The organism is Pseudoalteromonas sp. DL2-H2.2 (genome assembly GCF_021532535.1).
Lineage (GTDB): Bacteria > Pseudomonadota > Gammaproteobacteria > Enterobacterales > Alteromonadaceae > Pseudoalteromonas > Pseudoalteromonas rubra_A.
Genome location: NZ_JAKGBD010000016.1, coordinates 1 through 57,671 on the forward strand (window position 1 = coordinate 1; position 57,671 = coordinate 57,671).

The 57,671-nt window shown below is 48.5% G+C and carries 51 protein-coding genes (1 of these 51 running past the window's edge); 18 read left to right on the forward strand and 33 right to left on the reverse strand.

All coding sequences use genetic code 11. The annotated features are described in order from the left end of the window. Positions 1-237 precede the first annotated feature (237 nt). Positions 238-1,680 carry a chitinase gene (locus tag L1285_RS20260; protein ID WP_235414028.1) on the reverse strand — a complete coding sequence of 481 codons (1,443 nt, stop codon included), beginning with the start codon at positions 1,678-1,680 and terminating at the stop codon, positions 238-240. Positions 1,681-1,979: 299 nt separating this feature from the next. On the opposite strand from L1285_RS20260, the gene L1285_RS20265 reads away from it, so the two are divergent. Next, positions 1,980-2,537 (forward strand): GNAT family N-acetyltransferase, encoded by a 558-nt coding sequence (locus L1285_RS20265; protein ID WP_235414110.1) that lies wholly within the window; start codon positions 1,980-1,982, stop codon positions 2,535-2,537. Next, the gene (locus L1285_RS20270; protein WP_235414030.1) at positions 2,537-3,871 is read left to right on the forward strand and encodes an NAD(P)/FAD-dependent oxidoreductase; all 1,335 of its coding nucleotides are present in this window, start codon (positions 2,537-2,539) and stop codon (positions 3,869-3,871) included. The genes L1285_RS20265 and L1285_RS20270 overlap by 1 nt, the downstream gene beginning before the upstream one ends. 384 nt (positions 3,872-4,255) lie before the next feature. Here L1285_RS20270 and L1285_RS20275 read toward each other — a convergent pair whose 3' ends face one another. The 8 genes from L1285_RS20275 to L1285_RS20310 all read right to left on the reverse strand — a co-directional run bounded on the left by L1285_RS20275 (position 4,256) and on the right by L1285_RS20310 (position 12,808). Then, positions 4,256-4,948, reverse strand: coding sequence for an SDR family oxidoreductase (locus L1285_RS20275; RefSeq protein ID WP_125717244.1), 693 nt, complete (start codon positions 4,946-4,948; stop codon positions 4,256-4,258). A gap of 64 nt (positions 4,949-5,012) precedes the next feature. Next, a complete protein-coding gene (locus L1285_RS20280) occupies positions 5,013-5,393 on the reverse strand; it encodes an STAS/SEC14 domain-containing protein (RefSeq protein ID WP_235414031.1) in 381 nt (126 codons plus the stop codon). Positions 5,394-5,400: 7 nt separating this feature from the next. Then, on the reverse strand, positions 5,401-6,006 hold the full coding sequence (locus L1285_RS20285) for a LysE family translocator (RefSeq protein WP_235414033.1): 606 nt from the start codon (positions 6,004-6,006) through the stop codon (positions 5,401-5,403). A 53-nt stretch (positions 6,007-6,059) separates the two neighbouring features. Then, complete coding sequence (prpF, locus tag L1285_RS20290) at positions 6,060-7,238, reverse strand: 2-methylaconitate cis-trans isomerase PrpF (protein ID WP_235414034.1); 1,179 nt, start codon at positions 7,236-7,238, stop codon at positions 6,060-6,062. A 92-nt stretch (positions 7,239-7,330) separates the two neighbouring features. Next, positions 7,331-9,919, reverse strand: a complete 2,589-nt coding sequence (gene acnD, locus L1285_RS20295) for a Fe/S-dependent 2-methylisocitrate dehydratase AcnD (RefSeq protein ID WP_046007263.1) — start codon at positions 9,917-9,919, stop codon at positions 7,331-7,333. Between the two features lie 97 nt (positions 9,920-10,016). Next, entirely contained in the window at positions 10,017-11,138 is a 1,122-nt protein-coding gene (gene prpC / locus L1285_RS20300) for a bifunctional 2-methylcitrate synthase/citrate synthase (protein ID WP_046007264.1), read from the reverse strand. A gap of 88 nt (positions 11,139-11,226) precedes the next feature. Next, a complete protein-coding gene (gene prpB / locus L1285_RS20305) occupies positions 11,227-12,105 on the reverse strand; it encodes a methylisocitrate lyase (RefSeq protein ID WP_235414112.1) in 879 nt (292 codons plus the stop codon). A gap of 31 nt (positions 12,106-12,136) precedes the next feature. After that, positions 12,137-12,808, reverse strand: coding sequence for a GntR family transcriptional regulator (locus L1285_RS20310; RefSeq protein ID WP_046007265.1), 672 nt, complete (start codon positions 12,806-12,808; stop codon positions 12,137-12,139). A 240-nt stretch (positions 12,809-13,048) separates the two neighbouring features. Here L1285_RS20310 and L1285_RS20315 point away from each other — a divergent pair, with 240 nt between their 5' ends. Together L1285_RS20315 and nfi are read left to right on the forward strand one after the other, a co-directional pair. Beyond that, positions 13,049-13,768 (forward strand): substrate-binding periplasmic protein, encoded by a 720-nt coding sequence (locus L1285_RS20315; protein WP_235414036.1) that lies wholly within the window; start codon positions 13,049-13,051, stop codon positions 13,766-13,768. A gap of 96 nt (positions 13,769-13,864) precedes the next feature. Further along, a complete protein-coding gene (gene nfi / locus L1285_RS20320; RefSeq protein WP_235414038.1) occupies positions 13,865-14,539 on the forward strand; it encodes a deoxyribonuclease V in 675 nt (224 codons plus the stop codon). Between the two features lie 88 nt (positions 14,540-14,627). Here the strand turns inward: nfi and L1285_RS20325 are convergent, their stop codons facing one another. From L1285_RS20325 to L1285_RS20370, 10 genes are all read right to left on the reverse strand, one after another. After that, positions 14,628-15,524 carry a hypothetical protein gene (locus L1285_RS20325; protein WP_235414040.1) on the reverse strand — a complete coding sequence of 299 codons (897 nt, stop codon included), beginning with the start codon at positions 15,522-15,524 and terminating at the stop codon, positions 14,628-14,630. Positions 15,525-15,544: 20 nt separating this feature from the next. Further along, positions 15,545-16,390 (reverse strand): ADP-ribosylglycohydrolase family protein, encoded by an 846-nt coding sequence (locus tag L1285_RS20330; RefSeq protein ID WP_235414041.1) that lies wholly within the window; start codon positions 16,388-16,390, stop codon positions 15,545-15,547. Between the two features lie 249 nt (positions 16,391-16,639). After that, positions 16,640-17,440, reverse strand: a complete 801-nt coding sequence (locus L1285_RS20335; protein WP_235414043.1) for a PKD domain-containing protein — start codon at positions 17,438-17,440, stop codon at positions 16,640-16,642. A 238-nt stretch (positions 17,441-17,678) separates the two neighbouring features. Beyond that, complete coding sequence (locus L1285_RS20340; RefSeq protein WP_235414044.1) at positions 17,679-19,157, reverse strand: internalin; 1,479 nt, start codon at positions 19,155-19,157, stop codon at positions 17,679-17,681. 10 nt (positions 19,158-19,167) lie between these two features. Beyond that, positions 19,168-20,037, reverse strand: a complete 870-nt coding sequence (locus L1285_RS20345; RefSeq protein ID WP_235414046.1) for a GEVED domain-containing protein — start codon at positions 20,035-20,037, stop codon at positions 19,168-19,170. A 9-nt stretch (positions 20,038-20,046) separates the two neighbouring features. After that, positions 20,047-21,291 carry a hypothetical protein gene (locus L1285_RS20350; protein WP_235414048.1) on the reverse strand — a complete coding sequence of 415 codons (1,245 nt, stop codon included), beginning with the start codon at positions 21,289-21,291 and terminating at the stop codon, positions 20,047-20,049. A 51-nt stretch (positions 21,292-21,342) separates the two neighbouring features. Continuing rightward, positions 21,343-23,295 (reverse strand): Hint domain-containing protein, encoded by a 1,953-nt coding sequence (locus tag L1285_RS20355; RefSeq protein ID WP_235414050.1) that lies wholly within the window; start codon positions 23,293-23,295, stop codon positions 21,343-21,345. Positions 23,296-23,385: 90 nt separating this feature from the next. Next, positions 23,386-26,211, reverse strand: coding sequence for a M4 family metallopeptidase (locus tag L1285_RS20360; RefSeq protein WP_235414051.1), 2,826 nt, complete (start codon positions 26,209-26,211; stop codon positions 23,386-23,388). 578 nt (positions 26,212-26,789) lie between these two features. Continuing rightward, on the reverse strand, positions 26,790-27,293 hold the full coding sequence (locus L1285_RS20365; protein WP_235414053.1) for a DUF4240 domain-containing protein: 504 nt from the start codon (positions 27,291-27,293) through the stop codon (positions 26,790-26,792). A 132-nt stretch (positions 27,294-27,425) separates the two neighbouring features. Then, a complete protein-coding gene (locus L1285_RS20370; protein WP_010380108.1) occupies positions 27,426-27,635 on the reverse strand; it encodes a cold-shock protein in 210 nt (69 codons plus the stop codon). Between the two features lie 468 nt (positions 27,636-28,103). On the opposite strand from L1285_RS20370, the gene L1285_RS20375 reads away from it, so the two are divergent. Then, entirely contained in the window at positions 28,104-28,778 is a 675-nt protein-coding gene (locus L1285_RS20375) for a hypothetical protein (RefSeq protein WP_235414055.1), read from the forward strand. Between the two features lie 21 nt (positions 28,779-28,799). On the opposite strand, the gene L1285_RS20380 is transcribed toward L1285_RS20375, so the two are convergent. After that, positions 28,800-30,026, reverse strand: coding sequence for an ATP-binding protein (locus L1285_RS20380; RefSeq protein WP_235414056.1), 1,227 nt, complete (start codon positions 30,024-30,026; stop codon positions 28,800-28,802). Between the two features lie 124 nt (positions 30,027-30,150). Further along, entirely contained in the window at positions 30,151-32,388 is a 2,238-nt protein-coding gene (locus L1285_RS20385) for a putative bifunctional diguanylate cyclase/phosphodiesterase (protein ID WP_235414058.1), read from the reverse strand. Positions 32,389-32,606: 218 nt separating this feature from the next. Here L1285_RS20385 and L1285_RS20390 point away from each other — a divergent pair, with 218 nt between their 5' ends. Together L1285_RS20390 and L1285_RS20395 are read left to right on the forward strand one after the other, a co-directional pair. Further along, positions 32,607-33,212 carry a hypothetical protein gene (locus L1285_RS20390; protein WP_046003986.1) on the forward strand — a complete coding sequence of 202 codons (606 nt, stop codon included), beginning with the start codon at positions 32,607-32,609 and terminating at the stop codon, positions 33,210-33,212. Beyond that, positions 33,209-33,940, forward strand: coding sequence for an MBL fold metallo-hydrolase (locus L1285_RS20395; protein WP_235414059.1), 732 nt, complete (start codon positions 33,209-33,211; stop codon positions 33,938-33,940). The genes L1285_RS20390 and L1285_RS20395 overlap by 4 nt, the downstream gene beginning before the upstream one ends. 3 nt (positions 33,941-33,943) lie before the next feature. Here the strand turns inward: L1285_RS20395 and L1285_RS20400 are convergent, their stop codons facing one another. Continuing rightward, positions 33,944-34,294, reverse strand: a complete 351-nt coding sequence (locus L1285_RS20400; RefSeq protein ID WP_046003988.1) for a VOC family protein — start codon at positions 34,292-34,294, stop codon at positions 33,944-33,946. 172 nt (positions 34,295-34,466) lie between these two features. Here L1285_RS20400 and L1285_RS20405 point away from each other — a divergent pair, with 172 nt between their 5' ends. The 4 genes from L1285_RS20405 to L1285_RS20420 all read left to right on the forward strand — a co-directional run bounded on the left by L1285_RS20405 (position 34,467) and on the right by L1285_RS20420 (position 38,477). Next, a complete protein-coding gene (locus tag L1285_RS20405) occupies positions 34,467-36,251 on the forward strand; it encodes a glycoside hydrolase family 3 protein (RefSeq protein ID WP_235414060.1) in 1,785 nt (594 codons plus the stop codon). A gap of 64 nt (positions 36,252-36,315) precedes the next feature. Continuing rightward, the gene (locus L1285_RS20410; RefSeq protein WP_235414061.1) at positions 36,316-37,113 is read left to right on the forward strand and encodes a D-glutamate cyclase family protein; all 798 of its coding nucleotides are present in this window, start codon (positions 36,316-36,318) and stop codon (positions 37,111-37,113) included. A gap of 85 nt (positions 37,114-37,198) precedes the next feature. Then, positions 37,199-37,930 (forward strand): 5-oxoprolinase subunit PxpA, encoded by a 732-nt coding sequence (locus L1285_RS20415; protein ID WP_235414062.1) that lies wholly within the window; start codon positions 37,199-37,201, stop codon positions 37,928-37,930. Positions 37,931-37,955: 25 nt separating this feature from the next. Continuing rightward, on the forward strand, positions 37,956-38,477 hold the full coding sequence (locus tag L1285_RS20420) for a GNAT family N-acetyltransferase (protein WP_235414063.1): 522 nt from the start codon (positions 37,956-37,958) through the stop codon (positions 38,475-38,477). A gap of 56 nt (positions 38,478-38,533) precedes the next feature. Here the strand turns inward: L1285_RS20420 and L1285_RS20425 are convergent, their stop codons facing one another. After that, the gene (locus tag L1285_RS20425; RefSeq protein ID WP_235414064.1) at positions 38,534-40,618 is read right to left on the reverse strand and encodes a beta-propeller domain-containing protein; all 2,085 of its coding nucleotides are present in this window, start codon (positions 40,616-40,618) and stop codon (positions 38,534-38,536) included. Between the two features lie 158 nt (positions 40,619-40,776). On the opposite strand from L1285_RS20425, the gene L1285_RS20430 reads away from it, so the two are divergent. Genes L1285_RS20430 through L1285_RS20445 form a run of 4 tightly spaced genes read left to right on the forward strand, consistent with a single transcriptional unit; the run spans position 40,777 to position 44,100 of the window. Then, on the forward strand, positions 40,777-41,751 hold the full coding sequence (locus tag L1285_RS20430) for a MipA/OmpV family protein (protein WP_235414065.1): 975 nt from the start codon (positions 40,777-40,779) through the stop codon (positions 41,749-41,751). Continuing rightward, complete coding sequence (locus L1285_RS20435) at positions 41,741-42,139, forward strand: DUF3019 domain-containing protein (protein WP_235414066.1); 399 nt, start codon at positions 41,741-41,743, stop codon at positions 42,137-42,139. The genes L1285_RS20430 and L1285_RS20435 overlap by 11 nt, the downstream gene beginning before the upstream one ends. Next, the gene (locus tag L1285_RS20440; protein ID WP_046003994.1) at positions 42,139-42,828 is read left to right on the forward strand and encodes a response regulator; all 690 of its coding nucleotides are present in this window, start codon (positions 42,139-42,141) and stop codon (positions 42,826-42,828) included. The genes L1285_RS20435 and L1285_RS20440 overlap by 1 nt, the downstream gene beginning before the upstream one ends. A 6-nt stretch (positions 42,829-42,834) precedes the next feature. Further along, complete coding sequence (locus tag L1285_RS20445; RefSeq protein WP_235414068.1) at positions 42,835-44,100, forward strand: ATP-binding protein; 1,266 nt, start codon at positions 42,835-42,837, stop codon at positions 44,098-44,100. Here L1285_RS20445 and arfB read toward each other — a convergent pair. From arfB to L1285_RS20470, 5 genes are all read right to left on the reverse strand, one after another. Continuing rightward, positions 44,097-44,510, reverse strand: a complete 414-nt coding sequence (arfB, locus tag L1285_RS20450; protein WP_235414070.1) for an alternative ribosome rescue aminoacyl-tRNA hydrolase ArfB — start codon at positions 44,508-44,510, stop codon at positions 44,097-44,099. The genes L1285_RS20445 and arfB overlap by 4 nt on opposite strands. 56 nt (positions 44,511-44,566) lie before the next feature. Beyond that, a complete protein-coding gene (locus L1285_RS20455) occupies positions 44,567-45,778 on the reverse strand; it encodes an FtsX-like permease family protein (protein ID WP_235414072.1) in 1,212 nt (403 codons plus the stop codon). 9 nt (positions 45,779-45,787) lie between these two features. After that, positions 45,788-47,116, reverse strand: coding sequence for an ABC transporter permease (locus L1285_RS20460; RefSeq protein WP_235414074.1), 1,329 nt, complete (start codon positions 47,114-47,116; stop codon positions 45,788-45,790). An 88-nt stretch (positions 47,117-47,204) separates the two neighbouring features. Further along, positions 47,205-48,473 (reverse strand): efflux RND transporter periplasmic adaptor subunit, encoded by a 1,269-nt coding sequence (locus tag L1285_RS20465; RefSeq protein WP_235414075.1) that lies wholly within the window; start codon positions 48,471-48,473, stop codon positions 47,205-47,207. Positions 48,474-48,844: 371 nt separating this feature from the next. After that, positions 48,845-49,147, reverse strand: a complete 303-nt coding sequence (locus tag L1285_RS20470) for a hypothetical protein (protein WP_046004000.1) — start codon at positions 49,145-49,147, stop codon at positions 48,845-48,847. A gap of 138 nt (positions 49,148-49,285) precedes the next feature. Here L1285_RS20470 and nhaR point away from each other — a divergent pair, with 138 nt between their 5' ends. After that, a complete protein-coding gene (gene nhaR / locus L1285_RS20475; RefSeq protein ID WP_046004001.1) occupies positions 49,286-50,206 on the forward strand; it encodes a transcriptional activator NhaR in 921 nt (306 codons plus the stop codon). After that, the gene (locus L1285_RS20480; RefSeq protein WP_235414077.1) at positions 50,199-50,480 is read left to right on the forward strand and encodes a SelT/SelW/SelH family protein; all 282 of its coding nucleotides are present in this window, start codon (positions 50,199-50,201) and stop codon (positions 50,478-50,480) included. The genes nhaR and L1285_RS20480 overlap by 8 nt, the downstream gene beginning before the upstream one ends. An 11-nt stretch (positions 50,481-50,491) precedes the next feature. Here the strand turns inward: L1285_RS20480 and L1285_RS20485 are convergent, their stop codons facing one another. Beyond that, positions 50,492-52,519 (reverse strand): methyl-accepting chemotaxis protein, encoded by a 2,028-nt coding sequence (locus L1285_RS20485; RefSeq protein ID WP_235414078.1) that lies wholly within the window; start codon positions 52,517-52,519, stop codon positions 50,492-50,494. Between the two features lie 162 nt (positions 52,520-52,681). Next, complete coding sequence (locus L1285_RS20490; RefSeq protein WP_235414079.1) at positions 52,682-53,605, reverse strand: hypothetical protein; 924 nt, start codon at positions 53,603-53,605, stop codon at positions 52,682-52,684. A gap of 106 nt (positions 53,606-53,711) precedes the next feature. Here L1285_RS20490 and L1285_RS20495 point away from each other — a divergent pair, with 106 nt between their 5' ends. After that, positions 53,712-54,545, forward strand: a complete 834-nt coding sequence (locus L1285_RS20495; protein ID WP_235414080.1) for a hypothetical protein — start codon at positions 53,712-53,714, stop codon at positions 54,543-54,545. On the opposite strand, the gene L1285_RS20500 is transcribed toward L1285_RS20495, so the two are convergent. The 3 genes from L1285_RS20500 to L1285_RS20510 all read right to left on the reverse strand — a co-directional run. Further along, on the reverse strand, positions 54,497-56,629 hold the full coding sequence (locus L1285_RS20500) for an EAL domain-containing protein (protein ID WP_235414081.1): 2,133 nt from the start codon (positions 56,627-56,629) through the stop codon (positions 54,497-54,499). The genes L1285_RS20495 and L1285_RS20500 overlap by 49 nt on opposite strands. A gap of 101 nt (positions 56,630-56,730) precedes the next feature. After that, complete coding sequence (locus L1285_RS20505; protein WP_235414082.1) at positions 56,731-57,615, reverse strand: CheR family methyltransferase; 885 nt, start codon at positions 57,613-57,615, stop codon at positions 56,731-56,733. Beyond that, positions 57,593-57,671, reverse strand: partial view of a response regulator gene (locus L1285_RS20510; protein ID WP_235414083.1) — the 3' end only. The gene runs 4,088 nt beyond the window's last position; 79 of the gene's 4,167 nt are visible here — the last part of the coding sequence; its start codon lies beyond the right edge, outside the window; its stop codon occupies positions 57,593-57,595. Before L1285_RS20510 ends, L1285_RS20505 begins: the two co-directional genes overlap by 23 nt.

The following is a 57,671-nucleotide window of genomic DNA, read 5'->3' on the forward strand; positions in this document are numbered from 1 at the left end:
TATGAGTAATACCACTTAACTTTAGTCCAATGCCGATTATCGAATATAAGGGGAAATAAAGGATAGTTAAAATCTGATTATAATTTCGCGCTAGTTGTCATTATGTATCTCAATAGGTAATACTGATGTTATCTATTGAGATACATGGAATTTTTTAGCTAAAGTCCCTAGGTTAGTACAAGGTTCTTCGCTGTATAATGTATCAGTCGGCAAATCTGATACTTGCCCGACAAGGCATTATTGTGCCGTCGTCACCAACTCCCAGGGGCCAGTCCCGTTTGGCTCGTCGCCGCGAGTCCACCACTTTGCAACATAGACTTTGCCGTTAAAGCTGGCTTTATCGCCTTGCAGATAAACTTTATTTGCTTCCCACGCGGCCACGTTATCAACAGGTGGTTTGTCATCTGGCGGCGGCAGGTTATCAACCACAGTTACAGCGGGCCACCCTGTGTGAGAGCCATAGAAGTTAGTGACACATTTTTCGTAATCACCTTCGACAAGCGCAGAGTAAGCCGTCTGATAACCCACAAGTTTACATTCAAACGAAAAACCACCGGGACGGTCTGCGTAATATTCCCAGTTTGCTTCCCAGTTGGTGTAAAGCACTTCACCGGCACCATCCAGATTCAGACTACCAAATGGCGTTTGCTGCCAGCAGGTATTTTCTTCATCGCTTTCTACCGGAATATTGTAATAGTGAGATAAGCCCTCCCAGTAACGAATACGATTAACAGGTTGGCCTTTATTTTTGTTGTGCTCACCGCACTCAATCCCGCCGTTAATCACGTTAATGGTGGTACCAAAGCCGTAGCCGATACCGGCGTTCAGCTCTGTCTGAGACGGCACCCAGGTACGGTCAATCACGTGCAGCATGGCCGGCTTTGGTGCCTGCGGTGTCAGGAAGAACCAGATTGCAGAAGCCAGGTTGAGCCAGGAGTCGGCAACCAGGGCTGGATTGTTTAACAGCACGGTTGCATCGCCGTCAAACATGGCTTCGGAGAACATGCCATAGTTAAAGTGATAAGACAGCTGTTTGGCACCTCGGCCGAAATACCCTTGCCCGTCAGCACATGGCCAGCGACGATTTTGCCAGTCATTCTGGCCACAGCCAGTGGTATAACCAGGTTGACCTTCAGACCAGCCCATTTCACGCACATGGACCAGCGCCTGCTGCCACTCTTCTAATCTCAGCGGGTTATCCGAGACATTGTCTTTCGCAATATGACCACCGGTTTCCTGTGCAAAATGAGCAAACGCGGTGACGATAGACTTTTTACAAATGGCGTCTGCATTGCGACCATCTGTATACTCCCCACAAAACGCCGGAAACTTGCCTATTGCTCGCAAAAAACGCGTATAAGTGTATTCCGGCGCAGCCATTTGGGTCAGAAAATCCCACTCGCTCTGCCCAAATACCCGCTCTACGCGCTTCACGTTTTCTGGGTTAGTTGCAGCCCCAGGCACAATTGCGTCCACCACAGTATTGCTGCGGGTTTTTAATGCTTGTGCCCACACGCTATACATTGGGTTTGAGGTCAGGGCAGCTTCGGCTGCCTGAAGAGCGGCTCGGTCGAGTAAATAGGCGCCAGAGTTGTTCGGATCTGGCTGAACATTAAGTGCCAGTGCGGGCACGCTGATACACGCCATTACCGCCAGGCAAACGGAGTTAAGTTTTTTCATAGGACATCCTTTACATGTTGTTGTGATCAGAAGGTGACTGTCGTATCACGCTCTGAATTAAGTTGTTATCGTTCTATTTAACAGTGCGTCGTCACGAATAATTGCAACGTTCGCAATCATCATTCAGACACACCGTTGTCACAATTATTACCAAGATGACATCGCTGTCAACAACGGCTGAGTATAAAACGCACTAATTTCGTACCTATTTTGACCAGTTTTTTTTGAACGGCTTTGTTTTAATTTGAGAAATGCTGCAAAATGGCGTTTCTGTAAATGACTATTGGCGGTAGCGTATGATCTCAATTCTCCCTCTCGACCCATCTCATTACCCGGCAGTTATCGAGCTTGGCAACCTGGTGCATGGCGAGAACTATCTGGATCTGGACGGCATCAAAATGATGCATAAACTGGGTACTCAGCATGGACTAAACGCCTCGTTTGTCGCCATGGATGAGTCTAATCAGGTAGTCGGGTTCAGAACGTCTTACAGTGCCGGTCAATGGCCTATTGATAAATGGTGCTCCCCGGCATTGTGGCCAGTGGATGAGCAGCATATGGCGTACTTTAAGTGTATTGCGATCCACCCGGATGCGCAGGGACAGGGGATTGGACCCAGGTTACTCAAAGCGTCTGTCGAGGTCTTAAAACAACAAGGCGCAAAAGCAGGTGTATCGCACCTTTGGCAGCAAAGCCCGGGCAATGGTGCCGTGAAGTACTTTACCAAAGCAGGCGGTAAACTCATCAAAGTACACGACGATCGCTGGTTAGACCTAACCTTGTATGAGGGATATCGGTGCACCCTTTGCGACACAGAATGTCATTGTCAGGCCGCTGAAATGGTACTGGAGTTCTGATGCACGCTTTTGATCCACTCCACGCTCCCCATTGTCAGGGCCAGCCGTTTGCCCCCAGTTACTGGGCTGCCACACAGCCTTTACCTGCCCCCCTGAGTGCGCCACAAACATCAGAGCACTTTGACGTTGCCATTATAGGTGGTGGTTTCACTGGATTATTAAGTGCTTACTATCTCGCTCAAAACTATCAGCAAAAGGTGTGTGTACTTGAAGCCAATCAGGTAGGCTTTGGCGCCAGTGCCCGCAACGCTGGTTTTGCTTTGCCGGGCTCAGGGAGGCTTGGTTATGGCGATTATGCAAAACGTTGGGGGCTCGACGTTAGCCGTGGCATTTACGATGAGTTTCAGGGTGGCGTTAAGCGAGTCAGAACGCTCATTGATGAACACAAAATCGACTGTGACGCACAGGCATCGGGTTATCTGAAAATAGCGCATAATGCTCAGGCTTATGCCAACTTACAAAGTGCAGCGCAATTTATCTCAGATAATTTTGGCGGGGAAAGCAGTCAGTTGCTCAGCAAGGCAGAACTTGACGCGCAATTTATGTTGAATCACCACGCCCATGGCGCCATGCGCTACGAGAATGGCTTTGGTTTGCACCCGCTCAAACTCCTGCTCGGCTATCGTGACATGGCTATTAAAGCCGGTGTTACCTTGTTTGAACAGAGCCTGGTCAGCCAGGTTAAACACGGTCAACGCCACACGCTGAGTGTAAACGACCAGAAAATCAGTGCGGATAAGCTGCTTTATACAGGGAACGCTTATAACAATAAACACAGCCATCCTTTGATCGATAACCGCTACTTGCCTATCCTCAGCAGTATCTTTGTCACACGCCCGCTCAGCGAGGATGAGCTGAAACAAACAGGCCTGAAAACACACCAGGTAGTAATGGATACGCGCAGGCTAAAATATTACTACCGGCTACTGCCAGATAACCGCCTGCTGTTTGGCGGACGAGGCGCAGTATTTGCCAAAGATCAGCACAAAATCAAATATCTGACTCACCTCAAAACAGCACTTGCTGAGTGTTTTCCATGCCTTAAAGATATAACACACGATTATTACTGGCACGGTTATATTGCCGCGGCACTGGATGATATGCCCCATGTCTTTTTTGAGGACAATGTTGGTTATGTTTTAGGTTACTGTGGCTCAGGCGTATCGTTTAGCTCACAGGCTGCCTACCGGCTGGCACAACTGGCAATGAAAGATACCGTGCCTGATTTACCCCTGTTCCAGCGGCCTTTGCCCAGGATCCCCTTTCCTCAGCTTCGCCGCTTCGGGCAATTGGGTTACTATCATCTGGCGCAGGTGCAGGATAAGTTTTCATAACAGTTATTGACCAAAAATAAATATGAGGTTAACGTGAATTGCGAAGTTTTTTCGCTAAGGAAAACACAAAGAACCAATTGGAGTGAAATAACAATGTTAAAACTAAACAAAAAACCACTAAAAAGCTTATCTCATAAACAACTGCAGCATGCGGAGAAAAACACGCCACATGTTGCAGGCGGTACGGGCACGACAAGCTGGACTTGCCCCGGCTCACGCCCGTGTCAGGATAAATATGAGTAATATTATCTAGCGTCGGTAGCTGGCGCTCATAAAGCCCAGCTACTTTAAATTCATGTTACACAAAGGTCCATCTGCGAGACCAATTCAAACATCGCAGCATTACTCCAACTCTATGCCCAGGCATTAAACCATAGATAGTTGCTACCAAGGTATCGCCAGTCCCTGGTAATCATAAAACCCGCCGCTTTGCGCTTCGTGTAGTTCATCCAGCACCTGTTTCAGGCCTTGTGCAGATTCTTCGGCAGAGATCAGGGCATTAGGGCCACCCATATCGGTTTTAACCCAGCCCGGATGCAGTGCCACGGTTTTTATTCCTTCAGGTAACAGATCATTGGAAAGGCTCTTGATCACTGAGTTTAACGCCGCTTTTGAGCTGCGATAGATATATCCACCACCTTTAGTGTTGTTGGTCATGCTGCCGACTTTGGATGAGAGTACCGCAAAGGTCTTTAACTTACCCAGTCTTAGTTGCGGGGTGAATGCCTCCGCTAATTTTAGCGGCGCAATCACATTAACTTCCATAACACGCTTCCATTGCTCTACATCACAGTCGCCAAACGCATAACCTTTCGGACCGTAGACACCGGCATTGTTTATCACCAAATCAATGGGCACATCAATAAGCGATGCGGCGAGTTTTGTCATTTGCGCATAGTTAGTGATATCCAGCGCGACTATCTGTAAATGGCTAAACTGCTGCTCCAGCTGCCACAATGCGTCGGCAGATTGCGGCGCTCTACAGCTTGCCAATACTCTCCAGCCCTGCTCAAGATACAGCTTAACGAGCGCAAGCCCAATGCCACGATTTGCACCTGTGATAAAAAGTGTGTTCATAAATTTATATCAGCCTTTTCTTAGTGCCCCAGTGACTATTATATACGTTTAAATCTTACCAGGATCACTCACTTTGTAGCCATGACAGAGCATGCGCTTTGTCCTCAAAATAGCGAGATTCCCCATCGACAAACCAGTTACCAACCATAGCAGCCAGTTTTTGCCAACGGCTGTTGCCTAATACCGCTATTTTATAAAAATCATGGCTGTGGCGCAGTGCCAGTGCCACATCGTCCCAGGCTGCATGCAGCTCCCAGCCCTCAAATTCAGTGACGTCGACCAGCACCCTGATTTGCTCCCCGGCTGCCGCTCTCAGCGCGCTTTCAATCACTGCCTTAATGGCCATATAATCTGCATGGCTTACCTTACCGAGCGCTTTAAAACTCATTAACAGACCACCATTCAGGCGTTCGGTATCAACAGAGATAGAATGAAAGCGCTCCATGGCAGCCTCAGCTCAGGATATGTGTGGTACTTATCCAAACTAGCAGAGAGGTTAACAAAAAGGCAAAAAATAAACGTAAAATACGCAACTGTTTGGGGGTTTTAATAAAACGGTGTAATACCCCACCAAACACCAGCCACAGGCTATCCACCAAAATGGCAATTGCAAAACACGTTAGCGCCGCCAACACGGCTCCCATCACAGGGCTCGCATCAGGTACACTGTTGTTAGCAAAAATGGCAATACAGGCTGCGTACGCCTTTGGGTTAAGCAAATTCAGAATAAAACCATCCCGAAAACCCACTTCTCCCCCAGACACGTCAGATAAACCACTGCGATTGGTCGCAATTTTATAGGCGACATAAAACAGGTAGGCGATAGCCAAGCCCTGACACACAGCACTGAGATTCGGATAGCTTAACAACAGCGCCCCCAGCCCCGTTGCAGCCGCAATAATTGCCACTAACAGCCCCAGCAGAATACCGGATAAAAATGGCACTCCACGGCGCACACCTGAGCTGGCACCAACAGCGGCCAATGCTAAAGGCGCAGGACCTGGAGAGCCAAGCAACAGCGCAGTGGTCAGAGCAATAGAAAATAACGCTTCGTACATCTTTTTCGTTCCTTAAAAAACAAGGCCCGGATTAACCGGGCCAATTTTCATCACTAAATTTGTTCCTGCGGGACTCGAACATGTCCCTCCATCACCACTCGGGCGCTGCGGCTCATCACCGCTTTTTTTGCCAGCCAGCGGCCATTTGCCAGTTCGGCTTCTGCGCCCACTTTCAAAGTGCCCGAAGGATGGCCAAAAGTAACGCTGTTGCGCTCACCACCGCCTGCCGCCAGGTTCACCAATGTACCGGGGATAGCAGCAGCCGTGGCAATCGCCACTGCGGCCGTGCCCATCATGGCATGGTGCAGCTTACCCATAGACAGCGCTCGAACAGACAGGTCAATGTCCTGCTGCGAAATGGTTTTGCCACTGGATGCGGTATACGCCTTGGCACCACATACAAAGGCAATTTTAGGGGTGTGCTGACGTACCTTGGCTTCGTCAATGTGCTCAATCAGACCCATTTTTACGGCACCGAATGCACGGATCTGCTCAAATCGGGCTAATGCTGCGTCGTCACTATTGATCGCTTCTTGCAGCTCCACACCGGTGTAACCTAAGTCCTCGGCACGGAAAAACAAGGTTGGGATACCGGCATTGATCATAGTGACATCAAACGTGCCAATCTCCGGCACTTCCAGTTGGTCGACCAGATTGCCACTTGGGAACATATCTGCATCGCCGTCGGCCGGGTCTATAAATTCCACCACCACTTCAGCGGCGGGAAAAGTCACGCCATCAAGCTCAAAGTCGCCACTTTCCTGCACTTCGCCATTTGCCATAGGCACATGAGCGATAATGGTTTTTTCAATGTTTGCCTGCCAGATCCGTACTACGGCAATGCCGTTTTCGGGTATTCTGCTAGTATCTACCAGGCCGTTGCTAATGGCAAAAGCACCCACCGCAGCGGTCAGATTGCCACAGTTGCCACTCCAGTCGATAAAAGGTTTGTCTATCGCGACCTGGCCAAACAAATAGTCGACATCATGGTCCGCTTTATCACTTTTCGACAAGATCACGGTTTTGCTGGTACTGGAGGTTGCCCCACCCATGCCATCGGTTTGCTTGGCATAAGGATCCGGGCTGCCAATTACGCGTAGCAGCAGTCTGTCGCGCGCTTCACCCGGCACTTGTGCCGCCTCGGGCAGGGAGCTGAGATTAAAAAACACGCCTTTGGAGGTGCCACCGCGCATATAGGTCGCCGGCACACGTAGTTGAGGTTTGAAAGTCATAGTTTTCATCCTAAGTAGCAGAGTGGACACCCTTTGCGGATGCACTCTGCTCAGACAGGCTCCACAGTTAGTGCGGAGCAAGAATGCAGTGGTTAAGCGTTTGCTTCCAGAAAGTCTTTAGCAAAGCGCTGCAGTACGCCACCAGCTTCGTAAATAGACACTTCTTCTTCTGTGTCCAGTCGGCATAGCACTGGTACTTCTAGCTGTACGCCATTGCTGCGGTGGATGATCAGATTAAGCGTAGCACCTGGGGTACGTGTGCCTTCGACATCGTAGGTTTCGGTACCATCGAGCTCCAGCGTTTTGCGCGTTGTACCATTTTGGAACTCCAGTGGTAACACGCCCATTCCAATCAGATTGGTACGGTGAATACGCTCAAAGCCTTCAGCCACAATCACTTCTACACCCGCTAAACGCACGCCTTTGGCTGCCCAGTCGCGAGACGAGCCCTGACCATAATCGGCACCGGCTACGATGATCAGCGGTTGTTTACGCTCCATATAGGTTTCGATGGCTTCCCACATGCGAGTGACTTTGCCTTCTGGCTCAAGACGCGCCAGTGAGCCCTGCTTCACTTCGCCGTTTTCCAACACCATTTCATTGAGGAGTTTGGGATTCGCAAAGGTAGCACGCTGCGCCGTTAAGTGGTCGCCACGGTGGGTTGCATAAGAGTTAAAGTCTTCTTCAGGCAGACCCATTTTCGCCAGATATTCACCGGCAGCACTGGAAGCAAGGATCGCATTCGACGGAGACAAGTGATCTGTGGTGATGTTGTCACCCAAAATCGCCAGTGGTCGCATGCCCTTCATGGTGCGCTCACCTGCTAAGGCACCTTCCCAGTATGGCGGACGGCGGATGTAGGTACTCATCTCACGCCACTGATACAGCGGGTCGTTGTCTTCACCATAGTCAACGCTCAGGTCAAACATAGGTTCGTAAACGGCACGGAATTGCTCCGGCTTCACACTCTGTGCAATGACTGCGTCAATCTCTTCATCGCTTGGCCAGATGTCTTTTAACGTAACCGGGTTGCCATTCTGGTCATGACCCAGCACGCCATTTTCGATATCAAAACGCACTGATCCCGCAATGGCATACGCCACAACCAAAGGCGGTGATGCCAGGAAAGCCTGCTTAGCATAGGGGTGGATACGACCATCAAAGTTGCGGTTGCCCGATAGCACGGCAGTGGCATAGAGGTCACGGTCGATCACTTCTTGCTGAATTTTTGGATCCAGTGCCCCACTCATACCGTTACAGGTGGTACAGGCAAATGCCACGATACCAAAGCCCAGTTGCTCAAGCTCAGGCAACAACTGTGCTTCTTCCATGTAAGAACGCACGGCTTTGGAGCCTGGTGCAAATGAGGTTTTTACCCACGGCTTGCGGCTCAGGCCCAGTTTGTTGGCATTACGTGCCAGCAAACCAGCGGCCACCACGTTGCGCGGGTTACTGGTGTTGGTACAGCTGGTAATGGCTGCGATGATCACCGCACCGTCTGGCATTTCGCCCTCACGCTGCTCATAATCAGCCACAATGCCTTGCTTGGCCAAGTCTGCCGTTGCAACACGGCGATGCGGGTTTGACGGACCGGCCAGGTTACGGCCAACCGAAGATAAATCAAATTTCAGCACACGCTCGTACTGAGCGCCTGTCATAGCATCGGCCCACAAACCAGTGTGCTTAGCATATTGCTCAACCAGCTTGATTTGCTCGTCATCACGACCGGTCAGGCGCAGATAATCAATGGTTTGCTGGTCAATATAGAACATGGCGGCTGTGGCGCCATACTCAGGTGTCATGTTCGAAATGGTTGCCCGGTCACCCAAAGACAAGCCCTCGCAGCCTTCGCCGAAGAACTCAAGGTACGAAGAAACCACGCGTTCCTGACGTAAAAATTCCGTGATGGCCAGCACGATATCCGTGGCGGTGATCCCCGGCTGACGTTTGCCAACCAGCTCTACACCCACGATATCCGGCAGGCGCATATATGAAGCACGACCCAGCATCACGCTCTCGGCTTCAAGACCCCCTACACCCACAGCAATTACGCCCAGTGCATCCACATGCGGGGTATGGCTGTCGGTTCCAACCAGAGTATCCGGGAATGCCACACCATCGCGCGCCTGGATAACCGGCGACATTTTCTCCAGATTGATCTGGTGCAAAATACCATTGCCCGGGGGGATCACATCAACGTTTTTAAATGCTGTTTTGGTCCAGTTAATAAAGTGGAAGCGGTCGTCGTTACGGCGGTCTTCAATCGCCCGGTTTTTCTCAAAGGCGTTTTCTTCATAACCGGCGTGCTCTACTGCCAGGCTGTGATCAACGATCAGCTGAGTTGGCACCACCGGGTTTACTTTGGCAGGGTCGCCGCCTTTTTCAGCAATGGCATCACGCAGACCGGCAAGGTCTACCAGCGCCGTCTGGCCTAAAATATCATGACAGACCACACGTGCCGGAAACCAGGGGAAATCCAGGTCGCGACGACGCTCAATAATTTGGCTCAGATAATCGTTGAGTTTTTCAGGCTCGGCGCGGCGCACCAGGTTTTCTGCTAACACTTTAGAGGTATAAGGTAAGCCATCATACGCACCGGGCTTGATGGCTTCGACCGCTTCGCGCGTGTCGTAATAACACAGCGAAGAGTCAGGTAATTTTTTGCGAAATTGGCTGTTCATAACTACTTCCAGGATTGCTCATTGGCTCAACGGCACAGATCTTTATGATTATTGTCGGTGATCTGTGCCATACAGTGACGAATGTTAAATTGGGGGATTAACGCTCGGACATAGCTGGAACCGGACGCAGTTCCTCACCCGTATATTCCGCTGACGGACGGATGATACGGTTGTCTGCTCTTTGCTCCATCACGTGACCTGCCCAGCCTGTCAGACGCGACATTACGAAGATAGGCGTGAACAGCTTAGTTGGGATCTTCATAAAGTGATAAGCCGATGCGTGGAAGAAATCCGCATTACAGAACAGCTTCTTCTCGCGCCACATAACCGCTTCGCAACGCACAGAAACCGGATAAAGTACCGTATCACCCACATCAGCTGCTAGCTTTTCAGACCAGCCTTTGATGATTTCGTTACGCGGATCAGACTCAGAGTAGATAGCGTGACCAAAGCCCATGATCTTTTCTTTACGCTCCAGCATGCCCATCATTTCCTGCTCAGCGTGATCGGCCGACTCAAAACGCTCAATCATTTCCATTGCCGCTTCGTTCGCACCACCGTGCAGAGGACCACGCAGCGAGCCGATGGCACCTGTGATACAAGAATGCATGTCAGACAGCGTAGAAGCACACACACGTGCAGTGAAAGTAGAGGCATTAAACTCATGCTCTGCATACAGAATAAGTGAAACGTGCATTACACGCTCATGCAACTCGCTTGGCTTTTCACCATGCAACATATGCAGGAAGTGTGCGCCGATTGAATCGTCGTCTGTTTCAACATCAACACGTACGCCATCATGGCTAAAGCGATACCAGTAACAGATGATGCTTGGGAAGCACGCCAGCATACGATCTGTGATAGCCTGCTGTTGTTCAAAGTCGTGCTCACCTTCGAGGTTACCCAGCATAGAACAACCGGTGCGAAGCACGTCCATTGGGTGTGCATCGGCCGGAATGCGCTCCAGCACTTCTTTTAGTGCCTGTGGCAGGCCGCGCTGAGATTTTAATAGTGCCTTGTAGCTGTCCAGCTCCTGCTGGTTAGGCAATTTACCTTTTAGGATCAGATATGCGACTTCCTCAAACTGGCAGTGTTCAGCCAGGTCTTTTACGTCGTATCCACGATAAGTCAGACCTGAGCCTGATACACCGACTGTTGAAAGTGCCGTTTTACCTGCAACCTGACCGCGAAGGCCTGCACCGCTTAATACTTTAGCCATTTTGTTGTCTCCTGAATTTTACCTGCTGGTTAATTTCATTGTGATAAAAGCCGCAGGTACGCGGCTTTATCTTTATCCTTTAAACTTTTTATTTGTTCTTACCTTGCGCAAACAATGCGTCGAGTTTTTGCTCGTACTCGTGATAGCCAAGATAATCATACAAATCCATACGAGTTTGCATGCTGTCGATGACGGCTTTCTGATCGCCGTTTTCTAAAATTGATTGATACACCATCTCTGCGGCTTTGTTCATTGCGCGGAACGCACTCAGCGGGTAAAGCACCATGTCGACGCCCCACTCACCCAGCTCTTTTTTGTTCCACAGCTCTGTTTTACCGAACTCGGTGATATTCGCCAGAATAGGCACATCCAGTGCTTCGGCAAATGCACGATAGTGCTCTTCTGTCTGAACAGCTTCTGCGAAAATACCGTCTGCACCCGCTGCAACATAGGCTTTAGCACGCTCAATAGCCGCTTCAAGGCCTTCCTGTGCGAACGCGTCGGTACGCGCCATGATGAAGAAGTCTGGATCGGTACGCGCATCTACTGCCGCTTTGATACGGTCGACCATTTCGTCTGTCGACACTATCTCTTTGTTAGGACGGTGACCGCAGCGCTTTTGCGCAACCTGATCTTCCATATGCACGGCAGCGGCACCCGCCTTTTGCATTTCCTGAATGGTTTTAGCAATGTTAAATGCACCGCCCCAGCCCGTGTCGATATCGACCATCAGAGGCAAGTCACAGGCAGACGTAATACGCTGAACATCCGCAATCACATCGTTTAGAGAGGTGATGCCTAAGTCCGGCAGACCATAAGAGGCATTCGCAACGCCGCCGCCAGATAGGTAGATAGCCTGGTGACCGATTTTTTTCGCCATAATGGCGCTGTAGGCATTAATGGTGCCCACAATCTGTAGTGGTTGATTGGCTTTGAGCGCGTCACGAAATCTTTCACCTGCGCTGATGATCCCTGTACTCATAAGTGTGTCTCCCCGATTATGACTGATGCTGTTTGGTTAACTTGGTGGCAATATTATTTTTAGAATATTGAATATGGCGGCGCATCAGCATTTCTGCCAACTCGGCATCTCGATTTGCGATGGCACGCACTATGTGTTTGTGTTCGTCGTAGGCTGTTGTAACGCGTGGCCCGGCCATGCCGAGTTGCACCCGATACATTCGCGCCAGGTGATAAATACCATTGCTCAGCATGGCAATAAGCTGCTGATTTTGGCTGCCGACAATAATGCGGTAATGAAAGTCCAGGTCACCCGCTTCCTGATAATAAGATTCGCCGCCTTTGACTTCGTCGAACTGCTCGTTCAACAGACTATTGAGCTTAGCAATTTCTTCATCTGGCATGTGTTGCGCTGCCAGACGTGCGGCCATGCCCTCAAGGGCTTCGCGCACCTGATACAACTCCATCAGACCTTCTTCGCTCAGCGAGACCACTCTGGCCCCCACATTCGGACGACGTTCAACCAAATGACAGGCCTCAAGGCGGTTTATCGCCTCCCGAACAACTGCACGGCTCACCTCATACTTTGTCGACAATTCCATTTCGCTCAGCTTAGAGCCAGCCGGAATATCACCTTCAACAATCTCTTTTCTAAGCCGGAAAAATGCTTTATCAGAAGCAGTTACGGCACTTTCATGCATAAAGCTCATTATGTCTTTGCCTTCCGGTCTTGTTAAAAGTTGTAGACAATATAGTGCTGCTTTACGTGTACGTCAACCTGATCCGGAGCGGATTGTCGACAATTTACAATATAGGGGGTATTCATGAAATTTATGGTTGTTTACCGACACACTGGCTTACATCTTGACCTGACACCCTGAATAATAAGGGCAAGATAACCTGACCCTGCTACACTTTTATCCGTATGCAGATTAAAAGGTATGTTTTTGATGGTAAAAACAGTCGTTACCCTGATGCTAGTCACGCTGCTGAGTAGCTTTCACAGCTGGGCTAAGTTCACCGTAGTCACGGAATTATCCCCACCCAATCAAACCTGGGTCAACGACCAGGTCGCCGGTGTAAGCACCGCACTGGTAAATGCAATTCTGAACACCGCTGCGCTTGAGGGGGAGTTTTACATGTACCCTTGGGCACGCGCTTTAAATACAGCGAAAGACAAGCCAAACACACTAATCTACAGCATGGCAAAAACCCCGCAACGAGAAGCTTTGTTTCACTGGATTGGTCCTGTGGCACTCTTTCACCTCGGTTTTGTAACAAACCAATCGCCCCGAAAAGTTCAAATTAAAACGCTGGAAGACGCCAAGCAATACCGGCTTGCCGTACAAAGAGAGGATGTGGCTGCTCAGGCATTGCATAAACTGGGCTTTGAATTTATTGAGACCGCTGATATTCAGCAATCCTACCGCTTACTGGCGGCTAACAAAGTAGACCTGGTTGTGGACGACCCACGCTATATCAGCGCTATGGTGCAGGCAATGAAGTTACCCGACAGTCACTTTCGCTATGTGCTGGATATTGAACCGCTCAGTGTCAGGGGCTACCTTGCGGCCAGCTTAGCCACCAGCCCGGAGCGGGTTGCTCAGCTGCGCGCCGCCTACCAGCAGTTGGTTGATACGCCCTTATATCGCAGAGCACTTTTTGAGTAAGACGCTTAGATACGATAAAATCGCGAAGCAATACAAAGAATAAGGCGGTTAGATACGATAAAATCGCGAAGCAATACAAAGAATAAGGCGGTTAGCATGCAAATAGAGCACCCCAGCTCTGAAACAGAAGCCCAAGCACTGCAAGAAGCACTCGCAGCTCAGGTTATCAGTGAAGATCACTTTGACTCCATCACCACCATTGCTGGCACTGATGTGGCTTATGACGACGCGACAAACCAACTGGTTGGTGCCATTGTGGTGTTAGATGCCAGCACACTGGAGATAATAGAAACACAAGTCGTCACCGAAAGTGTGCGTTTCCCATACATTCCCGGTTTGTTCTCATTCAGGGAGCTACCGCCATTGCTGTCCGCGTTTGAGCGACTCACCCATAAACCAGACATGATAGTGTGTGATGGCCAGGGCCTGGCTCATCCAAGGCGCTTTGGTCTGGCATGCCATCTTGGTGTAGTCCTGGATATTCCCACCATTGGGTGTGGTAAAACACGACTCACAGGCATGCATGAAATGCCACTTGAAACTCGCGGCGCCAGCGCGCCGCTGATAGATAACGAACAAGTAATCGGTGAGGTTTTGCGGACTCAGGACACCATTAAGCCAGTGTATGTCTCTGTTGGCCATAAAGTTAGTTTGAGCACTGCAAAAGAGTGGATCCTCAAACTCACCCCAAAATATCGCCTGCCGGAAACAACCCGTCAGGCCGATCAACAAGTGAACCGAGCGCTTAAAGCGCTGCAAGCACAGGGCTGACAATGTGCCCAACTTGGTCAGGCATTGCCAGAGCGCGGATTGGGTACTTCGAAATAGCAGAGCCTGGTGACACAGGCTCTGGCAGCATTTAGATCATTTTGACATGCGGGTATTGGCGGGCCATCAGTGTATGTAAGGCAGCTTTTTCCTGTTCGCTGCATACGGACACAACCTCTAACTCAGACGTCCCTTCTGTCGCGGCAAAGGCAATCAAATTATCCCACTTGCATTCATAACGACTCACCGCTAGTCGTACTGGCTTTAATGCTGATATCAATTCCTGCAACGCTTTCTGCTGAGCATAAATACGTTCGCTACACACTACATGTAACTCAGAGATTGAATCTGTATTAAAACCGCTAAGCTCCTCTACCACCTTGTCATATGGACAAACCAATTTTTCGCTGTTGTCGATAATTAAGCAAAACTCTCCGGTAACAGTAAAATGAGATATCTCATTCGCTTGACCAACTTTAAATGCAATACTACCTCTAGAGTCGTTGAGAGTACTTTTTAACGCCACATCCCAAGACAGGATTCCCCCCAATTCATCCCACTCATACATCTCTTTTAGTAAATCCCCTTCACCCAGCATAGATTCAAGCTCAAGTTCATGACGAATATTACTATCACAATGATAATTCGTGCCCTGGCCTTCCCACCCATCAACAAATACATTCTCACCAGATGCATGGCCATTCTGTGAGACGCTATATACAATCCCAGAGTAGGGTTTACCATTAACGCAGATAGGTTCAAGTACACTTTCCAACACTGTGTCCAGAATCGCGTGCTCTGGTTGATTCAGGTAAGGCGGTACATAATCACCTAGCTGCTCTCCCTCTCGATAAATCAAGCGGCCAACGACCAGGCCCTGCTCATGCTTAATCGCGACCCCGCTGAAAAGCTGGTCGTTATAAAAGCAACCCGCTTCGTTGTGGGTCAACGCCTCGAAAAGGACCATCCAATGACTCTGTGCATTCATGTTTTTCTCAGTTTTACAATTTACAAATGCGTCTGGCACTTCAATGCTTCAAGGCGCAAATCAATATTGGCAAGATACTCCAAGCCATAATGAGGATGATCAAACTGAGCAATTAATGCCTGGGGCAGATCTTTTTCGACCTCTTCATAGCAGCTTGCTATACCACAACTGATTGCCGCTAAACTGTCTGTGTCTCCGCCTAAGTTGACTGATAGTTCGAGTAGGTTACTCAAACTACGCGACTGGCTCAGCACCATCAACACCGCGCTCAGTGTATCTTCAGAAATAGCGCGCACAGGTCCTTCCCAGTGAACATCAAACACACAATCGAAATCAGTAAGATAATCTGGCAACGTATCTAGCGTTGCCTTTTTATATAAGCCCGCATGAGTCGCCAGAGCAATACACTTGGCGGCGTTGAGTGCAATATCGTGGTCGTGTGTTACTCGGGCTTGCTGCTCAGCTCTGCTCATAACTTTTTGCTCATCAGCCAGATAACCCAATGGCAGAGCACGCATCATAGCACCATTACCAAAGCTATCGGTCTTAACTAGTCTGGCAAACGTTTTAGCATTAGGTGCCTCGGTAAAAGCCTGTTGCAATCGCTTAGCATAGCCATGAACCGGATCCCTGTGATACGTATCGTAAAAGGCAGCGGCAATCGTTTCGCTGTCCCAGGGTTTATCACTTAGCATCAGCTCAGCCAATGCCAAAGACATCTGCGTGTCATCAGTGTAGCAGGCTGACTCACCAGATAAAGCATGTGCCCGGTAGCCACTAAGATCATTGTGTGTACGAATAATATCTTGTGCAACAAACTCAAATCCGGCACCGTATGCATCAGCAATTGCCATTTCAACCAACATCTGGCCTCCTTGTATATTCAAAACAGGTCTGTTTTAGACACAATCTACTATATTTAAGAAACCTGTTGCCCTGGGCTCGCCTAAATTGACAGTCTCAAATCAAAATATGCCGCGTATGAAATTCGTTTTTACTGCACTCAGCATGCCACGAAAAATCTCGTCAGCAGAGTTGTATCTAGATGGTGTATTGGAGCAGAAGCATACAGCTGCCAAAGGCTGGCAGCTGTATGTGTAGGCAGGGCTACTTAACTAACGACGTCTGCGCATGACACAGGCACCAGCGAGCAATAAGATCAGGAAATGAAGGCTACCGCCAGATCCCCCTTCATCAGACTTGCCGGTGTCTGGTGTTTTATTGTCGCTTCCTTTGTCACTACCTGGGTTGTCACCACCGTCACCTGGGTTGTCGCCACCGTCACCTGGGTTGTCACCACCGTCACCTGGGTTGTCACCACCGTCACCTGGGTTGTCATCACCATCACCAGGGTTGTCATCACCATCACCTGGGTTGTCATCACCATCACCTGGGTTGTCATCACCATCGTCCGGCTTATCACCGTCGTCATCAGCTTCGATGACTTTCAACTGAGTGCTGGTACTCGAAACCACGGTTTGCTGCCACAGCGCATCGACCGACAATTCAACATCACCTGGTTCTGCAAACTTCGTTGTAAATTTGCCGCTGTCAGCTCCCCCACTGACATGTTCACCAGCAACGTACCATTGGTAGTGCAAATCAAGCGGCTCGCTGGATGTCAGGTTTGCCAGAAATTCAACGTTCTGCCCCTGAATCACTTCATCAGGCTGTAAGATAATCAGTCCGACAATTTTTGGAGAAATAAGATCAACTTGCTTTTCAGAAGACTCCAGCAGTTTTCCACCCAGGTACACTTCTCGGGTTACGGTATAAATGCCAGGTTGTGCGTACTCGTGTTCAGGTTCTGCCTCATGAGAAACAGAACCGTCACCAAATCGCCAAAAGTACTGCGCATCATTGGCAGACACAGTGCAAGTCAGTATGAATAAAAGACTGGTTATTACTTTGTACATAGTCACTCCCTGATAGTGATATTTAATCATACGTGACACCCAGGCTTATCAAGTGCAGCCAACGTATGACGGTCTTGATTGTAACACAAACGTTAAAAAAATGCAGTCCGCTAACTAATCCGTCTAATAGTACTACTTAAAATGCGTAAATGTACTCGCTTGTATTAGGTAATTGTTCGGTGCCAGACAGTAATTTTACAATAGAGCGTATGTCTGCAATCAGACATACGCGTCAGTCCTACTGCTGAAATACCACACCATAAGTACTTAATGCAGCCTCGCACAATCGCCAGTTTAATATTCCACGTGCAGGAGCGTTTGCGTCGATAAAAGTCGGTGCCCACCTTAGGTTACGAAACAGAACGCTGTGTGCCTGTGAAACAACCCCTGAGCGAACGGCCTCCTGGCGGGCTAACTCACATTGTTTCCAATCCTGGCCATCACTCGATGGCAATTGCAAATCCGTTATATCGTAGCTGGCAGGGCAGGACTTTCCTCGCTGAACACACGCGTTTTTCATTTCCTGCACCTTATTTTCACAGGCATATCCGAAGGGATTATCACGGCAAAACTGAGCGGCTGTGAAAGAAAACCAGGCATTATCGTAGGCAAGCGTTTTGATGCGTTCCACAGCCAGGCGCTGCGCCTCGGGAAGATAGGCATAATAGCTATTGAGCAGGTTAGCAGCTCTTTGCTCGTCCAAAATGGCTTGTTTAAAGTCATCCTCAAGCTCAGTGATCAACCACTTAGTCGCATTTCTGACGACCTGATAGTCGGGTACCAACGCGCGCAGTGCCAGAGAGGATTTGTCGTAACGCGTCGTATAGTAACGCACAACATTGTAATCACTCAGCGACGACAACTGGCTATTAAAACCCGTTTTTGCGTACTTAACCGCCTCATAAAACATATCAAAGCAAGGCGTTGGGTTATCCAAAGAGCAAGTAATGATATTATTAGGTATGACTGTCAGCAGCTGTTTTGGGTCGCCACCTTGCTGTACCGCCCTTACCGTTATTTTGACCGATGACTTTGTGTCATTCTGCAAATACTTAAGCTGCCCACCTACATTGAATACACCACCATACAAGTCCACATTCAGATAACCACCTATGTCTGACTTATCTTTATTACTACCATAATCAATCTTTAGATTAACCAGTACGTTTGCACCATACTCGATCCCCGTCACAAACTCATCGCCCACTAAAGCTTGCAACTGAGCCTGATGATTGTTGGCAATATTGTCGCCAACTCGTGACAAGGTATATCCCGTGTTTTGATTTACGGGCAATAGCAGACGCTTTTTCGGAGTGCTGGACGCACTAAAAGTATAGGAGCTTGAATAAGTGCTGGATGCCATTTCCTTTGCGAGCGAAGCCCCGGCAGAGACGCGCACCACGGGAAAGTTCACATCAGTATCCACGCTACCGTTGAGAATACTCAACATGTCGTCGTAGCCCATGTCGATACCCGTTTTGAACTGCAGCTCCGTATTGCCAAAGCTTTCATCAATAACACCGCTTACTGGTTGTACATTTAAAAAGCGCTTCTTCTGACTATCGTAAGCCGTTCCGACTTCGATATGGTCATTAATCAGCCCTGAAACAACCGAGCCTGCCAAATTGCCGCTGCTCATCTGAGTATCTGCACTTTGTGCATACCCACTTACCAGAGCGAGCTTCACCATCAATAATGTAGAGTAAATTGGATTCATATCATCTTCCTTAACGAACAGTGACCAAGTAATCTTCTACTTCGCCGTAATGAATACGAGTACACGCATCATTTGACCCACCTCCGGCGTCCGTCGCTACGCGCATTAGCGTCAAACCTTCGGGTACTGTTGCCGGTACGTTCAGTAAGAATTTGAAAACACCCGATGACGCTGAGCGATACACCATTTCAGAGGACTCAAACTGACCATTGTGATCCCAGTCAATCCACACACGCGCTGCAACATAGGACGGAAATTCCGGTTCTTTATTGCCCGGCTTAATCGTAACTTTCGATGCCTGATTAGCTCGCAGCACAAACACTTTGCCCGAAATCAGGCTATGAGCATGCTTTTCTGATTGATGCGTGGAGTCATCCACTGTGACTTCTGAGATCCACTCCCATTCATGCTCATAGCTACGATTCTCACAATAAGACCTGGGTAACACGGTAGTTTTAAGCGCGACGGGTTCATACTCCACAGGCATAATTGAACATGCTTCATGCGCACTAGTGCCCGCATACCACTGATAAGGGTTGGTAAAATCAGTGTTTGCAAAAGTCAGGTACTGAGCTTTGCCTGCAGCCAACGCTGTATCGGAAAGCCATAAGGCTTTGAGCTGTCTAAGCTTTTCTTCCTTATCGACAATATCAGACGATGCATGCATCCGCTCCCATAGCTCAACCAGCACATCATCATAACATTTGCGTAGCCAGGCAAATCGGCCTTGAGCCTGTTCAACCGTAAGTAAATCACCTAATTCACTGTATCTGGCTTGTTGGTGTTTATCGTTGCTTTGCTCTGATACCGAAGCGACGGCCTGAATACCAAAAGCCATCATTAATACCAGTAAGACTAATAAAAATCTAAGTAAATTCATGAGATATCCTTATCTGAGAACGTCACTGATGGCACTATAATCGCGAACATACACGAGATTGTCGGCCTCATAGTTAATACAGTAATTGCCTTCCGGATTGCGCTCGCAATAGTCGACCAGATCGGCGAACAAGTTCGCGTTAGCACGACTTTTGCTTTCAATGTCCTGTAACTGAATGAGTTGCTCTGCAGAAAACTGGGCTGCATAGTAACGCTGCAGGTTTTTGGCGCGACGATACACCAGACGCTCCTCTATCCAGCGCGCAGTCAGCTCTTTGATGATTAGGCGAGTCAGGTAATTAACTGGCGTATAACCACTGTCCGGGATAAGCTGCTGGAGGCCCGCGCCAGAGTCTAAATAACTTGCGGTATACACTTCACTAATATTGTAATCCGCCAGTGTATCGAACTGGTTGATATAGTCCGTTTTTAGATAATTGACCGCCGCTTCAAACAAGTTAAAACAGGGCTCAGGGTTAAGTAGTGTGCAGTGCATGATGCCATTGGGTATGATCTGCAGCAGCCTGTTTGGATCTCCCCCACTTTGCATGCCACTTATCGTGATATTCACTGAGTTTCGCTTTTCTTCACTTATCTTCTGCAGTTCACCGTCAACTTTAACGCTGCCTATCCAGTCGACGCTCAGATACCCGCCTATGGTGCGTTTGTCCGCTTCATTCCTGTACTCAATTTTCATGTTAATAACAACATTCGAGCCATAGGCAAATCCCTGGACAAAACCGTCCCCCAGATTGCTCGCTTTGTTACCCGGATACGCTGTTGCCAACTCCTGTGCCGCCAATGTCGGCTGATAGCCCGTATCATTGTGAGGAACCAACATTCTGGATTTGGGTTTTACAGAGGAATAGACAGTGTAGGTACCCGTATACCTGTCTGCACTAATATCTTTGGCATAGTTCGAACCCGCATCAACTCGCACTGCTGGTAATTCGAAACCAGCATCGACCTTGCCATCAACCAGTTTGAGGGCTTGCTGATAGTTAAGATCAACACCTACTCGAAAATCAATATGTGTATTACCCAAGTGCTCAACTTGTTTGCCAAGTACAGATTGCAGCCCCAAAAATAGCTTGCCTTTGCTTTGATAAGCTGTGCCAAGCGGGACAAGATCTGTACCCTGACCAATGGTCGTTCGCGCTTTTACTTCATGGACAGCCATAGTGTGAGCATGTGCCTTTGCTAAAAACAAAGCTCCCAATAACAACATAAACGAAACCACATTACGTATTTTCATTATCATATCTCCATGAAAGGCCCTTTCGGGCCTTGGTTTGTCAATCCATGACTATTGCTTAAGGCTGTTCAGATAGTCCTGGTGCCATGCCTGCGGCAGACGATTTAGCACATCTTCTGTCGTTTCTACCTTATTGCTAAACTCATGCTCGCTTTGCATTGCCAGATCACCCACTTGCAGGCCATTGGCAAACATACTGAAAGACTCTCCAGGTTGATAATCCGGGTCATCTTTGCTGCGTCCCAGGCGAAGGTTATATACTTTATCGGTAAACTCAACCTCCTCGATATGAGTGATCATCTCGAGCCCGTTTTCGGTTAAGATCTGCGCCCCTTGCTCTACCTTGCTCGCCCACACAGCATTGCCTGATTGCATCACAACAGGGTGAGACTCAGTCAATAACAGCGTTTTACCCGACTTGGTTTTGAGCTGGACCATAGGAATAGTTTCAACACCCACAGAAATATCTTCTATCGTCAGTGCCAGATGATTAGCAGGTGTAAACTCACTGGCACCCAGTACCTGATCGCCCACTTCAAGTTGCTCTATGGGAAGGTGTTTGCCATTTGGTAGCGTAATTAAGGAACCTTCAGCCAGACAACTGTAGACAATCTGCATCTGAGGGCGGTCTGTTTCACCCCAGCCACTGTCCATGTCAGTAGAGCCAATGACAAAAGAAGCCGTTCGTGGCGGTCTGCCCGGACGCATTACATGATCAAGCGCAAAGTGCATTATCCAGTGAGTATCCTGATATCTGCCAAATAATGTGGCGTCTCCAAACACCCCCTCATATTGCGGGATATTCCAGGATATGATTGTCCGATCCATTCCCTTCCACTTGTCGTAGCGCAGGTTTAATTTCCTTGCGAAGAGGTCGCTGATATCCTGATAGTCAAAATCACCAATTGCTACGGCCCCGCCTCCCTCCTTCGTCTGGATAAAGATATTCGTTCCGTGATTCATGAAAGCAGGCTTATTCGTTACCGGGCTCTCGACTAGGGTTATTACGCCGTTTTCCTCCTGAACTTCCAGTGTTGTAAAATCCGGCAGGTAGATGCGCGTCACCTTACCCATCACGTTAAAGCTCCCTTGAAACGGGACCTTTAATTTAGTTTCGCTGGTTGGTGTGCCTATTGGGTAAATATTTTCATAATCACAATCGCCATAATTTCGATTCAGACAAATAATGATCTTACCGTCAGGCACATCCGCACCGCCTTCAGAGCGATTATCAATGGGCTTTTTTATGTCTGTTTTAAAACCATCTCGCCCCGCCAGAGGAAGAAGTGAGACGCCCTCAGTGTCAGACGCGCCTGATCTCGGCTGCGCAAAATAACCTAACTTAGCCAACAGAGTATCCTTCGAATACTCCACCACAATGTTTCGGTCTTCAACAATTTGCTTATTGTCGGCTCCCTTATATACTGAGGTCACCCAGCCATCGGCAAAAATACGCTCTGAAGCGGCAAGTTTAGGAAGAATATCTTGTACCTTTGCGAAGGAATACACAGATTTGCGTTTAGCCTCCTGCCCGTCGCCAAAATATTCATTGTATGCCAGTTTAGTGAGTTGCTCGCCTTTCTCATTGGTTAGATGCAGATCTATCAATGTATAATCGGTCGATACCGTTTTACTGTTTAACGCAGATAACACAACATAGGACTCACCATTTGCATTACTCTTGGCGACTTCGATACCCATATGTTTAAAGAAAGAGCACAGCTCAGGTCTGCCGCTCAAGCAGTTTTGTAATGAGCTAGGACGCGGATTTTCTGTTACCAGCATGTCTTGCTCCAGCCTTTGCTCAATTAGCGAAAACAATTGAGGCCGATTTTTACTGCTTAGGCCATGCTGTGCCAGTCGCGCCTTTAAACGCTCATTTTTAATCTGCATGTCTTGCTGGTAAGCTACACCACTGGTTGCTTTTAATGAGCCAGCAAAAGTGTCAGGCATGACGGAGACCGTCCCCAGTGCCAGAGCAATGGATAAATACAGAGGTTTCATATTTTATTCCCTTAATATGGAGAGTTATTTGAGCAAACGCTCAGGTCTCGCCTGCGATGTGCCGGCGAAACCCTACAACAATTCATTCAATTAAGTCGGATGGAGCACGCTGTATATTTGAGGTATGTCTTTTTTTGTTTGGCAGGCAAATAAATTTGATAATTCACTATATGTGTTGCGTTGATAATTTTTTTCAAATACCAATTCTAAGCAAGTCTGAAAACCCATAGGATACGAAATGGCACTAGAGAAAGGGATATACGTTGAGCTATTTACATTCATCGGTTGTTCAAATTTTTCTGAGGGTTGCGCGCTGTCTGGCAAAAAGCTATTAGTGAATTTAACTTTATTACCGCTTTGAATTTCAAAGTTAAAATCAGAGCGTAACCACTCGCCTGCGCCTGAGAAGTCAACTTTTACATCGAAAACTTGGCCTTCATCTACTTCTCCACATGAAAAGAAAAAACCATATCTGGAGCCGACAACCACACGCATCATTATTTTGCCCGGGAGGAAGCCTTCAGGCAAAGAAAAAGAGACCAGCCCAGTATCCGTTATCTCTTCGACTAGATAGACTTCTTGCTCTTCATAAGCGCCATTGCGGTTGGTATCCAGTAATACCGTGACTTCTTGTCCAGCAGAATAGGCACCGAGTTCAATAGTGTTTCGCTGTTTAAGATATAAGTTTAAGGGCTGGTCCAATATCTCTTGATAGTTCTGTGGCAGTAATTGTAAATTGTGACCATTAATCAACACCTGGCTCATCAGGCCTGTATTATCTTCTCCAAACCACGGTGGGCAAGCCACGCCAAGAGCGCGCGAATAATAATCACGATAAGCAAGCAACTCCTCACCGTCTGTTTTGACTACATTGATCTTAAAACGCGTCAGTAAATCGGGCTCAATACCATGCTCCCTTTGTAAAAACGGATAAATCGCGCTACCGGAATTACGAGACCAGCCTTCAGTGACCCCATTACCCCAATCAACAGAGATACGCTCTATTTCACTGATTGGTAGCGTCTCAATCAAATACATGAACTCGTCATACTGCGGCATAGCAGCAACAGGTAGGCTTGAAATTTCAGATGTTTGCGCAACCAACCCAACTAGGTGTAACGCGCCATCTACATCCTTGCGTGCCTCCTCTACTAGCATGCCCACATTGCTTGAATCAGCCACCAGCATCAGGCAAGTAGCTGCATCATCTAGACTCGCGTTGGCAGGCAAACATGAAATATTAGCGTTTAAAAATAGTTTAAATGCTTCTTCAATAGTCCAACCATAAGTTTTTACTAGTTCATAGAAAGCTTTTCTAAAAAGGCCACCTACTTCATAGCGCGACATATTGGCACTATAAGCACTCAAATGGTCGATACTACTACCATCAAGTGATGGCAGCGAAAAATAACGCTCTCCGACATCTTGTACTCTTACATCCCAGCCGAGCCACCACTTTTTATCGTCTTGGGGGCGCCCAGTGCCATCGAGTATTTGCGATAAAAAAGGCTCTGAGGTGCTAAAGCTGCCAGACACGCTATGCTGTAAGTAATCCAGCACAGCAATACTAGAAATATCAGAAAACGCTTGATAAAAAGCGCCAGCTTCCCCCCAACTTTCCAGCTGACTATTCCAGTGTGTCATTGCATATGCAGCCTCATAAGCAACAATACTTGAAGTAGTAAGCGAATAATGGCTGACACCATAGTATCCTGTACCATAGTTTACATAGGCTCCGTCCCAGTAAGCCTGATTCATACCAAAGGTATTGTTTCTAACTCTTTGTTTGAGTGTTTGTAGACAGTAGCCATCAATAGGGCAATCGGACACTTGGTTTGGAAACAGTTCATTCAGCTGTTTATGAAAAAACTGCATGGTGAGCCCACCGTAAAAATGAGCGTCACTTAAAGGCCCATAGCTAAAATAGTCATAATAGTCAGTGCCGACGTCGTCACCATTAAAGTACTCATAATAGCCATCACAACCGTACATAAAGGGGTCTGTGTGGTGAGAGTAATAGTCAATTGTCTGCACATACGGGTTTTCTAAAAAGCAGCGCCCTCCTTCTTTTCTAACAACAAATGGATAGCCATCAAAGTCGGCAAAAATGAGCGGGCGAGCAGTATCGCTGACATCATTAAAAAGTAGTTCTGTTGAAGGGCTGGTCGTTTCATCATATTGATATCTGAGGCAAGCCTCCATTGTCGAAGGCTGCGGTGAGTAACATATAGCCCCCATTTTCTCGTTGCCGCCTATGCCACCAGCTGCAACGTATTGCCCACCATCAGAAAGCTGCTCTGCGCCTTGCTCTGCACGGGGAGAGTGCATAATGCCTTGCTCAGACTTAAGGACATTCAGTGTATCAGCATCGATGGTAAGAGTACGTATGCCCTCCTTCGAAGTGGCGGTAACCTGAAACACGCCCATTAAACGGCCTTGCCAAGTCAAATACGCACGCCTGAGATCTTGCAACTTGGTCTCGGACGTTAAGTCTGCCGCCAGCCGTTGCTCTATGTCAGCTGAGGGCAAACTGAAATAACGTCCATCAGTGGCATCAGGCAGCTCTTGCGCTCTTATAGTTGCACCCAGGCCCTGCAAGACTTTACCGGTGCTGTCTCTGAATAGTACAAATTGACCACCGATGACTGGTATACCACGATAATAAACTTGGTGATGTTCGAAGCGCTTGGTATTCCCTATGGTTTTCACCCGCTGATAACGTATTCCGTTATCACTAAGTGCCCCACTCACTTCAGCGGCCTTGGCTCGAGCCTGTTTCTTAAGCTGGTTCTCAACTTCATGCCACAGGTGCTGTTGGTTTAATAATGAATGTGTGTCTACCCACTGTGTCGCGGCATTGCTCAAACAACTAACACCGCACAGAAAGGCCGCCAAAGAGGCTTTTTTTATCGGCATTCACTCTCTCCCTGAATACATATTGTTTACAAATAAGACAGTTTCCTTTTAAGTTTGACACTTAGTTCGGCGCTAACAATTGGCAGCTAGAGCCACTTTCGAACAAGGATACAAACCTAACGTATTGCGTAATAAAAGCGTAATGGACAAACGTTAAAAATGAAACAAAAAACAAACAACCTGTTAAATTTTCATGTTCACTTCTGAACTCTCAACACTATGGGAGGATGCAGGCAGGGACAATACAAAAGGACCATGTGATACGGTACTTCTTGTATATAAATGGGATTATCTCTGATATTTAAACATTAGAAATTAAAGAGGTAGTAATTTGACCAATATTTCAATAGGTTAAAAAGAGTCTTCATGGTTTTTCTGAAAGTCTATTTGCTTTTTCAACACTGTGATACAAACAACGACCTATGCGAGGTTGCAAAAAAGCGCATTTAGTTATGTGCGCTTTCAATCACAGCGGCCGGCGTGCAGTTAATAATCCGCTTGTACCGGCGCTTTACACATTACGTACAACGGACTCGTAACCACAAAAACAGTGCCAGACTCTTTAAGCCTGGGGTAAATTACCCCTGCCAGTACTTAGCAAACAACTGTGGGTAGCTTTGCTTTAACATTTTGGGTTTATTTTTAAACTGTTTGCCCTGTGGCGCATAGTTCACTGTGTTGTGATAGGGCAGCTCCTGCTCCGTTTTTTGCTCGTAGAGCAGCCCTGCTGTCAGGTCCAGCTCGTCACAATACGGATAAGGCAGGTTGTCGCGCAGCGGCATGTCTTCAATACGTGCCAGGGTATCTGGCTCGCCCAGCACCTGATCTACCACGGCTTCGCCCTGGGTCAGTAACCAGTTGCAGAAATCCAGAAAGTCATACTCACTGTTACAGCCGCAAGTAACATAAGCTGCGCCCCAGATATCCCAGTGCCATAAACGTCTGAGTTGCTTGCTGTAGTGGCTATCAAACTCGGCCAGTTCGTTGTCAGGCAGTGCTTCTAGCCTGGTTTTTAATTGCGCCGCTTTATCTTTAGTTTGGTTGTCGATGGCAATGAGCTGCCAGAATTGAGTCAGGTCCATGGAGTAAAACACATCAGGGGATAATGATGCGATCTTACCACAGCCAGCTAAGTGAAAGGTATGTTGTGCCGGGTTACAGACACAAAAAAAGCAAGCCTTAGCTTGCTTTTTCTCTTAAGCAAAAACCGCCAATTATAGCTTAACGATTTCTTCTGCCTGAGGACCTTTTTGGCCTTGAGTCAGTTTAAACTCAACGCGCTCACCTTCAGCTAGTGTACGGAAGCCGTCACCTTTGATTGCACTGAAGTGTGCGAATACATCTGGGCCATTTTCCTGAGCGATGAAACCAAAGCCTTTTGATTCGTTAAACCACTTTACGGTACCTGTTAAAGTATTAGACATAATAGTAAATCCTGAATATTAAAATGATGCCAATCCTTAAAAGCTAACCTCTGCCCTGATGCAAAGGATCCTTCTATACAAAAAACTGGCAAACCTATGCCCATGTGGGCGCATAGACCTAAATTTTGCCGGTGATAAAACTTCAGGACGGTACTACTACAAGCAAAAACTTATACAACAACGTAATGGAGATTTATAAACACTGACCCAAATTCTGTCTACGTTCATCTTATCGGGCTGCCCCTCTAAGTCAACTAATTTTTAATCATATTTGTTAATTCTTAATGACACTAACAAGTCGCTTTCAAGGCAGAGCTGGCAAGGGTGTACCTTTTTTATTTTATCTATTTAGCAGGATTATGATCGAGGGCAAATTGTGGTTAATTTAACCGGATATAACACCTTTGGAGACTATGCTTTGCAACTAAACTGGGTATAATTCGGCGCAGATCCATTAAGGCGCTTTTTATGCTCAAAGATATTTTTCTTCGGTTGACCCAGGTTGTTGTGTTGTGCGCTCTCAGTGCACAGCTGAGTGCAGCCCCATTAACCATATCTTATCTGCAACATCCCAGCGTCCGCGATCAGGCCTTGCCATTAGTTCAGGCAGCGTACGCCCAGGCAGGCATCGAAGCGAACTTTATCGCAATGCCCGCGCACCGGGTGTTACACGAAATTACCGCAGAGCATACCGATGGCGACGTTATTCTGGCACAGGAGATATTCGCCCCCTTCAAGGATGTTATTTCTGTAGGTCCAGCATTAACGGAGGTGGAGTTTGTGCTTTTATGTGTCGCAAATGTGCCCTGTGACAACTCTGTACTCGTGGCAACACCCAGTACCATAGTCGCGACCGACCAGTCCAAGCGCGTGCTGCTCACTAAGTACCCCCAGGCGCAGCGAAATCACTTTTATCAGATCAACAATTTAGGCAAGTTACCTGAGCTGCTAAATGTAAACCGCTTCGACTACGCTATTTTTGTCGTCTCAACTCAATGGCCGCTGCCCGACTCGCTCGCGCATTTGAATGTACATCACTTATTTAACTCTAAAGCCTATCATGTGCTGCATAAAAAGCATGCATCAATGGCTGCACAACTGTCGCTGTCTATCGCAACGGTCAAGGCACAAAAAGGACTCTGATAAGTCTCTTAGGCTATCCGCTTACGGTTGCACGATTGGTCCGGATACGGGGAAACGCAGTACTATACTCAAACCATTTTCATAGCGGCTAACATACACGGTGCCAGCTAAGTCATTCAGGGCAATGCGCTTAACATGTGCCAGGCCAAGCCCCGACCCTGCAACTTGCTTTTTAGTTGAGTAAAATGGTGCAAAAATGTCTTCCGGATGTATTAGGTTTACACCTGCACCATTGTCACTCACTCTAAGCTTGAGTTCCTGATTTTTTACCTTAGCAGCAATTCTGATGGTCGGCTGTTCAACGCCCTCGAATGCGTGTTCAATGGCATTGGTGATCAGGTGGTTAAGTGCTTCAATCAAACTGGCGGGTTTCAGGTGGAGTAAAACATCTGCACTTGGATCAGTATCGATTTTAAGCGCTACCTTCTTCTGGGCTAAAGACGGCGCCCATACCTCTGCCAGCGAATTAAAAACGTCTGAAATACGGCACACCGTTGAAACCCCGTTGTGGCACTGCACAATAGACTGTTTAAGCCGGTCAATTTTGTCGTCCATCTGATAAAGATTGCGCGACAGCAGGGCTGCCGCCTGACCAATACAACCCGCCTGTTTACGAGCCTCTTCCATGCCATCAGGTCCCTCATCCAGTGCACGCAAAAGCAGACTGGCCGACTCAACCAGCATAGAGGCAGAAGTTACACTCACACCCAGCGGCGTATTCAGTTCATGAGCCAGCCCCATGGTCATTAAAGTCTGCTCTTTGAATGCTTCTTTGTGGTCCTGCTCCTTTTGCTCTGCCAGCATTCTCAGTTGTAACTCAAACAAGTGTTTCAGTGAGCTAAGCATGGCTCTGGTTTTGCCATCAAAGGTATTTTCTTTATCATCGAGCACACACACAGTGCCAAACACAGAGTCGTCGACATTTTTAATAGGCAGGCCAAGGTAGGCAATCATGCCCAGTTTAATATCCGGATTATGATCCCAGAGCGGGTCTTTGAGTGCGTTGGGAACAAACAGCGCTTGTTGGGTTTTAATCACGGTTTCACAATACAGCCCGGACTGATCCCAGCATTCACTGTCATCAATCTCGTAGGGGTTTTGACTGTTGAGGCTTTTATTAAACACACTCAGGTGGGCACCATTGAGTTTCATGATCAAAGCTACAGGCACCTCCAGTAACTCCGCTACCCGAGTGAGTAGTTCATTCCATTGTGTAACCAGTTCGTCTGATAAAGTGTTGGTGTTCACGTGCCTGCTCCTGACAAGCCCTCTGTTGGCAACATACCTTACAGGCTTGCTCTTTGAGTATAGCTTGCTAGCACCAATTTAAAATTCAAACTACAGCGCCAACTTTAAAGGAGCATTTTAGCCATTATGACTCGAGATATCGGGCCAGATGTATTTCAATTTCTTTCGCACTGAGTGGCTCGCCAAGATGGTAGCCTTGCAATAAAGGACACCCCATTTTGGTAAGTAACCTTGCCTGTTCAGGCGTTTCTACGCCCTCTGCGCAGCAAACAACACCAAGGTTGTTGGCCAGGGTGAGCACCGAACTCACCACACCCGCAACCTCCTCTTCCGCAAGCCCATTCAGGAGTCCGGGGTCCAGCTTTAAGCCGTCAAAGTTGCATGCATGAAGCTGCCCGATACTGGTATGACTGGCATCAAAATCATCGATTGACAGAGTAAATCCTGCCTCGCGCCAGGCATCAACCACTGAGTTTAACTCGCCGCCCAATACCGATAGCTGTTTTTCAGTCACTTCAAGTTCGATATGCTGTGGCTGCAGCCCGTGCCCGGATATACTGTGTGTTAGTGCGCTCAGTGCTTCTTCTTGCTGCAGCGTCTTAACCGCCAGATTCAAGCTTAACCTGAGTTTTGGGTGTTGCGATTGCCACCTGGCAAAATGGCTTAATGCTTGCTCCCACAACTTAACCTGCAAAGACATCAGCGCTTTTACATCACTTAATTCAGCAATAAAGCGACTGGCTTCAACTAAATCATCCTCTTTATGCCAGCGCGCCAACATTTCGAGCTTAACAATGCGCCCATCCGTTGCGTTCACAATGGGCTGAAAGTGCGGTACAAACTGATCTTGCGATATGGCTTCTAAAATTGCCTGTTCCAGCGCCTGATTCTGTTCGACCTCGTCATCCAATTGTGCACAGTAGAACTGCATGCCGTCTTTGCCGGATTTTTTTGCCCGATACATCGCGCTGTCCGCTCGCTTCATTAATACCTCAGCGTTATCGCCATCATCTGGATACAAAGCCACGCCGGCACTCAGTGTCGCCTGTACTTCAACACCTTTGATCTCATACTTTCCGCACACCCTGTCGAGTACTTTCTTGATAACGCTGCCAACATGCCGTTTGTCTTCAATAGCATCGAGCAACAGCACAAACTCATCCCCCCCCATCCGGGACACAGTGTCACAGGCACGAATGGCGTCCGTGAGCCGCAGTGCAATTTGTTTGAGTAGCAAGTCACCAAAGTCATGCCCCAGTGAATCATTGATTTTTTTGAATTTATTGAGGTCCATAAACACTACCGCAAACTGATGGCGGTTACGCAGCGCCCGTTTACAGGCCTGGATCAGCCTATCCTGCAGCAACAGCCGATTTGGCAGGCCAGTCAAGGCATCGTGGTGGGCCAGGTGGTTCATTTTGCGCTTGAGTGCGCGGGATTCGGTCACATCCTGAAAAATCATCACAGCGCCAATCACTTTGCCCGCATTGTTGTATACCGGCGAGCAGGAATCATCAATTGCAAACTCCAATCCGAGATGATTCCGAAAACAGGTCGAATCCGGCAAACTAACCGTTTGCTGGCTGCGCATGCACACCGCCATCTGATCTTCTATGGGCCGATCGCTACCTTCATGGTATAAAGGCATCACTTTGCTGATGGGCTGCCCTTTCACTTCTTCCGTAAGCAGCGCTAATACGGCCTCGGCAACCGGGTTCATAAAGATCACCCGGCTATCTACATCGCAACAGATAACGCCATCACCAATCGAACTCAGGGTAACTGCCAAAAGCTCACTGTCGGTGTCTGCCTGACCTAAATGGGGAGACAGCGGTAAATAGCGGGCAAGGTGCAAATTGCGATGGTCAGAACTTTGCAGTTCAAATAACCCCGTCACACGCTCGCTAAGCGCACTGACCAGCGTCAATTTAACCACCTGACCTGCTTTTGGTTGCTCCAACCACGCCGCAAGTCTTGCCCAACTATCTGGCTCAAGTAATTCATGCAGGTTATAAGCGAACAATTCGGTGTGGCTCTTGTTCAATGCTTTGGTCAGGCCATCACTCATACTCACTAAACTGGCATCTGAGCTAAACACAAACTGATACCCGTCGCTTGCCTGAAATGCCTCCAGGTAAAAATGATGTGCCTCGTGATGCTTATTGCTGCGGATAACGCCTTGTTTGCGATTTAACCCCCACACGACCAGGCCAGCCATCAACGCAAACACGCCCCCTATGACCAGCGCAAACACCATAGGGTTGGCCAGAAAACTAGCAGGCGATTGAGTTGCTGCACTAACCTGCCACCCAATGACAGAAAAACACAGACAAACGGTTGATTGCAATGCAGAGGGTTTCACTCACACTCCCGGTCATTTTTTCATGTCGCACCTGACAAGCTTAGTCGTTATCCCGTTACTTTGGTAATGCCGAGTAGTACTTTTGAAGCCTTTGTTAATGAAAGGATTTAAGGTTGTAGGGTTATTTGCCATGCGCCTGCAATTATGCCGATTTCTGGAATTTCGGCGAATTTTATTCTAGTGTCTTGAAAGCAGCCCGTTGACAGTGGAGTTTCGCATTGAGCGACAAAAATATCGTAGACAGCTTCATTCGCGTTGCGCGCATTATTGCCAACCTCGATGCAATCCTGGCCGAAGCGAAAAACCTCTCATTAACCGCTAAAAACGCCCGTGTTGTTGCACTTCGGGCCGGAGATTCTGCATCAGGCTTTAAGCCCATAACTAATTTTATCGATGAGTTTTCAGAGCAAACCATCAAAACCACAACCCATATCTCCGCCTTATCCAATCAGTTGTTCAAAATCGCTCTTGAAGCAGTCAGAAGCACTCAGTTCGATATGCACGTCGGCAAAGCCGCCACCTTAGTATCTACCCCGCAACTGATAACCTTGCAGCATAAAGCCAAACTGGATAGGCAACAGCAGACCAAAAAGCTGGAAATTGCCCTGCTGGAGCTGGAAAGCTTTTTTGAAGAAATAAACAAGCAAATGCGCAGTGCCGAATACATTGCGGTCACAAGCCGGGTCGAGGCATCCAATGCCGGTGAGTTCAGTGACAGCTTGCAATCGGTCTCGGATTTTATTGCCAGCGCGGCCAAAACCATTAAGCAATCAGTCACCGTCAACCTAAACGAAATCCATACCCTGAGAGGCACCTTGCATTGAAAGCAACACCATTATACCAGGCTGCCAGTCACAGCTGGCTTATGTTCGGCCGCGACGAAGGCAAGCCGGAAAAAATCATTGATACCAACCAATATCTGGTCAAGGGCAAAGGACAGGCCGTCCTGCTCGACCCCGGCGGTACTGAGCTTTTTTCACCTATGCTGGCAGCTATATTGCAGCATATTGAGCTGCAAGAACTCACCACCCTGTTCGCCTCACATCAGGACCCGGATATTATTTCTTCACTTGGGCTGTGGGATAAGGCCTTACCCGGCGCCACACTGCACGCCCCCTGGTTATGGGAAGGGTTTATTCGTCATTTTGGTATGAGCAACATTAAGTACCAAGGGATCAAAGATGAAGGCGGCGAAATCCGGCTCAATGATATCAGCCTGAAACTTGTGCCCGCGCACTATCTACACTCGTCTGGTAACTTTCATGTGTATGATCCACAGGCAAAGATACTGATGAGTGGCGACGTGGGTGCAGCACTGGAAAAAGCCGGTGCGCCGATATTTGTCGAAGACTTTGGCACGCATATCAAGCATATGGAGTATTTCCATCGCCGTTGGATGCCATCCAACCGGGCCAAAGCCAACTGGATTGCGCGGGTAAAAGAACTCAACATCGAAATTATGGCACCTCAGCACGGCCGTTTATTCAAAGGAGAAGCCGTGGCTGAGTTCCTCGAGTGGTTTGCAAAGCTGGATGTCGGTATCGCTACCTGAGGCTCATTTATCGCTCCATACCGCCAGTTCATTGCCACTGGGCTCAATAAAATGGAACCGTCTGCCACCGGGAAAGCTAAATATTGCTTTGTTAATGGTGGCACCGGCCTGCTCTATGGCCTGCTGTGTTTGCTCCAGGTCATCGCTGTATAGGACCAGCAATGGCGCACCTTGTGCCTGACTGGCCGCCACATCGCTCAGAAAAAAGCCGCCTTCCAGGCCTGATTCGCTGAACGCCACATATTCGGGGCCATATGACTGAAACTGCCAGCCAAACACAGATTCAAAGAAAGTTTGTGTTGCCGCTAAATCCGCTGCTGCAAATTCAACATAGTTCAGAGTGTGGTGTGTCATAGTCTTTCCTTTTATTTTTTATATTCAACAGGTGTTCACCGGCTCCTGCTATAACCGACAACCGTTTGAACTGAATTGGCTCCATCTTAGCGCTGTGGCATGATAGAGTGCCAGAAAAAATAGCATATTTATAATGAATACCTTGTTTCGCTTCACGTTAATAGGTTTGCTCATGACCCTCACAACCCCGAGTATCAATGCTCAGCCTGCTGCTGATTTACGCGCCCTGATAGGGCAAAAGCTGATGCTCGATTTACGATACTTTTGTCAGCAAGGCAAAGGCGCTCAGTGCCGCACGCCCATGACGACTCTACCGCCGGAATTAAAAGCGCTGCTACACGAATACCAGATTGGCGGTGTGATCTTATTTGCTGAAAACGTTCAGGACGTTAAGCAAATTGTTACGCTAACTGAACAATTGCATAGCGCAACGGCGCAACCGCCCTTTATTGCCATTGATCAGGAAGGTGGCCGGGTTGCCAGAATTAATCGCTCAGAAGCCACATCCTTTACCGGAAATATGAGTATTGGCGCCAGCTATGCCGAACATGGCACGCACTATGCGCATCAGGTTGCGTCGGTCATAGGCAAAGAGCTGGCGGTACTTGGGATCAATGTTAACTTTGCTCCCACGGTTGATGTTAATGCCAACCCGGATAACCCGGTTATTAATGTGCGCTCTTTTGGTGAAGATCCGCATATGGTCGCAAAGCTGGGCGCTGCGCAAGTCAAAGCGTTCGAGCAACAGGGAGTGATCTCTGCCATAAAGCACTTCCCGGGCCACGGCGATACCAATGTTGACAGCCACACCGGTTTACCGCGCGTAAACCATGCTCTGAGCCAAATCCACCAGCAAGACATCGCGCCCTTTGCCACTATCATCAAACAACAAACGCCGGGTATGATAATGACCGCACACATCCAGTACCCTGCGCTGGACGAGACCCAGATAGTCAACAAACACGGCGAAAAAATGCTTCGCCCGGCCACAATGTCGCGCAAAATTATGCACGACTTACTCAGAGGTGAGCTGGGATATCAGGGTGTCACAATCACAGATGCGCTGGATATGGCCGGGATCAGCGACTTTTTTGAGCCCGAGCAGGCCGTCATTGAAACCTTTGCGGCAGGCGTAGACATTGCTCTGATGCCCTTCTCTGTTCGCAGCACGCAGGACATCCAAGCATTCAGAGCGTTTATGGCGAAGCTGTACCAGCAAGCCTCAAGCCAGCTTGATATCACCGAGCTGCGAACATCAGCGCAGAGAATACAAGCGCTCAAGACCCGCTTTTTGCCGCCTAAGCGTCACCTGTCTGCACCGATTGCGCAATCTGTGTTGGGTAACCCTCAACACCGCAAGCTGGAAGCTGAGCTGGCGCTGGCAGCCATCACAGAGGTGAAAAATGATAACCTGCTGCCACTGGCAATTCGCGCCAATCAGCGTATTCACCTGATCATGCCGGACAAACAAAAAGCCATGGCACTTAAGCAAGCTTTGCAGGCTCACACTGCTCACCCGCTCATCATCACGCTGTCGAGTTTGCAAGGTTTTAACCCCGCGCAGGCCCGGGCTGACATAATAGAAGCGGACTGGATCATTACCGGTCACGCGACGCCTGCACAAAGCGCGGTAGAAATCGGCGGTATGGAGGATGTTGCAACGCTGGCGCAATTCTCGTTGGCAGCCCGTGCCCAGCCTGATGCCCTGGAGGACCTGCTGAGCTTTGCGCAGTCGCAACATAAACCCACCTTGTTTATTAGCTTGCGCGCCCCTTATGAAACAAGCCGGTTTGCGCCCTACAGTCAGGCAGTGCTGGCAAGCTATGCCTATAATGTTGATGTTGAAACGACACAGGAAGTCAGTGGGCCAGCCTACACCGCACTTGCCAAAGTCATTTTAGGCCTGGAAAAGGCCAAAGGAAAACTGCCTGTCAGCGTAAACAAACAGGCAGAATAGCACCAGCGGCCTATAATATTGGTGAGGTGTTGTTGAATCCGCCTGTTACCTGATGAGGACATGTATGGACCCAAAGGCATCACTCACTGCTCCCAACGCCATTCGCGCCATGATCCGGGCCGGAGATTATTCCGGCCCCACCAACGGCTTTGTACCCGGCTTTGCCCAGTGTGATATTTTAATCCTGCCCGAGGCCAATGCATTTGAATTTCAGACTTATTGTCAACACAATACAGATTGCTGTCCTTTGCTTGCCACCAGCATTGCGTCGGGAAGCTATCATCTGGATCAGCTGGGCCAAAATATAGATATACGCACAGACGTGCCCCGTTACCGCATTCTCAAACACGGCCAGCTCACGGAAGAAGTGTCTGATATCACCCATTTGTGGCGTGACGACTTTGTTACCTTTGCGCTGGCCAGTTATCTTGCCTTCGATACCGTGCTCAACTCCTTTGGTATTCCCAGTCCGCTGGCCAATCCCACACACTCACTACCTATGTATATCAGTCACCTCGAAAGTAATCAGGTCGGTCCGTTTGGTGGCAATAAAGTGGTTTGCATGCGCCCAATGCAAAAACAGGAGTTAATCAAAGCCATTCAGGCCGGTTCAGTAAGCCGGGTGCCACACGGTATCCCGGTCCACTTCGGCGAGCCGGGCGAGATAGGGATAAAAAACCTCGGCAAGCCAAACTTTGGTGAGCCTATTGCCGTTGCTGCGCCTAAATTGCCGGTATTCTGGACGACCAGTTTAACGGCTCACCTGGCCATCACCCGGGCTGCGCCTGAGTTGTGTATTATCAATTGCCCACAGCATTTGCTGGTTACAGACAAAGCTGATCTCGGCCTGGTGATTGACTGAGACCTGCTTTCTTTAAACGTGTCGTTCTAACCCTTGCGCTTCAATCCGTGTTAAGGTCTGAAAAAATCCAACAGAAGGGCAGTCTATGCTGTTAAATTGTGACCTTGGGGAGAGCTTTGGTGCCTGGAAAATGGGCCTGGACAGCCAGGTAATGCCCCATATTGACCTGGCTAACATTGCCTGTGGCTTTCATGCCGGCGACCCCACTGTTATGGCAACCACACTCTCACTAGCCAAAGCACATGAAGTCGGCATTGGTGCGCACCCCGGTTACCCCGACCTGCAAGGATTTGGACGTCGCTCCATGACCTTGAGCGACACCGAGCTCAGAAACACCCTGCATTACCAAATTGCCGCACTGGATGGCATGGCTCGGGTACAGGGTTTGGCGCTGGGTTATGTAAAACCCCACGGCGCACTGTATAACGACATGATGCGTAATGAAGCAATCCTCCTTCAGGTGCTCAAAACCCTGTCTGACTATCCGGCTGAGCTAAAACTCATGTTGCTGGCAACGGCCAAGCAAGCAGAGCATGCACGCCTTGCATCACAGTTCGGGGTTGAGTTACTGTTTGAAGCCTTTGCAGACAGACTGTATACAGACGAAGGGCAACTCAGTGCGCGAAGCCTGCCAAATGCCGTTCACAACGAAGCCAATGTACTGGCACAGGTAAAGCAATTGCTGGCGCATGGAACAGTCACCACGGCCAGTGGTCAGGCTTTGCCATTAAAAGCAGATACGCTCTGTGTCCATGGCGACAACATGGACAGCATTAAGCAAATTGTTGCCATTAAAACCTTACTCAAAACCCAATAGCACTTGGTATCAAAAGGAATAAACTATGATTGAAACCTCCCGACTGCGCCTCAGGCCGCTCACCCAACAGGACTGGCCATTTTTTCTTCGCCTCCACCAGCACCCTCAGGTAATGCGTTTTATCGGTGACCTCTCTGAGCAAAGTCATATCCGTGAGCAATTTGACGGCCGCCTTATCGACTGGCATAAAGAGAGCAAGGCGTGGCTGACTTTGCTTATTGAAGAAAAAAACACAGGAGAGCCTGTCGGTTTGCATGGTTTTTTGTCGAGCTGGTTGCCTTACCAACAGGCGGAGCTTGGCTTTATGCTCACCCCTGAGTATCAGGGTAAAGGATACGCCAAAGAATCAACCCGCGCAGTGATTGATTTTGCCTTTAATCAGTGTGGTTACCACAAGCTGACAGCCACCGTAACAGAGGGCAACGAGGCCTCTTTCAACTTGCTAACCAGGCTTGGATTTGAGCATGAGGGCACACTCAGGGATAACTACCGGATCGGTGAACAGTGGTGCCATGATCAAAAGCTTGGTTTAATCACTCCCCACTAAGCAGTGGTAACGCAGCCAGCATTCAATGCCAGCTGCGTGGCGGTTAAAAGCGCTTATTAGAAAGGCCCGCTGGTATCCTGTGGCGATTGCCACAAGCTTGACCAGACAAAGTTACCGTGCACGTAGTAAATATGTTCATCATGCAAAATACCTCTGTCGTCGCCAGCCCAGAAATATTGCGATGTGTCGGCGTCTGGTTGCTGCTCAGCCGTACTACTGCCCATATACAGTAACTTGGGCGTTTCGCCTGTATGTACTTCAAATGCGGCCAGCTCATTGCGCCTGTACCAGCTCACGGTGCTTTCACTGTCATTCTCAGTCTGCCAGCTTTCCACGGGCAGCGTCATCCTGAACACCTCATCGCTGTGTTTGATGTAGCTAAATGCGTGATAGTCAAACTCAACCGGACTAAACCCGCCACTAAACACTTTTTCATCAACCAGTGAAGGCGCACTCATATCACTGACATCGAATAAACTGACTTTGGCGCCAAAGTCATCCTCGTTATCCAAAGGCCCGTCGAGAAACCAGTTTTGCACGTTCTGACCAATACCTATGAGTAGCTGTTCAGACACTGGGTGGAGATACGCAGAATAACCGGGGATCTCCAGTGCGCCGGTGATCTTAGGGTCGCTCTTATCACTGAGGTCCAGCACATACAACGGGTCTATCTGGCGAAACGTGACAATATAGGCTTTATCAGCAAAAAAGCGTACCGCATAGATATCCTCTTCTACCAGCCCATTGTCAGAAACTTTTCCGATTGGCGTGGTGCGCGTCTGATTGGGTAACTGGGCAACCACCGCCAGGCTTTCATCTTGCTTTTCCAGCAGGTAAAGCCTGTGCAACATACCGTTTGCCTCGGTAAATCGGGTCGTCACCACACGCAATACCCCAGCATGCTCACTGAACCTTAAGTTGTGATTGCTGCGCCCCAAGTGACCGGCCACTTTGCCAGACACAGTGTAGCTGACCGCCTGTTCGCCCAAATTAAACTGGTGGATCACTGTCTGAGTTGCGTCATCAAACGAAGCTTTCTCAGAATCATAATAATATCCATAAAGGTAGACATTATTTTCTGACATGTAGATCCCTTCGGTTCTACTCGCGATACAGGTCGTGGTCAATGAATCGGGGTCGTTGAGTGACACGCGAGTCACAGATGTAATGTGATGGTATCCATGCAAATTGGATGCATTGTCTGGCATATAGCAAGTTGCCGGGTCGACCAATAAGCGCTCGGTGCCGGCTTTAATGTTGGTCACTTTAGGCAGCAGTTCAGTGATATCTGTCTCCGTTATTTTTTGGTAATTAACGACATCCAGATCCTCACCCTCTTGTTCAAACCCCGTAAAACTGGCAGAGAATTCGCTGATCAAATAAAGCGAGTTACCGATGACACGTGAATCAACCAGCTCGCCATCAAAGCGAAACTGATGGGTGACTTGAGCCTGTGAAGGGTCTTTGACATCAACCAAGGTCAGCGCAAAGTCCTGGGAACCTAAGAAAGGTATAGATGTTGCGTCTACGGCTATTTCAGCCGTTAGTAAGGGCTCCACCATAAACCCACCCCGGTCATTGCTGAGCACGGCGGCCAGGTTATTCTCCTGCAGGTACAATTGCTGTTTTGCGTAAAAATCTGAACTGGTGATTAAAGTGGTTAATGGCCCTAGCGCGCCATTTTCTTCACGCTTCAAGATGCGAACAGACTGCTTGTGCTCCCCCTGTGCGGCCTGAAAATCAACGGTATTAGCAATATATAAGTGCGCACCGTCGTATTTCACTCTGTCACTTTCATCCACCGCTTGCTCCTGCACATTGGTGGTTGAATACGCTGGCGTGGCTCCATCGGCCTGGGGCGTACTCACCTGCTCGCCACTATCCTGAGGGGTCGTCACACCTTGTGCCAGGTAAATACCATTTTTGAGATAAGTTGCAAAATCCGCGGCACTTGCCTTACGCAGTTTTTTCGCGCTTGCCTCACCCGTGGTTAAATCAGGTACTTTATCGGGTGGCGTTTGCGATCCTCCATTACCCGGGTCCTGAGAGGAAGTATTCGTATCACTCCCTGAGCCACATGCACCGAGTAAAGATAAAGTAAGTGCTGCTACACCTAGCTTCAGCTGGGTAGAATATAACATTGGTTGTCTCCTTGGGGTTAAGTATGTATCTAACTTTACTCAAATACCAAAGCCTTGCTGTTATTCCAGCCAGTGGAAATGTTATTTAATGTAACTCTTTCTGGTAATTGGTAATTTTATTGGTAAAGTACACATGTTTAAAATAGGGAGTGGGTAAAGTGAAACGTCTGTCGGGTGTGATTGGCTCAGTGTTGTTTAGCAGTATGGCAATGGCCAACTGTGACTCCCAACCAGAGAATTGCATTGAGGTGTCACAATGGGAGTTTTCCGTGGCATTGGGCGCCGGTGTCGCAACCAACCCCTTGAAAGATGGCGATCATTCACCATTGATTGTGTTGCCATATGTGCGCTACTACGGCGATCGCTTTTTTCTCGATAATACCGCGATTGGTTACACATTCTATGACCACCAGGCATTTGATGTAAGCTGGATTGCTGAGCTTAACTCAGAGCAAGCTTTCTTTAGCCGCTCCCGACCAGGCACAGTGCTACGCGCCAACACGCTATCCCCGGATCTCAATGAACGAGTCAACGTACCACAAATAGAGGTGCCCACATCAGGCGAAGTCAATGGGGGTGATAGTGTCAACTTACCCAATGACGTCAGTGTGCAAGTGCCGGTCACAGAGTTAGATCTAGAGCCGAAAGAGATACAGCCACCTTCTTTAACCTTTGACGACTTGGCCAAGCGTAAATGGGCTATCGACAGCGGTATACTGGCACACTGGTATATCTCTGAACAACACAAGTTGAGGGTGCGGTTACTGCATGATGTACGTGGCATCTATAAGGGCTTTCACAGCTCATTAGAATATAGCTACAAATTGCCATTTGGTGCGCCTAAATATGCCCAGCTCCAGTTCAAGCTCGGAGTCGATTACAAAGATGCAAAACTGGGGAGCTATTACTATGGTATTACACAAAGAGACACTGAACTTACACATTATCGCTACCAGGTAGATAGTACGTTTAACCCTTATGTGGGCATAGCTTATAATCACAGGTTGAGCGAAAGCTGGCAATTTAAATTCACGGCAAAGCATCAATGGCTCGGTTCAAGTATCGCAAACAGCCCAATTGTCGACGAAGGCTACACAACCTCTGTCTTCATCGGAGGCTTGTATGCGTTTTAACCTTGCTCTGCATAGCTTGTCTATGGGGGCACTGATATGGTGCTCGCTGACAGTGCAGGCTAAATCTGAGCCACCACCACTGTTTGAGATAAAACCTCAGGTTTGTATGGTAAAAACACAAGGACAAACCTGTCAGATGACCATCCGAGTGAACTGGCACCACAGCGCATCTGAAAATCTTTGCCTATACCAGTCAGACACTCAGCTGCATTGTTGGAAAGACAGCCAGCAGGGAAGCGTAAAACTGGCCGTCAAGCTTGCGCAAAATATGGAATTTAGCCTTAAAGATCCGCACCAAAACACACTTGCTAAAAAAACCATTAAAGTCAATGCTGTCGTCAGCACTAAGTATCGCAGGAAACTAAAAACAGATTGGAGTTTATTCTAATGATCAAAGTCATATTAGTAGAAGATGATGAGAGGCTGGCTCAGCTGACAGGACAGTTTTTACAAAGTAACAATTACGCTGTGACTGTGATCCATGATGGCGCACTGGCACCGGAGAAAATCGTCCAAGAGCAACCTGATGTGGTGATCCTGGACATTATGCTGCCAAACCTGGATGGCTTTGAAATTTGCCGCCGAATTAGACCCGACTACCAGGGGCCGGTGCTGTTTTTGACAGCCAAAGACAGTGACTTTGATCATGTCAGAGGTCTGGAAATTGGTGCTGATGACTATGTCATCAAGCCTGTAGAGCCTTATGTGTTACTTGCCAGGCTAAATGCACTTTTGCGTCGTCAGGGCAAACAAACTGACAGCACAGATCAACTGACACTGGGACAATTACGGATAGATAAAGCGGCCCGCAAGACCTATCTGAGCGAACAGGAAATTGATCTGACGAGTTATGAGTTTGATCTACTGTGGGAGCTTGCCAGACACGCAGGCGATACGCTCAGCCGCGAACATATTTATAACCAGGTTGTTGGCCGACCCTATGATGGGCTGGATCGTAGCGTCGATGTACGGATCTCACGATTGCGTAAAAAACTCAATGACAACCTTGAACAACCCTACAGACTGATCACGGTTTGGGGCAAAGGGTATTTATGCTCAAAATCTGCCTGGGACTAAGGCATTATGCTGCGATTGCTTGTTAGCCTTTATATTGTGGTGTTCGCCAGTATTATCGCCATTAATTTAGGCAGCGAGGCAATCTGGCGCAACTGGGTTGAGCAAGCACCCGATGACCTGCGACACGCAACTTTGGTTGCCGGGCAATATAAACAAGCACTCAGCTACATTAAAGAAGACGAGTTCGAATCGTTTCTCAGTACGCAAACACAATTGACCGTATTTCCTTATGAAGATGTTGCCTGGCTGCCTGAGCAACTGACCGCGCTCAGACAAGGTGAGATCATCACCTCTTTTGATGCTACGGGGAATGCCCTGCTGCTATTTATGACCAACAATGGGATGTCTGTCGCCCAGCTTGGTCCGTTTGCACCAGCACAATCTGCCGAAGTAAAACAATACACCATCAAGTTTCTTTCTTACTCAGTGCTGGCATTACTGTTGGTCATTTGGTTGAGACCGCTTTGGATTGATCTGGTCCAATTGAAACGCACGTCCGAGAAGCTGGCTTCCGGGTCACTTGACCTGACAACACGCCGATCTCGCTTTTCAGCCATTTATACATTGACTCAGCAAATTGAACGCATGGCGCTAAAAACAGCCAGTCTGATGAGCAACCAAAAACAGCTGGTAAATGCAGTCTCCCACGAGCTAAGAACACCGCTCGCACGTTTGAAGTTTGCGCTGGCTATGTTGGCACCCAAAGCGCCTGAACAGGTGGCCGCTATGGAAGAGGACGTGACGGAAATGGAGGTGCTGATTGATGAGATGCTCAGCTACGCCCGACTTGAGTTTGCCAATCAGCAGTTGCATATGCAGCAATGCAATCTGGCTCCTCTGGTACTGGACCAGCTTGAAAAACTGACACGCACAACCGACAAACAGCTGATCACCCACACCATCAACGATACCTTGGTTATGTGCGACCCTCACCAGTTAACCCGCGTCATTCAAAACCTGCTGCAAAACGCCGACAAATATGGCCAAAGCACAATTCGCATCAGCCTCGATCAGCGGCAGAACAAGGCGGTGTTTACAGTAGAGGACGATGGTCCCGGCATTCCAGAGTCAAAACGGGAGCAAGTGTTTCAGCCGTTTTCCAGACTGGATAAAAGCCGCAATAAAGAAACCGGTGGATTTGGCTTAGGTCTGGCTATCGTCAGCAAAATTCTCTCCTGGCACAATACCAGTTGCGAAATCAACGACTCTGAGCTGGGCGGAGCTTGCTTTACTGTGCAGCTGCCGCTTGTATCGCAGAGCGAGCCCGGTTAAAACTTAACGGCACCACGCATTGCTTTAGTCTGAGCTCGTTTATTTTTGCTGTCGAGACGTTTGCGCTGCGAGCTGCGAGTGGGCTTGGTCGCCCTGCGCGCTTTTTCTACTTTTATTGCACTGAGGATTAAGGCCTTCAACCGGGCCAACGCATCTTCACGGTTTTGTTCCTGAGTGCGAAAGCTCTGTGCTTTAATCACAATCACGCCCTCTTTGCTGATACGACTGTCTTGCAATGCCAGCAAACGTTCTTTATAAAATGGGGGTAAAGTAGAGCGTTGGATATCAAACCTCAGATGAATGGCAGAAGCAACCTTGTTGACATTCTGGCCACCCGCCCCTTGCGAACGGATCGCCGACAGTTCAATTTCCCATGCCGCCAATTCGACATTGTTTGATAGCTTTAACATAGTGACTACGGTTTGCCTTTCTCATTGCTATCATAACAAGTTGCACGTGCATTCGTCTATCTGGCCTCACCCAGGCGACTTGCAATAGCCGGAGACACTCTGGCAGCCCGACACGCTGGCGCCAGGGTAGCAACCTGCCCTAACAGCACCATACACACACCACCGATGACAAAAAAATCCACAGGCACAGTGGCTAACTCAAACCAGTTGCTAAATTGTACATTCAGTAAGATAGCCGCAATACAGCCTACCCCGACGCCAACTGTGGTTAGTAGCGCATTTTCAAGCATAAAGTAGCCCACTATCTGTCCTTGCTGTGCGCCAAGTGCACGACGGATCCCAATTTGCCGACGTCGCCGGATCACCGCAAAACGTGCCTGACCAAATATTCCCAAAGCAGTAACCAAAGACAGGCAAGCAACCACCCACAATAAGGTCATGCTCGCGGCATACTCAGCCTGATAACTTTGCGCTTTAACTTGCTCAAACGTCATGAATTCTTCAATTTTACGTCCATGCAAACGCATCAGATAATCCAGAGTATTGGCCGTCACCTGCGCTTGCTGACCGGGTGCATGACGCACCAGGTAATACACATATTCACTGGTCTCTATCACAGGCGCCAGCACGCTGTGCTCAACAACCACCCAAAAGCTCCAGGCAGCCTGCAAGGTTTTGACCACACCACGAACTTGCTGAGGGCGCTTGTCGATATAAATTGTTTTACCGACGACCTGACGCCAGTCATCAGGGTACAGTGATTGAGCAAGGGCTTGTGTAATGATGATCTCAGTCGCCACTCGAAACCCGTCTGTTTCGGCATATTGCGGTGTCTGGGCAAAACTTTCACCGGCGACCAGCTCCAGCCCCATGGTTTCCAGCAGTGCAGCATCACCGCCGTAGTAGCCACTGAAGGTATCGTAATCCCCCTCCGCCTGGGTTGCCACTTCCAGAAAATTGCCCCAACCGCTCAGTGGCACCCCGGAGGTAACAGAGGCAGTTTCAACCCCGGACAATCCCTTTAATGCCAGCAAATCTTGTTCAATTTGCGACGCTCTGGCTTGTGTATCACCCGGTAAATTAGTGAGGACGTAAAACGTGTTCTGCTCATCCAGACCACTGGGGCGGGATAACAAGCTTTGTTTTTCAATCGCCAGATAGGCTGCATTGACCAAAATCATAAAGGTCACGGCGATTTGCAGGATAAACAACACAGGCGCAGTACGGCTGTGATTCAACGTCTTGAGAATGGGTAACAAGTCTCGCATAATGGCCCCTTACACACCGTTAAGCTGACTGGCAGGCTCTATCCGGCTGGCACGAAAAACGGGAAACAGCCCAAAAAGCACACTAACGGAAACCGCCACCAAAGGCGTCATAACCAGGATATACATATCCATGTGCATTAAATCACTGCTCAGGTGCTGATAAACCCGGCTACATAAAGTCAGCCCCAGCTGAGCAAGCAACAGGCCTAGCGCCCCACCAAACAGGCCCATCAACACAGTTTCTACACTAAACTGAACAAATATCTGCTGCTTACTTGCACCGACCGCGCGGCGCAAACCAATTTCGCTGGCCTTACCATGAAACTTGGCCATCATCAGATTGGTGCTATTCAGTAAGCACAGCAATAAAAAGCACAGTGATAAGCCCAGTGCCACCAGGTTATCATCAGAAATGGCTTCACGGTCGGCGAGATACTCACCAGGTGTGCTCAGCTTGTTGAGAATTTTGCGCTGAAACCGCCCCAGCGCGCGTTGCTCCTGGACATAGGTATAAAGGAACTCTTCGTAAGCACGGCGCTGACTGGCATCTTTTAGCTCAACCCAAAAGTAAACCCAGACACACTCAGAAGCTAACAGGGCTTCAAACGAGCTGTCTTGTGGGTCTTGCCAGCATTCAAATGGCTGCAAATTTGACGACCACAGGGCGTTACGTACTTGGGTCTCAAACGGGATAAAGACGTCTCTGGGTTTGCGAAATGCATGCATAGCCTCGCCATAAAAACGAGGCAAGATAGGCCAGTTATCCATGACCCCAATAATGCGATACTCCAGTGCCCCCAGTGTAATGTGCTGGCCCACGGAGTTCTCACCATTGAACAGTCGCTGATTCGTGTCTGCACTGATCACCGCCACTCGCTCTCCTTGCAGATCAGCATCCTCAGACCAGGCGCTACCAAATTTGATGGGTGCATTAAAAGCGCTAAAAAAGTCGCGACTGGTGGAACGCACCAGCGCCGTTTTTGCTTCAGAGTCTGGCTGAGTCGGCAGCTTCAGTTGGTCGCGATAACCGCTGACAGGAATGTGGGACTCGGCACGGTTCGCGCGCCACAAGTTTTGCATATCCTGAAAGGTCAGATAGGGCGGCACCCGCTCTTCATCGCCCTGGCTATAATAGGCTTTTTGTGGGCCCCAGCTGTTAAGCTGGACTAAAAACAACGAGTCGGCTTTGCCGGGGACCGGCTCCTGATTCATCATGTAATTGATGGTGTAAGTGGTCATGGTGGCTGCGATACCCACCGCTATAGTGACCACAATTAAGGAACTTAATAATGGAGTTTGTTTGAAGCTTATCCAGGCCAGTTTGAAATAATATCTCATCAGCTTGCTTCCTCCACCTTGTTATTTCCCGGAAATGGCGCCGGGTCAGCACGATCAACCTTAAGATCGTGCTATCGCATTGATTTAATTACTGAACAACTCGCACACGTTCTGCACTGTTGAACATCCGGGTATCCGATATAATCACCGTATCACCAACCGTCAGCCCGGAAAGCACCTCGACCTGGCCCAGACTTTTCGACCCCAGGCTTATAGGTTTTTTCACTGCACTGCCTTCATCCAGAACATAAGCATATTTACCGCTATATGCATCAACAAACTGGCCTCGGGGCAGATAAGTAACGCCCGACTTTTCTTCCAGCACAATACGACTGGTCAGGCGCTGATTCTGTCTCAGCCCAGTGATGTCTGTTTCCTTAAAGCGGATTTTACCTTCCACCTGACCACGCACTATCTCCGGAGAAATGGCAGTCAGCTCACCTTCATAGGCGCGGCCATTTAAAGTAATTTGAGCTGGCATGCCTAACGCCAGGTCATCGGCATAGTTTTCAGGAATATTGACCTCAACCTCGTAGTGCGACAAATCCACGACGCTGAGCAACGGTTGGTTCTTCGCTACCGTGTTTTTTTGATCAACACTCAGGTTACCGACAATGCCGTTAACCGGAGAGCGGATCTCCAGTGACGCCACGCGGCGTTGTAATTCATCAACCAGCACCTGCTGTGCCTGCAATTCGATTGCCCGCGTCTGGATCTCGAATTTCTGGCTCTCTTTTAGCAACGCGACCTCTTTGACCGCCAAACGATGCTCACGCTGTGCGTTTTCCAGCTCATCTTTGGCTTTTTGATAGTCTATGTCGCTCACGACCTGGTTTTTCTTACCTTCTTCATTTCGGCGCATTTCGCGTTTAGCCGCGTTCAACGCGACTATCGCTTGACCCAGGTAGTTTTCCTGCGCCAGGTCCTGCTTCTTTGCCTGAATTTTTTCTCGTTCAAGTTGCGTTTTTAGACGTGTAAGCTCTGCCTGCTCCTGTGCCAACAAGCTTTTCAGCTCAGGGCTGTCAATCTGAGCCAGCGGCTGGTTAATCTCTACCGAATCGCCTGCTGTAACCAGGTAAGTGACCGTACCTTCTGCCGGGCTATAGAGGGTTGGCCGGCGTGACGCAATTACGCGACCCTGAACAGAAATATCCCGAATAAATTCACCACGGCGTACTTCGGCGACATGAATGTTATCCATTCTGACCGCACTTTCACCACTTGCCCATGCAAGTAGCTGAGGAACAACAAAATATAATGAAATAAATAGACCAGCGATGATCAGGAAGTACAGTTTGTAGTTGTGTTTTTTCTCTAGCTGGCTGTCCTGAGCGCTGGTATCATCGATATACTGCATGCACTACGTCCTTGAATATAAAAATGTTGATCAATACCAGTGCCTGAAAATAGCAAAATTCAATCTAAATGTCACCATCAATAAACATTTTATTAATACTTTAATCGGTTCCAAATTGGATTTGGGTACATTGTTTACCTTAGCAGGCTAATTATTGAGCCACATAACTAGATGTGTTAGTGAACAGGTAAAGGAATAAAAGAAGGGAAGCAAGAGTAAAGCGCGGCCTCCATGCCGCCGCAAGTGCTTGGGAATAACTGTAAATACTGCATAATCATATTCTAACCTGGACGCCACCTCCTATTTCGCTTTGTTTGGTCGAATAATTTATCTACTTGTCGAAAAGGCTTGCAACAGCGCTTGGGGAGTCGCTACGCCGCCCTGTTAAACTGACGCGCAAGCAGTAACTCACTGTCACGCAATGCACGTTTAATCACCTGCATCATGTTCTTGCCTTTGGCCCGAACAGACACACTGGGTAATCCCGGCAATAACACTTCCACTTTACAGATAGTCAAAACGCCATGACGCTGACACGCTTGCTCATCTACATCAATGCGTACTTTGCGAATGTGGGCCGCATAACGCATAAATTTGTTGGTGGCCAACTTTGAGAGTTGCGACTTGGTCGCCTCTGCAATGCGCTTGCCCGTTGCTCTGAAGTTTAGTTTCATAATGCTATCAACCTCTTGTACAAAGCCAGTTAATTACTGGATATTGAACTTATATTGTTGCGTCGATGAGGCTAATCTACTAATGTATTTAAAAAGAAAAAAGCTGATAAATTCTTAGCAAAACCTCGAATATTACGAATGATAACGAACATAAATTATAATCACCTGTACTACTTCTGGCAGGTAAGCCGTCACGGCAGCATCGCCGCAGCGAGCAAAATACTGCACCTGACACCACAGACCATCAGTGCGCAAATCACCAGTCTGGAGCAGCGCCTTGGTAAGCCTTTGTTTTTAAGGGAAGGCAGAGGACTCAGGCTAACTGAATACGGACAACTCACGCAGCAGTATGCCGATGATATGTTTGCCATTGCAGAGGAGTGGCTCGAAACCACTAAAGGCGACCTGGCCTCTATCAACCGTACCCTCAAGGTCGGTATTTCTGATGCCCTGCCAAAATCTCTGGTATCAAAATGGCTGGCTCCTTTGATAGATAACGAGCGCATCTCAAACTTACACTGTATCGATGGCCAGCAAGCCGAGCTCCTGGCACAAATGGCAACACATAAGCTGGATCTGGTGTTAGCGGATAAACCTCTGGACAGTGATACCCCGTTTAAGCTCTTCTGTCACGAAATTGGCAAGAGCCAGATTGGCTTTTACGGCAACAAACAAGATCAGTCCCTGACCTGTGATAATTTCCCGGCGGCGCTGGCCGACACGCCTATCATATTGCCGGCCAAGAATAGTCCAGTGACGAGTGCCATTCAATATTGGCTCAATGAGCTCAAAATCGAGATCTCCGTTGCGGGTCACGTGGACGACAGCGCTTTGATGAAAGCGCTTGGACAACAAGGGTTTGGCGTATTCCCGGCGCCCTTGTCTGTACGTGAGGAAATCGAGCGTCATTATGATGTGAACTTTATCGGAGCCATCGAAAACGTCTATCAGAATTATTACGCCTTCACCCCCGACAGGTTGATCAAAGACTCCATTTACTCAGAATTTGTGCAGCACGCTCGCAGCATAGATGACACAACAGGGAACCAATATGAGTAAACCCAGAATAACGATCCAGTATTGTGTTCTGTGTCAGTGGTTACTGCGCAGTGGCTGGCTGGCGCAGGAGCTGCTGTCTACCTTTGCGGATGAATTAGCAGAAGTGGCGCTGGCACCTGCCAGCAAAGGGGTGTTTAAGATTTATTACAACGACACCCTGATCTGGTGCCGAGAGCGCGATGGCGGCTTCCCGGAAGCTAAGATATTGAAACGCCGGGTACGCGACCAACTAGACCCAGGGCGCTCCCTGGGCCACATTGACAGTGGTCACTAGCCAACTGGCGCCTAGAGCTTAAAGCGCTCAATTAGCTGGGTCAGGCGCGCTGCAAACCCGCTCAGCGACTCACTGTCTTTGGCCATAAAGCCCATTTCCTGTGAGTTGCGGGCGGCTGTTTCCTGCACCTCTTTCATTAAGTCGGCAATACTTTCACTGTGCGATGCCTGATGATTTGCCGCATCGAGCACCCGCTCACTTAACGTAGCAGCCTGCTCGATGGCTTCACTCACCTGGGCCATATTATTCGCTAACTCTTCGCTTTGCTCAGCACATTCCCGTACATCCTGTTCGCCGTTTTGGATCAAGGTTGCCGTTGCATGAGTATCGGCTTGCAAGGCCGCAATCATCTTATTGATCTCCTGGGTCGCATTTTGGGTGCGAATTGCCAGTTGCCGAACCTCGTCAGCCACCACCGCAAAGCCACGACCTTGCTCACCCGCTCTGGCAGCCTCAATGGCCGCGTTTAGCGCCAACAGATTGGTCTGCTCCGCAATAGCCACAATGGTATCGAGTATTTTGCCAATCCGCTCACTGTGCGATCTGAGCCCTTCCATTGCCCCAACAGACTCCGCCATGGTGCCGCTCAGCGACATGATTTTCTGTTTATTTTGCATAACACTGTGCGCCGTTTCCTGGTTCAGCTGCTGCGCATGCTTCAACCCGGACACACCATGTTGGGACTGCTCCGACACATCAACGGCACTACTGGCGATGGTGGATGCAATACGTAGGGCGTTGTCGGTGCGCTCAACCTGGCCCGTTGCCCGGCGAGTCAGAGTCTGACTGCGCTCCAGCGACGAGCCAGCCAGACTTTTTAGGTCGTGTACTTGTGTATCTATTTCTTCCAGCAGGCTGCTAAGGTTTTGCTTTACCTGATTAATGTTGTCTGTCAGCGTGCCAAACTCATCCTCCTGGCGTTTAACAATTTGCCTCGAAAAATCACCACTGGCGATATGTCTGAGCATTTTGTTGACGGCTGCCAATGGGTTGAGCATGGCACGGCTGGTGGAAATGGCAATCCCAACCGCCAGAGCGGCAAAAATCAGAACCAGCATCAGCGCGGCACTTTGCGCTCGTTCGATGAGCTGATCAGACTCTTGCTGATACAGGTCAAACTGGCTCTGAGCCTGATTTTGAATGGTGTCAATTTGAGTAAACAATGCCGTAAAAGCCTGCTCTGCACTTTGATAACTCTGCATGGCCGTTTTCTGCCCAGCATGACGACGCGCCAAAGCCTGATACAAAGTGCCGGGCGTTTTAAGCTGACGCGTTATGTTAGCCCAGGCAGGTTCAAATTGCTGCAACAGGGGAGCCATTGGCAAGCCAGCCGACTGGCGTTTCAGGTAGGTTAGGTTGTCACTGATGTTATCGACAATAAAGCCCACATCTTCGCGGTGAGTGGCCAGTTTATCAGGTCCCACCTGCGCAAGAGATTGGACATTATTTTCCAGCGTAAACAGTAGATCATCAATTCGAATCCCAGTCCCTGCTACCTCATCTCTCAGTCGATTATCTGGGGTTTCAATTAGCTCGATATCCAACATAGCTCCGCCGGCTGCATTTCTGTATTCGAAGAAGGCGTTGATCCCTTGTTGAATACTGGTAATGGCCTGAAACTGTTCGAGGCGTGCCGTAAACAAAGCCTCAGAATCTGCCCGTAACGATATGCGGACCTGAGCGACATGCTGTAGCGGCTGCATTAACCTCGGATTCTCTGCTGCGCGATTCTCCAGATCTGCCAGCAGCTGCTGAGCACGGGATTCTGCCTGATTAAACGCCTGCTGGATTTGTCGTACACTGGCTTCGTCGTCTGCACTGTATGCCTTGGAGACCCAATTGCTGATCCTGAGCTGTTGTTGCTGAAATTGCTCGGCGGCATGCAAGATTGGCTGGGCGGTGTCGGTCACTTTATGGTTCGCGCGTTGGATTTCCAACAGTGCCCAGTAAGCAAGGGCGCAGGCAATAACCAGCAACATGCCGATCCCACCAAAGCCCAGGGTAATTTTATGTTTTATGGAAAGCCGCAACGGCAACATGGCTATACCTTCCTTTGCTGCCGCCTAAACCCAACTCGACGACAGCACTAATTATTAGTGTTATTTGCTAATATGTATAACATAAAAATAGTCGAATTTAAGGTATTTAGAAACAAATTTGCAGTTTTTCGGGGCAGAACAGGGGCCGTTAACGGCACCCGGTTATTTGTTGGCGTCTTTACGGATCTGCTCCAGCAGCTCCTCATCCCCTATCATCCTCTGCATCAGGTTATATACCTGATTATCAACATCATTGTTGTAGAGCTTCAGAATATCATTCGCCAATTGACGTTTAAGACCCGGATATTGCTCATCATTGGCTTGATAATATTGCGACATCAAACCTTCCGCCGCCGTTGCTCGCATATAGTCGTTGCTTTCCTTTTCTACAATATCCAGCAATGAACGCGCGATCCGCGCATCTACCACAGGCGTTTGCGCCACCACATCCAACGCCTGAACACGTAACTTATCCTCGTACTGACCGCGACTAATTTTTATAACAGCGTCTACCGTATCGTAACTCATGGTGTCCATTTGGGTGCGATTGAGTACATACATATTCATCTGCAACTGGCCCATAGCCGACAGACGGTCAATCACAGGCAAGCTCTCATTTAGCACGGTTTGTTGTAGCTGCCTGCTGAGTTTATCCGCATATTCCGGGTCGGTTTTCAGGCGCATCTCGTAGTCGTCGGGTAAGTCTTCATAAAACCCATAAACAGGGTTGCTTTCTCTGTGTGCGGCCCGTTCTTGTTGCTCTTTTTCTTCCAAAATTGCCAACACAGATTCTTCAAAGGACTGAGACGACATAGGCGTTGAATACGCGCGGTTTTCAAGCTCAAGTATGCGCTCCTGAAGATAGTGAATTTGTTCTGTTAACTGCTGAATATCAGCCTGCTTTGGGCCACTTTCGCCTATTTGACTGACAGCATGAGAGCCATTTTGAGTCGACGGAAGCGCAGATGACTCAGCGTAATCAGGTCCAGTGGCCAGCGCGGGTGGCCGGGCAACTTGACTGTAGATAGCGATACCCAGGGCACAGACCGAAAAAATCAAAGATAATGTGGTTTTTATTTGTGACATAATTTTCCTCTCAACCCTGGCAATCTACACAAAAAGCATTGCTTTTGCATCGGGGATCCTGTTAAAAGTTGTACCTTCAGCTTTGGTAATTAAACAAGGACTCTGGATGAAACCCCGCTGGAATACAGTCAAAATCAGCGTTTTTATCATCGCCTGTGCGATGCTCGACTTGCTGTTGACCCTGCTCGGTGTGTGGTCTGTGGAAGACATAACCCGCGCCTGGGTGCTCAGCTTCGAAGCGATGACTCTGATTATCTTATTCATCAACAGCCTAATGATAAGACACACCGTCAGCCAGTATCAAGATGGACACCCAGGCCAGAGCCTTGCCAATCTGATGGTTTTTTCCATGCTCCTTTGCCTGACAGGCGACGTGATTAATTTCAACCTGACACAGAGCTACTTTCAACATGGCGAGGTAGTGAAACATGACTACCTGGCAGACTCAGTGTGGTTTTTTATGCCCGGCTATGCCCTGATGTTTATCGCTTGCTGGCGCCTGCTAGACTATTCAGCTCACCAAACTCGCTATTTTGTTATTGCTATGCTGGTCACAGCGGCACTGGGGTTGCTCAGCTATTTAAACATGTACATCCCCGGCAGTGGTTGGTACGTCTCCCTGATGACTGGCATCTACGCCGTATTTATTGCACAAGCCGCACTGCTGGGCTTATGCTTACTGGTCAATACAAGTCTGCCTGCAAGGTCCCGATACCTAATGGCAAGCGCCATGATACTGGCCACGGTTGCAGATGCGCTCATCGGGCAATTTTGGATCTTTGGTAACGAGGGCCTGGGTTACTACCCACAGATCAGAGCAATCAACTGGGGGTTTTACATTACCTCACAAGCTATCGTGATCCATTTACCCACAGTTGCACTTAACAAGGATCACGGCTCGAGCCTTACTTGCGCCGCAGACGCTGGTTTTGCAAAATAATACCCCTGAATGTAGTCACATTTTTGTTCAAGCAAAAACGTCAGTTGCTGCTCTGTTTCGACCCCTTCTGCCACCACTTTCAAATGCATATTATGTGCAAGGCTAATAATGGCACGCACCACCATCTCACATTTTTCGCCTTCCCCCAGTTTACGGATAAACTCCCGGTCGATTTTTAATGTGTTGATCGGCAGATGAACCAAATAACTAAAAGACGAGTAGCCCGTACCAAAATCGTCAATCGCCACAGCAATCCCCAGTCGCTGAAAGGCATTAAGAATTTCAATTGCCTGCTGTGGGTTCTGCATCATCATGCCCTCCGTTACTTCAACTTCTATAGCATCGGCTGGTAGCTGATACTTTTGCAACAGGTAAAACACCATTTCGGGCAACTCTTCCCGGCGCAATTGCTCCATCGACAGGTTGACCGCAATGCAAGGTGGATTGGCATATTCCGCTCGCCACTTCTTGGCCTGCCGACAGGCCTGCTCCACCACCCACTCACCGACTTTATTGATCAGGCCCATTTCTTCCAGCTTAGGTATAAACACGCCGGGACCCAGGCTGCTGCCATCCGCCGGAAACCAGCGTAACAACGCTTCAACCTTATTAACCCGGTTATTATTGATGTCCCACTGTGGCTGATAAAACAGGGTAAACTCTTCGAGCTCAATAGCCGCACGAAGTTTTTGCTCCAGCTCAAGCGATGCCATCGCCTGCAAGTGCAATTCGTCGGTGAAAAACTGAAAATTCTGCCCGCCCTGCTTTTTTGCCCGATACATCGCCAGCTCTACCGCTCTTAATACGCTGACGCTATCCTCTCCGGCGCCCGGGAAGCGCGCAATACCAATGCTGGGCCCAATGAAAATCTCGTGGCCGCGAATGAGATAAGCACCCGACAAATGGCTTAATAAATGCTCGGCAAGCGTAGCCTCATTTCTGACATGCTGCTCTATAAAGTTCTCCAGCAATATCACATACTCATCGCCCCCTATGCGCGCAACAATGTCACCGTCGCTGACCGTTTTTACAATCCTGTGCCCCACCTCCTGAAGTAAAATGTCACCCACCTCATGACCAAACTGATCGTTAACCTGTTTGAAGTGATCCAGGTCGAGATGCAGTAGCGAAAACTCTCGGTTATGCCTGAGACTGCGCTTGATGGCTTGCTGCAAGTGTTTCTCAAAGGTACTGCGATTAACCAGGCCCGTTAAGGTATCAAACTGTGATAAACGGCTCAGTTGCTCCTCGATACTGCGCTTCTGGCTGATGTCCTGAAAAGCAATGACGACGCCAAATAAAGTGTTGTTTTCATAGATAGGGGTAGCAATAAACTCTACCGGAAACATACGTTTATCATTGTCTTTAAACAACCCATAAGAATCGCGATAAGTGTAACCCTTTACACAATGCTCGAAGATCCTGCAGTTTTCCCAGCTGGCATTACCCGCATTCGACGTTGACAGACAAATAAATTCCGCCACATCTGCGCCGACTAAGGTGTTTTCACTCAGGCCAAGAATTTTCTCGGTTGCGGGGTTGGTGTAAGTGATACACCCTTGGGTATCGACACCTAAAATGCCTTCACCAATAGATTTGAGCAAAAGTCGATTTTTGTTTTCAAGTTCCTGAATATCCTGAAAAGATTGTAACAGCTTAGTTCTTTGTTGTTCCAATTCCAGAAAAACCTGCACCTTGCTGTACAGCGTATGTGCGTTGATGGGTTTAAACAAATAGTCGACTGCACCGACTTCATAGCCTTTAAATTCCAGCGCTTCGGTGTGATCTGCTGCAGTAATAAATATAATGGGTGTATGCTTGGTTTCGTCATTCATACGCAGCAAAGAGGCTGTTTCAAAGCCATCAATGCCGGGCATCATTACATCCAACAGGATCACGGCATACTTGTGCCGCAAAACCAGTGATAACACTTCATGCCCCGACTCAGCAGAGTGGAAATTGGCGCGCATATCCCCGAGGATTTTTCTCACTACCCGGTGGTTTTCTGGCCTGTCATCAACGATCAAAATCGTCGGTTTGGTGCGGTCGTCTTCTTGCACCGCACTTTGCTTTATCGCTCCCATAAATCATCCTGGTTTGTTGCTTTCCAGCTCCTTCAAGCTTAGTACAAAAATCGCAGCGTCCCGTCCAAAACAAACAAATTATGCTAAGCCTTTAGTCCTAGTTAAATGCCAGGCACTTTACGATAAAGCGTTGCTGCGTTATCCAGCAAATGCCATCGTGCACTGGTGTCCAGATAATCAAGGTTCTCAAGCCGCCCCAGCCCCAAAAAACCACTGTGATGCAGGCTTTGGTCAAACAAATCAATCACCCGCTTTTTTAAAGCATTATCAAAGTAAATCATCACATTACGGCAAAGTATCAGCTGCATCTCGCCAAATACCCCATCGCAAACCAAATTATGATTGGCAAACACTATGTTCCTGGCCAGCTCCATACGGACTTTACTGCTATGATATTGCGTCGAGAAATGCTCATGAAACGGGGTGCCCTGTGATATTGCCAGCTGGTTGTAATTCAACTCTCCCTGGCGCATCGTGTCTTCTGTAAAAATACCTGCTTTGGCTTTATCTAAAATACGGTCATTAAAGTCGGTTGCATAAATCTTAGCCCGGTCATATAAGCCATGTACCTTTAACAGCATCGCAAGAGAATATACTTCTTCACCAGTGGCGCACCCGGCATGCCAAATTTTGAAAAAGGGAAAGGTTTTTAAAACCGGCAGCACATGCTGCTCCAGAGACTGAAAAAAGGCCGGATCACGAAAAAACTCGGTGACGCTAACCGACAGTTCCTGCAACAGTTTGTGCATGTATCCTTTTTCGTACAGCACTTTGGGGATCAGGTACGAAAAGTGCGGCAAATCTTCTATGAGCAAACAATTTTGCAAACGCCTGACCAGTGTACTGCGGGCATACTGAGAGAGATCATAGCCACTGCGCTGATATAAAACATCCAGTAAAATGTCTACTTCCAGCGCCTGTTCAGCTGTGAGTTTGGTTTCACGGCCCGGTAATGATGCCATATCAATGGAGTCTGTCGCTTGCATTTTGCGTTTCGTATAACCAGATTTTCATCATAGAGATCAATACATTGATATCAACA

Excerpts from the sequence above, each read along its gene's own strand:
- L1285_RS20260 (WP_235414028.1), bottom strand. The coding sequence starts at position 1,680 with ATGAAAAAACTTAACTCCGTTTGCCTGGCGGTAATGGCGTGTATCAGC.
- L1285_RS20270 (WP_235414030.1), top strand. The coding sequence starts at position 2,537 with ATGCACGCTTTTGATCCACTCCACGCTCCCCATTGTCAGGGCCAGCCG.
- L1285_RS20275 (WP_125717244.1), bottom strand. The coding sequence starts at position 4,948 with ATGAACACACTTTTTATCACAGGTGCAAATCGTGGCATTGGGCTTGCG.
- L1285_RS20280 (WP_235414031.1), bottom strand. The coding sequence starts at position 5,393 with ATGGAGCGCTTTCATTCTATCTCTGTTGATACCGAACGCCTGAATGGT.
- L1285_RS20285 (WP_235414033.1), bottom strand. The coding sequence starts at position 6,006 with ATGTACGAAGCGTTATTTTCTATTGCTCTGACCACTGCGCTGTTGCTT.
- prpF (WP_235414034.1), bottom strand. The coding sequence starts at position 7,238 with ATGACTTTCAAACCTCAACTACGTGTGCCGGCGACCTATATGCGCGGT.
- acnD (WP_046007263.1), bottom strand. The coding sequence starts at position 9,919 with ATGAACAGCCAATTTCGCAAAAAATTACCTGACTCTTCGCTGTGTTAT.
- prpC (WP_046007264.1), bottom strand. The coding sequence starts at position 11,138 with ATGGCTAAAGTATTAAGCGGTGCAGGCCTTCGCGGTCAGGTTGCAGGT.
- L1285_RS20310 (WP_046007265.1), bottom strand. The coding sequence starts at position 12,808 with ATGAGCTTTATGCATGAAAGTGCCGTAACTGCTTCTGATAAAGCATTT.
- L1285_RS20315 (WP_235414036.1), top strand. The coding sequence starts at position 13,049 with ATGGTAAAAACAGTCGTTACCCTGATGCTAGTCACGCTGCTGAGTAGC.
- nfi (WP_235414038.1), top strand. The coding sequence starts at position 13,865 with ATGCAAATAGAGCACCCCAGCTCTGAAACAGAAGCCCAAGCACTGCAA.
- L1285_RS20325 (WP_235414040.1), bottom strand. The coding sequence starts at position 15,524 with ATGAATGCACAGAGTCATTGGATGGTCCTTTTCGAGGCGTTGACCCAC.
- L1285_RS20330 (WP_235414041.1), bottom strand. The coding sequence starts at position 16,390 with ATGTTGGTTGAAATGGCAATTGCTGATGCATACGGTGCCGGATTTGAG.
- L1285_RS20335 (WP_235414043.1), bottom strand. The coding sequence starts at position 17,440 with ATGTACAAAGTAATAACCAGTCTTTTATTCATACTGACTTGCACTGTG.
- L1285_RS20340 (WP_235414044.1), bottom strand. The coding sequence starts at position 19,157 with ATGAATCCAATTTACTCTACATTATTGATGGTGAAGCTCGCTCTGGTA.
- L1285_RS20345 (WP_235414046.1), bottom strand. The coding sequence starts at position 20,037 with ATGAATTTACTTAGATTTTTATTAGTCTTACTGGTATTAATGATGGCT.
- L1285_RS20350 (WP_235414048.1), bottom strand. The coding sequence starts at position 21,291 with ATGAAAATACGTAATGTGGTTTCGTTTATGTTGTTATTGGGAGCTTTG.
- L1285_RS20355 (WP_235414050.1), bottom strand. The coding sequence starts at position 23,295 with ATGAAACCTCTGTATTTATCCATTGCTCTGGCACTGGGGACGGTCTCC.
- L1285_RS20360 (WP_235414051.1), bottom strand. The coding sequence starts at position 26,211 with ATGCCGATAAAAAAAGCCTCTTTGGCGGCCTTTCTGTGCGGTGTTAGT.
- L1285_RS20365 (WP_235414053.1), bottom strand. The coding sequence starts at position 27,293 with ATGGACCTGACTCAATTCTGGCAGCTCATTGCCATCGACAACCAAACT.
- L1285_RS20370 (WP_010380108.1), bottom strand. The coding sequence starts at position 27,635 with ATGTCTAATACTTTAACAGGTACCGTAAAGTGGTTTAACGAATCAAAA.
- L1285_RS20375 (WP_235414055.1), top strand. The coding sequence starts at position 28,104 with ATGCTCAAAGATATTTTTCTTCGGTTGACCCAGGTTGTTGTGTTGTGC.
- L1285_RS20400 (WP_046003988.1), bottom strand. The coding sequence starts at position 34,294 with ATGACACACCACACTCTGAACTATGTTGAATTTGCAGCAGCGGATTTA.
- L1285_RS20405 (WP_235414060.1), top strand. The coding sequence starts at position 34,467 with ATGACCCTCACAACCCCGAGTATCAATGCTCAGCCTGCTGCTGATTTA.
- L1285_RS20410 (WP_235414061.1), top strand. The coding sequence starts at position 36,316 with ATGGACCCAAAGGCATCACTCACTGCTCCCAACGCCATTCGCGCCATG.
- L1285_RS20415 (WP_235414062.1), top strand. The coding sequence starts at position 37,199 with ATGCTGTTAAATTGTGACCTTGGGGAGAGCTTTGGTGCCTGGAAAATG.
- L1285_RS20420 (WP_235414063.1), top strand. The coding sequence starts at position 37,956 with ATGATTGAAACCTCCCGACTGCGCCTCAGGCCGCTCACCCAACAGGAC.
- L1285_RS20425 (WP_235414064.1), bottom strand. The coding sequence starts at position 40,618 with ATGTTATATTCTACCCAGCTGAAGCTAGGTGTAGCAGCACTTACTTTA.
- L1285_RS20435 (WP_235414066.1), top strand. The coding sequence starts at position 41,741 with ATGCGTTTTAACCTTGCTCTGCATAGCTTGTCTATGGGGGCACTGATA.
- L1285_RS20440 (WP_046003994.1), top strand. The coding sequence starts at position 42,139 with ATGATCAAAGTCATATTAGTAGAAGATGATGAGAGGCTGGCTCAGCTG.
- L1285_RS20445 (WP_235414068.1), top strand. The coding sequence starts at position 42,835 with ATGCTGCGATTGCTTGTTAGCCTTTATATTGTGGTGTTCGCCAGTATT.
- arfB (WP_235414070.1), bottom strand. The coding sequence starts at position 44,510 with ATGTTAAAGCTATCAAACAATGTCGAATTGGCGGCATGGGAAATTGAA.
- L1285_RS20455 (WP_235414072.1), bottom strand. The coding sequence starts at position 45,778 with ATGCGAGACTTGTTACCCATTCTCAAGACGTTGAATCACAGCCGTACT.
- L1285_RS20460 (WP_235414074.1), bottom strand. The coding sequence starts at position 47,116 with ATGAGATATTATTTCAAACTGGCCTGGATAAGCTTCAAACAAACTCCA.
- L1285_RS20465 (WP_235414075.1), bottom strand. The coding sequence starts at position 48,473 with ATGCAGTATATCGATGATACCAGCGCTCAGGACAGCCAGCTAGAGAAA.
- L1285_RS20470 (WP_046004000.1), bottom strand. The coding sequence starts at position 49,147 with ATGAAACTAAACTTCAGAGCAACGGGCAAGCGCATTGCAGAGGCGACC.
- nhaR (WP_046004001.1), top strand. The coding sequence starts at position 49,286 with ATGATAACGAACATAAATTATAATCACCTGTACTACTTCTGGCAGGTA.
- L1285_RS20480 (WP_235414077.1), top strand. The coding sequence starts at position 50,199 with ATGAGTAAACCCAGAATAACGATCCAGTATTGTGTTCTGTGTCAGTGG.
- L1285_RS20485 (WP_235414078.1), bottom strand. The coding sequence starts at position 52,519 with ATGTTGCCGTTGCGGCTTTCCATAAAACATAAAATTACCCTGGGCTTT.
- L1285_RS20490 (WP_235414079.1), bottom strand. The coding sequence starts at position 53,605 with ATGTCACAAATAAAAACCACATTATCTTTGATTTTTTCGGTCTGTGCC.
- L1285_RS20495 (WP_235414080.1), top strand. The coding sequence starts at position 53,712 with ATGAAACCCCGCTGGAATACAGTCAAAATCAGCGTTTTTATCATCGCC.
- L1285_RS20500 (WP_235414081.1), bottom strand. The coding sequence starts at position 56,629 with ATGGGAGCGATAAAGCAAAGTGCGGTGCAAGAAGACGACCGCACCAAA.
- L1285_RS20505 (WP_235414082.1), bottom strand. The coding sequence starts at position 57,615 with ATGCAAGCGACAGACTCCATTGATATGGCATCATTACCGGGCCGTGAA.